Source organism: Herbaspirillum sp. ST 5-3, from assembly GCF_004804275.1.
Taxonomy (GTDB): domain Bacteria; phylum Pseudomonadota; class Gammaproteobacteria; order Burkholderiales; family Burkholderiaceae_D; genus Noviherbaspirillum.
The window spans coordinates 198570-256240 of the sequence record NZ_STGI01000004.1; the positions used below are offsets into that span (position 1 = coordinate 198570).

Annotated in this window: 46 protein-coding genes (1 of these 46 only partly in view); 17 read left to right on the top strand and 29 right to left on the bottom strand. The window is 60.3% G+C overall.

What is annotated here, in order from left to right:
* Both E6W33_RS10115 and E6W33_RS10120 read right to left on the bottom strand, forming a co-directional pair.
* A protein-coding gene (locus tag E6W33_RS10115; RefSeq protein WP_136417117.1) for a bifunctional aminoglycoside phosphotransferase/ATP-binding protein crosses the window boundary here: on the bottom strand, positions 1 to 368 show its start. 1201 nt of this gene lie to the left of the window's left edge; the window shows 368 of its 1569 coding nt (coding positions 1-368); its start codon is at positions 366 to 368; its stop codon lies beyond the left edge, outside the window.
* 75 nt (positions 369 to 443) lie between these two features.
* Complete coding sequence (locus E6W33_RS10120; RefSeq protein ID WP_136417119.1) at positions 444 to 1643, bottom strand: serine hydrolase domain-containing protein; 1200 nt, start codon at positions 1641 to 1643, stop codon at positions 444 to 446.
* 361 nt (positions 1644 to 2004) lie between these two features.
* Here E6W33_RS10120 and E6W33_RS10125 point away from each other — a divergent pair, with 361 nt between their 5' ends.
* Positions 2005 to 3867 carry a sigma-54-dependent Fis family transcriptional regulator gene (locus tag E6W33_RS10125; RefSeq protein ID WP_136417451.1) on the top strand — a complete coding sequence of 621 codons (1863 nt, stop codon included), beginning with the start codon at positions 2005 to 2007 and terminating at the stop codon, positions 3865 to 3867.
* An 8-nt stretch (positions 3868 to 3875) separates the two neighbouring features.
* Here the strand turns inward: E6W33_RS10125 and E6W33_RS10130 are convergent, their stop codons facing one another.
* Together E6W33_RS10130 and adh are read right to left on the bottom strand one after the other, a co-directional pair.
* Positions 3876 to 4241: a DUF779 domain-containing protein gene (locus E6W33_RS10130; protein WP_136417121.1), complete on the bottom strand. Its 366-nt coding sequence runs from the start codon at positions 4239 to 4241 to the stop codon at positions 3876 to 3878.
* A gap of 72 nt (positions 4242 to 4313) precedes the next feature.
* A complete protein-coding gene (gene adh, locus E6W33_RS10135; protein WP_136417123.1) occupies positions 4314 to 5834 on the bottom strand; it encodes an aldehyde dehydrogenase in 1521 nt (506 codons plus the stop codon).
* A 440-nt stretch (positions 5835 to 6274) separates the two neighbouring features.
* Between adh and E6W33_RS10140 the strand changes: the two genes are divergently transcribed.
* The 6 genes from E6W33_RS10140 (at position 6275) to E6W33_RS10165 (ending at position 14247) form a co-directional block, all read left to right on the top strand.
* A complete protein-coding gene (locus E6W33_RS10140; protein WP_211097311.1) occupies positions 6275 to 6934 on the top strand; it encodes an ABC transporter ATP-binding protein in 660 nt (219 codons plus the stop codon).
* The gene (locus E6W33_RS10145; RefSeq protein WP_211097296.1) at positions 6928 to 9303 is read left to right on the top strand and encodes an ABC transporter permease; all 2376 of its coding nucleotides are present in this window, start codon (positions 6928 to 6930) and stop codon (positions 9301 to 9303) included. The genes E6W33_RS10140 and E6W33_RS10145 overlap by 7 nt, the downstream gene beginning before the upstream one ends.
* A gap of 10 nt (positions 9304 to 9313) precedes the next feature.
* Entirely contained in the window at positions 9314 to 10534 is a 1221-nt protein-coding gene (locus E6W33_RS10150; RefSeq protein WP_136417128.1) for an efflux RND transporter periplasmic adaptor subunit, read from the top strand.
* 156 nt (positions 10535 to 10690) lie between these two features.
* Positions 10691 to 11812, top strand: coding sequence for a GNAT family N-acetyltransferase (locus E6W33_RS10155; RefSeq protein WP_136417130.1), 1122 nt, complete (start codon positions 10691 to 10693; stop codon positions 11810 to 11812).
* On the top strand, positions 11802 to 11996 hold the full coding sequence (locus E6W33_RS10160) for a hypothetical protein (RefSeq protein ID WP_136417133.1): 195 nt from the start codon (positions 11802 to 11804) through the stop codon (positions 11994 to 11996). The genes E6W33_RS10155 and E6W33_RS10160 overlap by 11 nt, the downstream gene beginning before the upstream one ends.
* A 523-nt stretch (positions 11997 to 12519) precedes the next feature.
* On the top strand, positions 12520 to 14247 hold the full coding sequence (locus tag E6W33_RS10165; protein ID WP_348983159.1) for a sigma-54-dependent Fis family transcriptional regulator: 1728 nt from the start codon (positions 12520 to 12522) through the stop codon (positions 14245 to 14247).
* Positions 14248 to 14287: 40 nt separating this feature from the next.
* Here the strand turns inward: E6W33_RS10165 and E6W33_RS10170 are convergent, their stop codons facing one another.
* From E6W33_RS10170 to E6W33_RS10180, 3 genes are all read right to left on the bottom strand, one after another.
* Entirely contained in the window at positions 14288 to 15301 is a 1014-nt protein-coding gene (locus E6W33_RS10170) for an FAD:protein FMN transferase (RefSeq protein ID WP_247869604.1), read from the bottom strand.
* Between the two features lie 17 nt (positions 15302 to 15318).
* Entirely contained in the window at positions 15319 to 17424 is a 2106-nt protein-coding gene (locus E6W33_RS10175; RefSeq protein WP_136417135.1) for a 4Fe-4S binding protein, read from the bottom strand.
* Positions 17425 to 17848: 424 nt separating this feature from the next.
* On the bottom strand, positions 17849 to 18760 hold the full coding sequence (locus E6W33_RS10180; protein WP_136417137.1) for a serine hydrolase: 912 nt from the start codon (positions 18758 to 18760) through the stop codon (positions 17849 to 17851).
* Positions 18761 to 19008: 248 nt separating this feature from the next.
* Here E6W33_RS10180 and E6W33_RS10185 point away from each other — a divergent pair, with 248 nt between their 5' ends.
* Together E6W33_RS10185 and E6W33_RS10190 are read left to right on the top strand one after the other, a co-directional pair.
* Positions 19009 to 19962 carry a 2-dehydropantoate 2-reductase gene (locus tag E6W33_RS10185; RefSeq protein WP_136417140.1) on the top strand — a complete coding sequence of 318 codons (954 nt, stop codon included), beginning with the start codon at positions 19009 to 19011 and terminating at the stop codon, positions 19960 to 19962.
* Between the two features lie 239 nt (positions 19963 to 20201).
* Positions 20202 to 22874, top strand: a complete 2673-nt coding sequence (locus tag E6W33_RS10190) for a calcium-translocating P-type ATPase, PMCA-type (RefSeq protein ID WP_136417142.1) — start codon at positions 20202 to 20204, stop codon at positions 22872 to 22874.
* A gap of 275 nt (positions 22875 to 23149) precedes the next feature.
* On the opposite strand, the gene E6W33_RS10195 is transcribed toward E6W33_RS10190, so the two are convergent.
* The 3 genes from E6W33_RS10195 to E6W33_RS10205 form a co-directional block, all read right to left on the bottom strand.
* Positions 23150 to 23530: a DUF1850 domain-containing protein gene (locus tag E6W33_RS10195; RefSeq protein ID WP_136417144.1), complete on the bottom strand. Its 381-nt coding sequence runs from the start codon at positions 23528 to 23530 to the stop codon at positions 23150 to 23152.
* Positions 23527 to 25608, bottom strand: a complete 2082-nt coding sequence (locus E6W33_RS10200; RefSeq protein ID WP_136417146.1) for a TRAP transporter permease — start codon at positions 25606 to 25608, stop codon at positions 23527 to 23529. Before E6W33_RS10200 ends, E6W33_RS10195 begins: the two co-directional genes overlap by 4 nt.
* A gap of 69 nt (positions 25609 to 25677) precedes the next feature.
* Positions 25678 to 26628 carry a TAXI family TRAP transporter solute-binding subunit gene (locus E6W33_RS10205; RefSeq protein WP_211097313.1) on the bottom strand — a complete coding sequence of 317 codons (951 nt, stop codon included), beginning with the start codon at positions 26626 to 26628 and terminating at the stop codon, positions 25678 to 25680.
* Between E6W33_RS10205 and E6W33_RS10210 the strand changes: the two genes are divergently transcribed.
* Positions 26627 to 26959 carry a hypothetical protein gene (locus E6W33_RS10210; RefSeq protein WP_136417148.1) on the top strand — a complete coding sequence of 111 codons (333 nt, stop codon included), beginning with the start codon at positions 26627 to 26629 and terminating at the stop codon, positions 26957 to 26959. The two genes, E6W33_RS10205 and E6W33_RS10210, sit on opposite strands and share 2 nt — an antisense overlap.
* Here the strand turns inward: E6W33_RS10210 and E6W33_RS10215 are convergent.
* The 5 genes from E6W33_RS10215 to E6W33_RS10235 form a co-directional block, all read right to left on the bottom strand.
* Positions 26919 to 27773 carry a 2OG-Fe(II) oxygenase gene (locus E6W33_RS10215; protein ID WP_247869605.1) on the bottom strand — a complete coding sequence of 285 codons (855 nt, stop codon included), beginning with the start codon at positions 27771 to 27773 and terminating at the stop codon, positions 26919 to 26921. The two genes, E6W33_RS10210 and E6W33_RS10215, sit on opposite strands and share 41 nt — an antisense overlap.
* A 191-nt stretch (positions 27774 to 27964) precedes the next feature.
* Complete coding sequence (locus E6W33_RS10220; protein ID WP_136417150.1) at positions 27965 to 28948, bottom strand: ROK family protein; 984 nt, start codon at positions 28946 to 28948, stop codon at positions 27965 to 27967.
* Between the two features lie 66 nt (positions 28949 to 29014).
* Entirely contained in the window at positions 29015 to 29806 is a 792-nt protein-coding gene (gene otsB / locus E6W33_RS10225; protein WP_136417152.1) for a trehalose-phosphatase, read from the bottom strand.
* 2 nt (positions 29807 to 29808) lie between these two features.
* A complete protein-coding gene (locus E6W33_RS10230) occupies positions 29809 to 32064 on the bottom strand; it encodes a trehalose-6-phosphate synthase (RefSeq protein ID WP_136417153.1) in 2256 nt (751 codons plus the stop codon).
* Positions 32065 to 32414: 350 nt separating this feature from the next.
* Complete coding sequence (locus E6W33_RS10235; RefSeq protein ID WP_136417154.1) at positions 32415 to 35105, bottom strand: EAL domain-containing protein; 2691 nt, start codon at positions 35103 to 35105, stop codon at positions 32415 to 32417.
* Between the two features lie 312 nt (positions 35106 to 35417).
* On the opposite strand from E6W33_RS10235, the gene ppnN reads away from it, so the two are divergent.
* A complete protein-coding gene (gene ppnN / locus E6W33_RS10240; protein WP_136417155.1) occupies positions 35418 to 36788 on the top strand; it encodes a nucleotide 5'-monophosphate nucleosidase PpnN in 1371 nt (456 codons plus the stop codon).
* Between the two features lie 56 nt (positions 36789 to 36844).
* Here ppnN and E6W33_RS10245 read toward each other — a convergent pair whose 3' ends face one another.
* Both E6W33_RS10245 and E6W33_RS10250 read right to left on the bottom strand, forming a co-directional pair.
* A complete protein-coding gene (locus E6W33_RS10245; RefSeq protein WP_136417156.1) occupies positions 36845 to 39145 on the bottom strand; it encodes a DUF1631 family protein in 2301 nt (766 codons plus the stop codon).
* A 138-nt stretch (positions 39146 to 39283) separates the two neighbouring features.
* Positions 39284 to 40000: a 16S rRNA pseudouridine(516) synthase gene (locus tag E6W33_RS10250; protein ID WP_136417157.1), complete on the bottom strand. Its 717-nt coding sequence runs from the start codon at positions 39998 to 40000 to the stop codon at positions 39284 to 39286.
* A gap of 121 nt (positions 40001 to 40121) precedes the next feature.
* On the opposite strand from E6W33_RS10250, the gene E6W33_RS10255 reads away from it, so the two are divergent.
* The 5 genes from E6W33_RS10255 to E6W33_RS10275 all read left to right on the top strand — a co-directional run bounded on the left by E6W33_RS10255 (position 40122) and on the right by E6W33_RS10275 (position 44588).
* Positions 40122 to 40619 (top strand): hypothetical protein, encoded by a 498-nt coding sequence (locus tag E6W33_RS10255; RefSeq protein WP_136417158.1) that lies wholly within the window; start codon positions 40122 to 40124, stop codon positions 40617 to 40619.
* Entirely contained in the window at positions 40616 to 41953 is a 1338-nt protein-coding gene (locus E6W33_RS10260) for a GAF domain-containing protein (RefSeq protein WP_136417159.1), read from the top strand. Before E6W33_RS10255 ends, E6W33_RS10260 begins: the two co-directional genes overlap by 4 nt.
* A gap of 235 nt (positions 41954 to 42188) precedes the next feature.
* Positions 42189 to 43148, top strand: coding sequence for a thiamine pyrophosphate-dependent dehydrogenase E1 component subunit alpha (locus E6W33_RS10265; RefSeq protein WP_136417160.1), 960 nt, complete (start codon positions 42189 to 42191; stop codon positions 43146 to 43148).
* Positions 43149 to 43159: 11 nt separating this feature from the next.
* Positions 43160 to 44158 carry an alpha-ketoacid dehydrogenase subunit beta gene (locus E6W33_RS10270; protein ID WP_136417161.1) on the top strand — a complete coding sequence of 333 codons (999 nt, stop codon included), beginning with the start codon at positions 43160 to 43162 and terminating at the stop codon, positions 44156 to 44158.
* 19 nt (positions 44159 to 44177) lie between these two features.
* The gene (locus tag E6W33_RS10275) at positions 44178 to 44588 is read left to right on the top strand and encodes a cbb3-type cytochrome c oxidase subunit I (protein WP_136417162.1); all 411 of its coding nucleotides are present in this window, start codon (positions 44178 to 44180) and stop codon (positions 44586 to 44588) included.
* 42 nt (positions 44589 to 44630) lie between these two features.
* On the opposite strand, the gene E6W33_RS10280 is transcribed toward E6W33_RS10275, so the two are convergent.
* Positions 44631 to 45557 (bottom strand): methyltransferase domain-containing protein, encoded by a 927-nt coding sequence (locus E6W33_RS10280; protein WP_136417163.1) that lies wholly within the window; start codon positions 45555 to 45557, stop codon positions 44631 to 44633.
* Between the two features lie 308 nt (positions 45558 to 45865).
* Between E6W33_RS10280 and fnr the strand changes: the two genes are divergently transcribed.
* Complete coding sequence (fnr, locus tag E6W33_RS10285; protein WP_136417457.1) at positions 45866 to 46624, top strand: fumarate/nitrate reduction transcriptional regulator Fnr; 759 nt, start codon at positions 45866 to 45868, stop codon at positions 46622 to 46624.
* An 86-nt stretch (positions 46625 to 46710) separates the two neighbouring features.
* On the opposite strand, the gene E6W33_RS10290 is transcribed toward fnr, so the two are convergent.
* From E6W33_RS10290 to hemN, 11 genes are all read right to left on the bottom strand, one after another.
* On the bottom strand, positions 46711 to 46950 hold the full coding sequence (locus tag E6W33_RS10290) for a hypothetical protein (protein ID WP_136417164.1): 240 nt from the start codon (positions 46948 to 46950) through the stop codon (positions 46711 to 46713).
* 162 nt (positions 46951 to 47112) lie between these two features.
* Positions 47113 to 47643 carry a FixH family protein gene (locus E6W33_RS10295; RefSeq protein WP_136417165.1) on the bottom strand — a complete coding sequence of 177 codons (531 nt, stop codon included), beginning with the start codon at positions 47641 to 47643 and terminating at the stop codon, positions 47113 to 47115.
* 19 nt (positions 47644 to 47662) lie between these two features.
* Positions 47663 to 49057 carry a cytochrome c oxidase accessory protein CcoG gene (gene ccoG / locus E6W33_RS10300; protein ID WP_136417166.1) on the bottom strand — a complete coding sequence of 465 codons (1395 nt, stop codon included), beginning with the start codon at positions 49055 to 49057 and terminating at the stop codon, positions 47663 to 47665.
* Positions 49058 to 49084: 27 nt separating this feature from the next.
* On the bottom strand, positions 49085 to 50017 hold the full coding sequence (gene ccoP, locus E6W33_RS10305) for a cytochrome-c oxidase, cbb3-type subunit III (protein ID WP_136417167.1): 933 nt from the start codon (positions 50015 to 50017) through the stop codon (positions 49085 to 49087).
* Between the two features lie 2 nt (positions 50018 to 50019).
* Positions 50020 to 50193, bottom strand: coding sequence for a cbb3-type cytochrome c oxidase subunit 3 (locus tag E6W33_RS10310; RefSeq protein WP_136417168.1), 174 nt, complete (start codon positions 50191 to 50193; stop codon positions 50020 to 50022).
* Positions 50194 to 50195: 2 nt separating this feature from the next.
* Positions 50196 to 50810, bottom strand: coding sequence for a cytochrome-c oxidase, cbb3-type subunit II (ccoO, locus tag E6W33_RS10315; protein WP_136417169.1), 615 nt, complete (start codon positions 50808 to 50810; stop codon positions 50196 to 50198).
* 15 nt (positions 50811 to 50825) lie between these two features.
* The gene (ccoN, locus tag E6W33_RS10320; RefSeq protein ID WP_136417170.1) at positions 50826 to 52250 is read right to left on the bottom strand and encodes a cytochrome-c oxidase, cbb3-type subunit I; all 1425 of its coding nucleotides are present in this window, start codon (positions 52248 to 52250) and stop codon (positions 50826 to 50828) included.
* Between the two features lie 300 nt (positions 52251 to 52550).
* Entirely contained in the window at positions 52551 to 52745 is a 195-nt protein-coding gene (ccoS, locus tag E6W33_RS10325; protein WP_136417172.1) for a cbb3-type cytochrome oxidase assembly protein CcoS, read from the bottom strand.
* 15 nt (positions 52746 to 52760) lie between these two features.
* Entirely contained in the window at positions 52761 to 55274 is a 2514-nt protein-coding gene (locus E6W33_RS10330) for a heavy metal translocating P-type ATPase (RefSeq protein ID WP_247869606.1), read from the bottom strand.
* The gene (locus tag E6W33_RS10335; protein ID WP_136417174.1) at positions 55274 to 56059 is read right to left on the bottom strand and encodes a sulfite exporter TauE/SafE family protein; all 786 of its coding nucleotides are present in this window, start codon (positions 56057 to 56059) and stop codon (positions 55274 to 55276) included. Before E6W33_RS10335 ends, E6W33_RS10330 begins: the two co-directional genes overlap by 1 nt.
* A gap of 75 nt (positions 56060 to 56134) precedes the next feature.
* Positions 56135 to 57565 carry an oxygen-independent coproporphyrinogen III oxidase gene (hemN, locus tag E6W33_RS10340; RefSeq protein ID WP_136417176.1) on the bottom strand — a complete coding sequence of 477 codons (1431 nt, stop codon included), beginning with the start codon at positions 57563 to 57565 and terminating at the stop codon, positions 56135 to 56137.
* Between the last annotated feature and the right edge of the window lie 106 nt (positions 57566 to 57671).

Below are 57671 nucleotides of genomic sequence, written 5' to 3' on the forward strand. Positions count from 1 at the left end.
TCGTCCCAGAGCGCCTCCTGCTCGAACGCGCGCATCCGGACCGCATATTCGACGGGCGTGCCGGCGCCTCCGAAGACCGGGGTGCCATGCTCCAGCGTGACCGCTACCACGTCGAGATAGATGTCGGGCGCGAGCCTCTTGTTCAGGCGCAGCTCTTCCTCGCAGTAAAAGCGGCGGGCGTCGAGCGTGGAGAAATCGAGGAAATCGAAACGAACCGCTTTCTTGAACTTGTAGGCGTCATCGTCGGCGACGAGCACGTGGGAGATATGCGTCTCGAACGAGGCGAAGCGAGTCGATTGCTTCGACAGAGAGGCTGCAAGCGCTGAGATGAGCGCGGCCTGATTCGCCAAGGCAACATGATCGGTCATGCATGACTCCGGCTTGCAGCAAAGCGGGACTTTGATTATGCCACCGCAGGATGTTGTGCGGCCGAGTTTGCGCCCCTATTCGAGCGCCGCGTACACCAGATTGCGGAACAGTTGCCGATAATGGTTGCGCTGCTCCGGCGCCTGCATCAGGTAGATCGCAAGCAGGTTCTCGCGCGGGTCGATCCAGAAATAAGTGCCGGCCAGACCGCTCCAGGTGAAGTCGCCGACCGAACCCGGCATGAAGGCATTGCCTTCGGAGGTACGCACCGCGAAGCCGAGACCGAAACCATAGCCGGCGCCCGGCAGATAGCTCGCGCCGTTTTTCGCATGCGGCAGTTCGGCGAGATGGTCGCTCGCCATGTAGCGCAGCATCTTGCGCGACAGGATGCGCACGCCGCCCAGTTCGCCTTCGTTCTGCAGCATTTGCGCAAAGCGCAGATAGTCGTGCACGGTCGACATCATGCCGCCGCCACCCGAGAGGAAATTCGGACGCCGGCGCGGCTGGTTAAGTTTGACCGACGTGCCGGTGACCGGATCGATTGCGAACGGTTCCGCGATCCGGTGATGCTGGTCGGGTTCCACCCAGAAACCGGTCTCGTGCATGCCGAGCGGCTTCAGAATGCGCTCGGCGAGGAATTCATCCAGTGACATGCCGGACAAGCGTTCCAGCAACACGCCCAGCACATCGGTTGCATGGCTGTACTCCCACACCGTGCCCGGTTGATACGCCAGCGGCAATTGCGCGAGTGTCCTGATGAATTCATCGCTGGTCGCGCGCGGACTGCCGAGGCCGGAATTGCGGTATTCATCCTTCACCAGCGATTCACCGAAGATGCCGTAGGTCAGCCCGGAGGTGTGACGCATCAGATCCTGCACGGTCATCGGCTGCAGCGTCGGTGTCAGCTCCAGAATGCGCTTGCCTTTCGCATCCAGCGTTTCAACACCGACCTTCAGATTCCGCAGTTCAGGGATGTGCATCGAGACAGGATCGCTCAACAGCAGCCGGCCCTGCTCCACCAGCATCATGATGCCGACCGAAACGATCGGCTTTGTCATGGAATAGATACGGAAGATCGTGTCGAGCGCCATCGGCGCACCCGTCGATGGGTCTTGCACGCCGAGCGCCTGTTCGTAGGCGATCTTGCCATCGCGGGCGATCAGCATGACTGCGCCGGGAATGAGTTTGGCGTCGATATCGGCCTGGATACGCTTGCTGATTGCTTCGAGGCGAGGCGCGGAAAACCCCGTGCGGTCCGTGCTGCTTGTGTTGTTCATTGTGATGGATTCCTGGTTGTCTCCACGCGCGGAACATGCGCATCGGCAATGATGCGGCGGTGAACCGAACGGTCGTTTTATTTGCAATCAATCATACCGTTGCGCTGCGACGACGGTCAATTCGAAACAGTCTGAAACCTGTGTCAAATTGGAGCACTTGCACACCAGAATACGGTGATAGACTGATCCTCAAGACAGAATCAATCCCTGATAGATTGACAGTGGTGGAGACATGATGAAACAGCACTCGAATGACAAACTTCTCGAGGGAGGTCAGCATCTCGTCTTCCCTCCCGCTTGCGGCTTGCCGCAAAAACAACATATCGGAGATGGCACGGATCCTGCCCATCTCTTGTCCACGATGATCCAGAATTCCCATCAGCGCTCCGCTGCGTACGGGCTCGCACCCAATGCGAAACCGGACTTCAGTCCTGTCTGCCGCACCGAGCTTTCGCAAGCGGTTGAGCAGAACCGTGTGCTGCACACTTATGCGCTGCCGGTGATGGAAACACTCTACGAGCAGATCGTGAACACGCACAACATGGTCATCCTGACCGATGCGACGGGCCTGATCGTGCATTCGATCGGCGATGCCGATTTCCTGGAAAAGGCGAACCGTGTGGCATTGCAGCCGGGCGCGGCCTGGTCGGAGCAAAGCAAGGGCACCAATGCCATCGGTACCGCCATCGCGGAACGCGCGCCGGCACTGGTGCATGCGGACCAGCACTTCCTGACCGCCAATCATTTCCTGACCTGCTCGGCAGCGCCGATTTTCGATCATCAAGGCAAGGTGATCGGCGTGCTCGACGTCAGTGGTGACCAGCACAGCTTCCACAAGCACACCATGGCCCTGGTGCGCATGTCGGCGCAGATGATCGAGAACCAGTTGTTCTCCGCCGTGTTTCAGGATGTGATTACACTGCACTTCCACAGTCGTCCCGAGTTCATCGGCACGCTGATGGAAGGCATCGCCTCCTTTACGCCGGGCGGCCGCTTCCTGTCGGCCAACCGCAGCGGCCTGTTCCAGCTCGGCTTGTCGCTTGCGGCATTGAAGGCGCACACCTTCAGCTCGCTGTTCGGCTTGCCGGTGTCCGCGCTGTTCGATCACTACCGCACCGCCGCTCCCGGCTTGCTGAACATGTGTCTGCATAGCGGAGTGCGTGTGTATGGACGCGCCGAGTTGCGCCTGTCGAACAGTTACTTCCAGAGCGAACCAAGCTCCACGCAGGAACGCGGAACAGAGCGCCCGCGCCACGTCGTCGACACGCCGCAGCAGTCGCGTCGCCTGTCCAGCCTGCGCTACCTGAACACCGGCGACCCGCAGATCGCAAACGTGATCGACAAGGTCGGCAAAGTGATCGGGCGCGACATTCCCATCCTGATCATGGGCGAGACCGGCACCGGCAAGGAATTGCTAGCACAAGCCATTCACAACGATTCGCCACGCGCAGGCAATCCCTTCGTCGCGGTCAACTGCGCATCGATACCGGAGACGCTGATCGAGTCGGAACTGTTCGGCTACGAAGACGGCGCATTTACCGGCGCACGCAAGAAAGGCAGCATCGGCAAGATTCTGCAGGCCAATGGCGGCTCGCTGTTCCTGGACGAGATCGGCGACATGCCGCTCGGCTTGCAGGCGCGGCTGCTGCGCGTGCTGCAGGAGCGCATGGTGACGCCGCTGGGCAGCACCAAATCGATTCCGGTCAACGTCGCGGTAATCTGCGCGACCAATCGCAATTTGCGCGACCAGATCGCGAAGAGCGCTTTCCGCGAAGACCTGTACTACCGGCTCAATGGACTGGTCGTGAAACTGCCGCCGCTGCGTGAGCGCACCGACCTGGAAATCGTGATTCAGAAGATGCTGGCGGTCGAATCGAACGGCGAGCATTACACGGTGTCGCCGGACATCATGCAGATGTTCAAGCAGCACAGCTGGCCGGGAAATTTCCGTCAGTTGACCAATCTGCTGCGCACCGCCATCGTGATGGCGGGCGACGAACGCGAGATCCGGCGCGAACACATGCCGGACGATTTTCTCGATGATGTCGGCGAGGCACACTGCAGCGCCGCGCCAGCTGCGCCGGGACGCGCGCGCCTCGCGGATGCCGAGGTATCGCTGATCCGCAGCACGCTCGCCGCACATGACGGGAACGTCTCCGCGGCGGCAAAGACGCTTGGCGTCTCGCGCAATACCATTTACCGCAAGCTGAATATGCGCAGCTAGGGGACCGTTCAGGCTCCCAGGGCCTGACACTCCTCATCCGTAAACAGGCGCGAACGCGTTAGAAAGCGCTTGCCGGTTCCATTATCGAGCGAGAACATGCCGCCGTTGCCGTCTACCACGTCGATGATGAGTTGCGTATGCCTCCAGTATTCGAACTGCTCGCTGCCCATGTAGAACGGCGCATCGACAATCGTGCCCAGAAAGACATCCGAATCGCTCACATCGAAATCGCCCAGCGCGTAGCACATCGGTGCGCTGCCGTCGCAACAACCGCCGGATTGAAAGAACATCAGTGGACCGTGCTCTTCGCGAAGCGCAGTGATGAATACCGTTGCCGCTTCGGTGGCGATCACGCGTGGAATGGTTTGCTGCATCGTTGTTCCTCGCACATACATGGATAATCGCCGGTAAAGCGGGCGCACCCGCTTTACCGTTTACTGCAACGCTCAGAAGAAGCCGAGCGCCTTCGGGCTGTAGCTCACCAACAGGTTCTTGGTTTGCTGATAGTGATCCAGCATCATCTTGTGCGTCTCGCGACCGATACCGGACTGCTTGTAGCCGCCGAATGCTGCGTGCGCCGGATACAGGTGGTAGCAGTTGGTCCACACGCGGCCAGCCTGGATGGCGCGGCCCATGCGGAAGGCGCGCGCGCCATCACGGGTCCACAAGCCGGCGCCAAGACCGTACAGCGTGTCGTTGGCAATCGCCAGCGCGTCCTCTTCATCCTTGAAGGTCGTGACCGATACCACCGGCCCGAAGATTTCTTCCTGGAAGATGCGCATCTTGTTGTGACCCGCGAAGATCGTCGGCTTCACATAGTAACCACCGGCGAGGTCGCCGCCCAGCTTGTTCTGCTCGCCGCCGATCAGCACCTTGGCGCCTTCCTGACGACCGATATCGAGGTAGGACAGGATCTTCTCCATCTGTTCCTGCGAAGCCTGCGCACCGATCATGGTCGTGCTGTCGAGCGGGTTGCCCTGCTTGATGGCGGCCACGCGCTTTACGGCGCGTTCCATGAACTTGTCATAGATCGATTCCTGGATCAGCACGCGCGACGGGCAGGTGCACACTTCACCCTGGTTCAACGCGAACATGGCGAAGCCTTCGAGGCACTTGTCGAAGTAGTCGTCGTCCTTGTCCATCACGTCGGCAAAGAAGATATTCGGGGACTTGCCGCCGAGTTCCAGCGTGACGGGAATGATGTTCTGCGCAGCGTATTGCATGATCAGGCGGCCAGTGCCGGTTTCGCCGGTGAACGCGATCTTGGCCATGCGCTTGTTGCTGGCGAGCGGCTTGCCGGCTTCAAGGCCGAAGCCGTTGACGATGTTCAGCACGCCGGGCGGCAACAGGTCCTGGATCAGTTCGGCCAGCACCAGGATCGAGACCGGTGTCTGTTCGGCCGGCTTCAGCACGATGCAGTTGCCCGCGGCCAGTGCCGGAGCGACCTTCCATGCAGCCATCAGGATCGGGAAGTTCCAGGGAATGATCTGACCGACCACGCCCAGCGGCTCATGGTAATGATAGGCATAGGTTTCCGCATCGATCGGCGACACGGAGCCTTCCTGTGCGCGAATGCAGCCGGCGAAGTAGCGGAAATGGTCGATGGCCAGCGGAATGTCGGCGGCCATGGTTTCGCGGATCGGCTTGCCGTTGTCGATGGTTTCCGCGGTTGCCAGCAATTGCAGGTTGGCTTCCATGCGGTCCGCGATCTTGTTCAGGATGTTGGCGCGTTCGGTTTGCGAGGTCTTGCCCCAGGCGGACTTTGCCGCGTGCGCAGCGTCAAGTGCAAGTTCGATGTCTTCCGCCGTCGAGCGGGCGACTTCGCAGAATGCCTGACCAATGATCGGGCTGATGTTCTCGAAATATTGGCCGCCTACCGGCGCGACGAACTTGCCGCCGATGAAGTTGTCGTAACGCTGCTTGTACGGATTCTTGATACCAAGTTTGCTGATGTCGGCCAGATTCATGTCTTCCTCCTAAGTGATGATGGGTCGCTGTTTGTGACAATGGGTGCTCCAGGCACGTGAAGCATTGCGCAATCGGCGTGCCAGCCGATGCAATTCGCGCTCTCGCATGGCGCCTTCCCTAGGAAAGACGCCATGCCGATCGGGAATGCGGCACTGTGCAAGGCGGCACGATGCAGGACCGGTGTTCCGTCATGGAGCAGATTGCGAACATGCACTGCTCCAATTCGTGTCACCCGCCTTGCGCGAAGCATTTGGCTGCCGTTGACCTACATCAATAAAATATGGAGCCGCAGCGATTACGGTAGTGCGCATCACCGTCAAATACCTCCTCCATGCCTGCGCCACCGTCTCCGGCAGCCGGCGATGCAACGCCGCCGCCCTCACCGCCTGCCGAGCGTCAGCCCGTGTTCGTCCTGCGCGACCTTGCCCGGACATACACCATGGGCGAGGTCGAGGTCGTCGCGCTCAAGGACGTCGACCTTGATCTGTATCAGGGAGAGTTCGTGGTGATTCTCGGCGCATCCGGCAGCGGCAAATCCACCCTGCTCAACATTCTCGGCGGCATGGATACGCCGAGCGCGGGGACGATCCGCTATCTCGATCATGAGCTGACCAATGCCGGCGATACGGCGCTGACGAGCTTCCGGCGCGAGCATGTCGGCTTCGTGTTCCAGTTCTATAACCTGATCCCCAGCCTGACCGCACGCGAAAACGTGCAACTGGTCACGGAAATCAGCGAGCACCCGATGGACCCGGTCGAGGCCTTGAAGCTGGTCGGCCTGGGCGATCGCATCGATCATTTCCCCGCGCAACTGTCGGGCGGCGAACAGCAGCGCGTCGCCATCGCCCGCGCGATTGCCAAGCAGCCCGACATCCTGTTGTGCGACGAGCCGACAGGCGCGCTGGATTTCCGCACCGGCAAGCTTGTGCTCGAGGTGCTCGATCACATCAACCGCGTACTGGGCACCACCGTTGCCGTCATCACGCATAACGCCGCGATCGCGGGCATGGCGGACCGGGTCATCTATATCAGTAGCGGCCACATCACGCGGGTGGAAAGCAATGCGCACCGCATTTCCCCGGCGGAGATCGAATGGTGAGCCTTGCCCTGCATCCGATGGACCTGAAGCTGCTGCGCGACCTCTGGCGCATGCGCGGCCAGGCATTGGCGATTGCACTGGTTGCCATGTGCGGCATCGCCACGCTGGTGACGATGCGCGGCTCCTACGAAGCCCTGCTCTCGGCGCAGGCTTCGTATTACGAGCACTACCGTTTTGCCGATGTGTTCGTCTCGGTGAAGAACGCGCCGCTGACCTTGCTCGACCGCGTGCGTGAAATCCCCGGCATCAATGAGGCCGATGGCCGCGTGGTGTTCGATGCATCGCTCGATGTGCCGGGCCTCGACGAGCCGGCGGCCGGCCTTCTGGTGTCGCTGCCCGAACGTCCGGGCAGCGGACTGAACCGTGTGCATTTGCGCACTGGCCGCCTGCCCGAGGCAGGAAGCCTGTACGAAGTGCTGATCAGCGAAGCCTTTTCCCAGGCAAACCACTTGCTGCCCGGCGACAGCCTGAGCGCCATCATCAACGGCCGCAAGGAGCGACTGCATATTGTCGGCATTGCGATCTCCCCGGAATACCTGAATGAAATCCGGGGCAACAGCTTTCCGGACAACCGCCGATTCGGCGTGATGTGGATGGCGCGGGAAGCCCTGGCCGGCGCGCTGAACATGCGCGACAGCTTCAACGACCTGGCGGTCATCCTGGCGCCGCATGCCAGCGAACAGCGGGTCATCGACGAGCTGGACAAGCTGCTGGCACCCTACGGATCGCTCGGCGCGTACGGGCGCAAGGAGCAGGTGTCGCACAGTTTCATCGACAGCGAGCTGACGCAGGTGCGGGTCAGCGGCAGCATCATTCCGGGCATTTTCCTTGGCGTCGCCGCCTTCCTGATTCACAACGTGCTGCTGCGGATCACGGCCTTGCAGCGCGCGCAGATTGCCCTGCTCAAGAGCTTCGGCTACGGCAGCGTGTCGGTGGCCATGCATTACCTGAAGTTCGCGCTGCTGACGGTGATGATCGGCGGCGTACTCGGGATTGCGCTCGGGGAATGGCTGGGCAACGGCCTGGCGGAACTGTATGCGCGCTTCTATCATTTCCCGAGCATGAATTTTGTCCTGTCCGGCTTCGCGATCAGTGTTTCGCTCGTGGTTACCGCGCTGTCGGCATTTGTCGGCGCGGCGCTTGCCGTGGCGCGCGTGGTGAGGATGGCGCCTGCCGAGGCCATGCGGCCAGAGGCCCCGGCGCACTTCCGCCCCGGCCCGCTGGAGCGGCTTGGCCTGCAACGCTTCATGCCGCTCACGGTGCGCATCATCATGCGCAATCTGGAACGCAATCCCGCCAAGGCCCTGCTCTCGATACTCGGCCTGGCACTGGCGGTATCGCTCATGATCGTCGGCCAGTACACCTTCGACGCGCTGGATGAAATCATCCGCATCCAGTTCCGCACCGCGCAGCGCGATGACGTGACGGTGGCATTCAATGAAGTGCGCGACATGTCGGCGGCGCACAATCTGGCGTCGCTGCCGGGCGTGCTGCGCGTGGAGCCCTACAACAGCACACCCGTGAAAATGCGATTCCGGCATCGTGTCAAGAAGACAGCCATCATCGGCCTGGGGCCATCGCGCAACCTGCGCATGGTGCTGGACGAACAGGAGCGCCCGGTCGATCTGCCGCAGGAAGGCGTCGTCCTGTCGAAAAAACTTGCCGAGACGCTGAAGGTCAGGCCCGGCGACGCCGTGAGCGTCGAAGTGATGACGGGGCAGCGGCAAACCATTTCCCTGCCCTTGGCGAAGATCGTGGATGAGCCGATCGGCACCTTTGCCTACATGGACAACGCGGCCCTGGCCAGGGCCATGTCGGAGCCGGAGACCATCACAGGCGCCTTCATCGCGGTCGATCCGAAATATCAGAGCGTGCTCTACCGCACCCTCAAGTCAATCCCGGCCGTTCGCAGCATCAACCTGCGGGAAGCCACCCTGCAGAGCTTCCTGTCGACCATTGCGGAAAACATGCGCATGAACACCATCGTGATCGTCGTGTTCGCCTGCGTCATCGCACTTGGCGTGGTGTATAACTCGGCGCGCATCGCCCTGTCGGAGCATGCCGTCGAGCTGGCCAGCCTGCGCATCCTCGGCTTTACGAGGGCCGAAGTCGCGCGCATGCTGCTGAGCGAACAAGGTTTGCTGACCCTGGTAGCCGTTCCGCTGGGATGCCTGCTCGGCTATGGCTTGTCGGCACTGCTGTCGCAACTGCTGAGCCAGGATTTGTTCCGCATTCCGCTCGTCATCAGCACACGCACCTTCCTGCTTTCGATCGGTGTTGTCCTGCTGTCGGCGACGGCATCGGGTTACCTGGTGTGGCGCAAGGTGCACAAGCTCGATTTGATCGAAGTACTCAAGACACGTGAATAAACCGTCGAACATGGATAGCCATACAGAAACGAAGAATGCCAGGAGCGTGAAGAAAGCCTCCCGCAGGTGGACACTCGGTCTGCTGGGCCTTGTTGCCGCCGTCTTGGTCGCGTGGTACTTGTTCGCCCCCGAACCGCTGGTCATGGAAATCGCCGCCGTCGAGTCCGGGCCGCTGCAGGTGACGGTGAACAATCAGGGCCAGGTGCGCGTCCATGACAAATATGTGGTCGCGGCGCCGGTTGCGGCCGAGATCGCGCGCATCGAATTGCATGACGGCGATCCGGTCGCGCAAGGCCAGGAGGTCGCCACGCTGAGCCCCTTGCCCATGGATGAGCGGCAAAGGCGGGAAGCCGTCGCGCGACTGGACGCGGCAAAGGCGCTGGCACGGGAGGCCGCGCTGCGTGCCGACCGGGCGCAGACCGACATGCAGTTCGCCACCAATGAGCGAGCCCGGGTCGAGCGCCTGGTCAACGACAATTTCGTTTCCCCCCAGGCTGTCGAGAAAGCCCTGACTGCCGAACGCACCAGCCGCGCCGAGTGGGATGCGGCCAAATCCCGCCAGCAGGCGGCCGCAGCCGATGTCAAGGCCGCCGAGGCCGCCCTGCTGGCGGACGAGCGTCCGACCAAGGGCGGCAAACGCGAACTCCGGCTGACTGCGCCGGTCGGCGGCTATGTACTGAAAGTCCACGAAAAAAGCGAACGAACAATCAACGCCGGATCGCCCCTGGTCACCATCGGTGATCCGACGCGCTACGAAATCGTGGTGGACGTGCTCTCCACTGATGCCGTGAAGATCCATGCCGGCGATCTCATGCTGCTCGAAGGCTGGGGCGGCGGCAAGGCATTGCGCGCCCGCGTGCGTCTGGTCGAGCCGGTCGCCTTCACCAAGATTTCCGCGCTCGGTGTCGAAGAACAGCGTGTGAATATCATCGCGGATCCGGTCGACCCGCTCGGGCCGCTGGGGGATGGTTATCGCATCGAGGCGCGCATTGTCATCTGGCAGGGCGACAAGGTGACAAAACTTCCGGCCAGCAGCCTGTTCCGCGTCGGCGAGGAGTGGCATGTGTTCGTGGTGGAGAATGGCCGGGCGAAAGAGCGCGCGGTGACGGTCGGCCAGCGCAACCAGGACGAGGTGCAGATCCTGTCCGGCCTCGCCCCCGGCGCGCGGGTGATTCGCTATCCGAGCAATCAGCTCAGCGACGGCGCGCGGATCACCGCCGCCGGGCGCTGAATCGCCGGCGACTGCCGTCGCGATATCGCGCGGCAATTCCATTTGAGCACACACAAAAAACCGGCGGAAAGCGCGGCCGCGCGCTGAACTTTCAACATTCCTGTTCGTCCATCCGAAAAACACAGTGCATCGCACGACCGGACGATCAGGAGACACATGGACCGAGAAAACATCAACGAGAAGGTCAGCATCACCCTCTACGAACAGTCCATCCCACCCTTCATCGAATCAAAACTGGCCACGCTCTATGCGCACATCTATTCGTCGCTGGCGCAGTTCACCGTTTACGGCAATGTCGATCCAGGCACCTATACCTATGTGGCGCAGAAAAACGACAAGACCGTCGCGGCGCTGGTGTTTCGCGTCAACGGGCGCAGGGCGCAGGTGCTGAACGAGCAGATCTGGCTGGATGCAGGGGAAATCGATCGCTTCGTGCGCTACCTGTTCGACAGCTTTCCGGAAGTCGATGTCGTCAGCTTCGGCGCACTGCGCAGCGACCTGAAGCGGTTGGCGTTTCCCATCCAGCGCTTTTATCGCACCGAGGACATCGTCGTCAGCCTTCCTGCCACGGAGGAGGACTACCTTGGCATGCTCGGCAAGGCGACACGCAAGAACATCAAGAAGCACAGCAACCGCATCAAGCGCAGCCATCCGTCGCTCGCCTGCTCCGTCTACCTGAACGCCGAGGTGACCGAGCAGCATGTGCGCGAGGTGATCGCCTTGAATCGTGCGCGCATGCGGCTGAAGAACAAGGTCTCCGAAATCGACGAGGACGAAACGCTGCGTCTGACCCGCCTCATGCAATTGTGCGGCATTGCCTTCATCATGAGCATCGACGGTAAGGTCGTCGCCGGATCGATTTGCAGCCGCGTCGGCGACAACATCTTCATGCACATCAGCGCGCACAACCCGGAGTACGACGACTTCCGTCTCGGTACACTGTGCTGTTACCTCACCATCTGCGAAGCGATCCGCCGCGGCGCCAGGGAGTTGCATTTCATGTGGGGACGCTTCGACTACAAGTATGCATTCCTCGGCGTCAGGAATGATTACGACGAGCTGACGGTCTACCGCTCCCGTGCAACCATGCTGCGCCACGCCGGCAGCGCGCTCCGGATCGCATTCGAAGGGCACCGCAGGGCGCTGAAATTCCGGCTGCTCGATATCGCCGACCGGCAGGAGCATGACAATGCTGGTGCTCGCTGGGTGTCGCGCATGCTGAATGCCGCCCGTGACTTGAAGCAAACCCGTTTCGGCCCGATCGCGCGTGGAAGTTGAGTTGTCGCTGCCCGCATGGAACAGCGACTGGTCGGTCAGGGCTTGTTGCCTGGCCAGCGCAATGAACAAGACAGTGATGCCGGCCACGATGACGGCCAATTCCCACCAGCGCTGCTTCCAGATGCCGACCCAGGACGTGCTGTCCGGTGCCGCGGGAATCAAGAAGCGCTCCGGCAACTGGTAGGCGAGCTTGAAGTCCTTCCAGATGCGCTCGGGGTAGATCATGCCCTTGAAACGGGTTGCATCGCGCGCGGCCGCCGCGCTTCGTTTCCGTCCTTCGATTCTGCGTGCCGAATACCATGCGCGCATATCGCAACAGTGTTTGTCTTACAGCCGCAATTCATTGTTATCTCTAGTACATAACAGCTTTGCACCTACCGACATTCAGTAACGTGCAGCAAACACGCCTTATTTGTTGCTATCGCACACAGTGACTTTGTTCTGCTCAACACAGGTGATACAGTCTTGTACTCACCAGTGACGGAGGTCTGCGCACTCGTGAAGAGACAACAGGAGTAGAAGTGCTGACAACCCAGAGAGCGGGCATCGCCCCCGACGCGCATTGCGTCCCGCCGAATGATCGACGCAAGCGAACCATCGAGGAAGCACATCAGCGGTCTGCCGCATATGGCTTGTCCAGGTCTGCGCCAGCTTCAGTCAGCGCTGCACCCGCCATCGACCTGAAGCAGGCCATCGAGAAAAACAGCATGCTCCACTCGTATGCAATTCCCGTGATGGAAACGCTTTTCGAGCAGATCGCCAACACTGGCAGCATGGTGGTGTTGACCGGCCCCGCCGGCGTTGTGCTCCATGCCATCGGCGATCGCGACTTTATGGAAAAGACAAGCGGCATTGGATTGCAGCCCGGCGTGCGATGGTCGGAGTGCAGCATGGGAACGAATGCCATCGGTACAGCCATCGTGGAGCAGGCACCAACGGTAGTGCACGCTGATGAGCACTACCTCGCCGCAAACCGTTTCCTCACCTGCTCCGCCGTGCCGGTCTTCGACCATCAACGGCGGATCGCCGGCATACTCGGCGTGGCCGGCGACCATGTCAGTTTCCATCATCACACCATGGCGCTGGTGCGCCTGTCCGCGCAGATGATCGAAAACCAGTTGTTCTCGACGACATTCCGGAATGCGATCACGGTCCATTTTCACAGCCGGCCGGAATTCATCGGCACATTGATGGAAAACACGGCGGCATTCACCGCCGGCGGCCGCTTCTTGTCGGCCAACCATAGCGCGATGCGGCAGTTCGGATTGCCGCGATCGGCGCTCGAAACACACACCTTCAGCTCGCTGTTCGGCCTGCCGCTCTCCGAACTGTTCGACCACTATTGCAAGCTGTCGCCGGGCCTGCTGACGTTATGTCTGTACAACGGCTTGCGCGTTCATGCACATGCCGAACTACGCATCCCGGCTGGCGCGATCCAGGAGACGGCCGCGTCCACCGCGCTGGAGACACGGCGTCCGTCGAATGCATCGCTTCGATTTTCAAGTCTGCATTACCTGAACACCGGCGATCCGCAAATCGCAGGCGTGATCGACAAGGTGGGAAAAGTGATCGGCCGGGATATCCCTATCCTCATCCTCGGCGAGACAGGCACCGGCAAGGAACTGCTAGCGCAGGCCATCCACAATGATTCTCCGCACGCCGGCGGGCCGTTCGTGGCAGTCAACTGCGCATCGATTCCGGAAACACTGATCGAGTCTGAACTGTTCGGCTATGAAGACGGTGCTTTCACCGGCGCCCGCAGGAAAGGCAGCGCCGGCAAGATTCTTCAGGCGAATGGCGGCACGCTGTTCCTCGACGAAATCGGCGACATGCCGCTGAACCTCCAGGCGCGACTGTTGCGCGTGCTCCAGGAGCGGACCGTCACTCCGCTTGGCTGCACCAAGTCCTATCTGCTGAACATCGCGCTGGTCTGCGCGACCAACCGTAATCTGCGCGAACAAATCGCCAGAAATGCCTTTCGCGAGGACCTGTATTACCGCTTGAACGGCCTGGTGATCAAGCTGCCGCCGCTGCGCGAGCGCACCGACCTCGAGACGGTGGTCGACAAACTGCTAGCCGCCCACCCGGGTACTGTGCGGCGAACCATTTCACCCGAATTGATGCAGGTATTCAAGCGCCACAGGTGGCCGGGCAATGTCCGCCAGCTTGCGAGCCTGGTCCGCACGGCGATCATCATGGCCGGCGACCAGCAGGAAATCGGGATGGAGCATATGCAGGAAGACTTCCTGGAGGACATTGGTGCCATGGCGCTCGCGTCCGGCGGCGGACAGCAAGCTGCAAGCGGCAGCACGCTGGAAGATGTCGAGCTGTCGATGATGCGCAAGACACTGGAAGAGCTCGGCGGTAACGTATCGGCGGCAGCGCGGGCGCTGGGCGTGTCGCGCAATACGATTTACCGGAAGATGAATCTCTGAGCTCGCGCCGGGGGCAGGCAACGGCGCACCAGCACCTCATTCACGCTGACGGAAAGCTCGGCGACTGCCATCGCGCGCCGGCCTTGTCGATCAGCATCGCATCCACGTTTTCCAGGCTCGCCACCAGCTTCATCGCTTTTGCCTTGCCCATCACCATCAGTGCGGTCGAAAGGCCGTCCGCGATAATTCCGGTCGGCGCGAGGACCGTCACGCTCGCCAGTTCGGGCGGCGATTTTCCGGTGTGCGGATCGAAGATGTGATGCTGCGTATAATCCGCGCTGAAATGCATTTCGTAATCGCCCGATGTGGCCACGCAACGCCCATCCATGCGAAATGCCTGCGGCATCGGCTCGCGCTTGCGCGGATCCTGCACTGCCAGCATCCATGGCCGGGAGTGGTCGCGCGATCCGATCGCGCCGTACTCGCCGGTATCCAGCAATGCGTGCCTGATGCCGCGCTCGCGCACCCTTGCCAGCGCAAGATCGGTTGCGAAACCCTGCGCGATCCCATTCAGGGTAATGGCCATGCCGGGATGCAGCAATTGCACCCGCTTTCCGTCGAACGCCAGATGTTGCCAGCCGACGAGCGCCCGGGCATGGTCGATCCGTGCATCGTTCGGCAGGCCGCCCTCCTTCTCGGTCTGCTCATAGGTTCGCCAGAGCGGTTGCACCGTCACATCGAACGCGCCATCGGTCAGCACCGACAAGTCCCGCGCCGCTTTCAGCACCGTGAGCAGAAAGGGATGCGGCCGCTCCAGGGTACCGCTGGCGTTCAGCGTGAATACCTGGCTTGCCTCGCGATGGATGCTCATCAACGCATCCACCTTCTTCGCTTCGGCGAACGCATCCTCGATGGCCAGGTTCGCCTGCCGTTCATCATCATGCAGCAGTTGTACCGAGATGGTAGTGCCGAAGGCGAGATCGAAGCCGCGATAAAGGCGTTCGCCGGACTCGCCCGGACTCCCCCTGAGCACGGTTCCCGGCAAGGCGTGGTTGTCGATGATCTTCCAGCCGGCAGCCAGCGCCGCCGTGCCGAGCCCGACTGAGGCAGCCATGAATTTTCTACGCCGCATCATGCTTCCTTTCTATCTGCAACCTGGATGGGAATGGTGCGCCTGCGCTTCGCTTCCATGATCAGCGGCGCGCACTGTTCGTCGCTTCGATAAATCACGACGCATTCCATGCACTGGAAGCAGTCTTCATAACGAATGCTGCCGTCCTGTTCGATCGCCTGGTATTGGCAGCGATGTCGACATGTCTGGCATGGCGATCCGCATTCCGCGCGGCGCGGCAGCCAGCGCCAGAGGCGCACGCGCCCGAACAGGGCGAGGCCGGCGCCCAGCGGACACAGGTAGCGGCAAAACATCTTGTAGACCACCATGTTGGCCAGCAGCAGGGCGAGCGCATACAGCACGAATGGCCAGGAACGCTGGAATCCCAGCGTGATTGCAGTCTTGAACGGTTCGATTTCCACCGCCTTGTCCGTGATCGCCGGGGAGAACAGTGCGCTGGCGATGATGCCGGCAAAGGCCAGGTACTTGATCTGCCTGAGCCGCGCATCCGTGCGAGGCCGGAACCTAAGCGCGGGTATGCGCAGCCATGCGCCGAGCGTCGCGATCCCCTCCTGCAATGCGCCGAACGGGCACAGCCAGCCACAGAAGGTGCCGCGTCCCCAGATGAACAGCGATACGGCGACGGCAGTCCACAGGATGACGGTGGGCGGATCGAACAGAAGGAAGCCGAGGCCGCGCCCTTCCTTCAGCGCCTGCACGACGCTGGTGATGTTGACGATGGAAAGCTGGCCCTGCGCGTACCAGCCGATGAAAAACACCGTGAACACCAGGTAGGCGCGCCTGAACCACTTGAAGCGTCTTGCATTGGCAGTCAAGGCTTGTTGCCTGGCCAGCGCAATGAACAAGACGGTGATGCCGGCCACGATGACGGCCAATTCCCACCAGCGCTGCTTCCAGATGCCGACCCAGGACGTGCTGTCCGGTGCTGCGGGAATAAAGAAACGCTCGGGCAGTTGGTACGTGAGCTTGAAGTCCTTCCTGATGCGCTCCGGGTAGATCATGCCCTTGAGGCGGGTTATGTTGAGCGAGAACTCCAGCGGCAGCGCCGGGTCGAGCCCGGCCTGGCTGATGACCCGGAATACCTTGACGGTATCGCCGCGCGCCGCGATTCCGTCGGGCAGAGAGAGATCAAGATTGAGGTCGCGCATTTCCAGCGGCAGCCCGCCCTGCGTCAATGCCAGCCGTTCCGACACCGCGCCCGGCACGAAATCATCCGGCACGACACTGTATCTGCCATGCGAAATTACGAGAAACGCATGGTCGCCCTCTTCCAGCCTGCCTTTCAATTTATTCCACTGACTGGGACCCAACAGGCTGCGCCCGATGCTCGGCATGCTAAGCCAGGCGACCTGCAGGTCGATAAACGTTTCGGCCGGAGACGACACGGCTTGTGGATCGATCCCGCTAGCAGGCGTACCTGCGAATCGCTGCTCCACGTCCGCGTTTTTCAGGAGCATGTGCTTCAGCAATCCGCTTTTCAGCATCCCGTCGATGTCCAGCGGCTCAAACATATCGGAACGAATACGTGCTACCCGGTCGGGATCGCCTTTCCCCGAAAAGCCCAGCTTGCTGCGCGCCACCTTGAGCGCGGCCGACAAGATGCTCTGGTTCAGGATGCGGACCGATGCGGTTGCCTTCGTGACACCATCGATATGCGCGTTGGCACTGTCGCGGCGATCCTGCTGCCGCTGCGTTCCCGTGTCGATCGAAATGTTCCGCATCAATGACAGGCCGCGGTACTGGCTGACGAACTTGAACAGCGGCGCTTCCCCCAGTCCGTCGAGAAAAACCGGCTCATGGTGGGACAGCACCTGCACGTCCAGAAAATTGCCTTGATGATCGAGCGCCACCAGCAGATTCATCGGCACACCGGAAAAACCGGGGATCGGCGCCAGGTCGATCGATTCGAACAAATAGCCAACCAGCTCGTTGGACGTTGCGTTCTGCTTGAATACCGGCCATACCGGCAACGCCGCATCCTTTTGTCCCACGATGTAGGGCGACGGAAACCTTTGGACCAACTCGTCGTGCGTCAGAACGCCGGCCAGAGCCGATGCCGCACCTGCTGCAAGCAGAATCAGGCCTGCCAGGAATGCACGCAGCATGACTGCACACTCTCTTCCACAGGCCTTGAAAACCAAAACGCTTTCATGGCTGTCTCCAATCGGTTTTTATGTCGCCGTCGAGGATGATGGCGCGATGTGTGCGTCCGGGCGGCCGCCACCGGTGGTCTGAAGGGAAGGATGGACTGCGCGCCCGGAGCACCGAGCTGTCATGGCAATTGCCATGCCAAGCCGGCCCCGTGTGGGATGCATCGACGAAGACAGGCCGAAAGCCGCCTCCTTGCGGGCGTCCAATCGGCATTGATATGCGGCGAGGTCGGCAGGCGTCGTGCCATATTCTTGAACAGATGAACAACGGCTGCGCCAATCTGACACAGGCCGGTCATCGCTTGAGCGTATCGCTGCGCCCCCGGCAGACGAAAAAAAAGCCCGGCAAGCCGGGCTTTTCGCCATGCGGAACACCGCATCAAACGGTGCCGTGCTTCCTGTGCTTCTTGATGCTGCCCTTGGTCTTGATGAGCATGATGCCCGACTTTCCGCTCCGGCTCTTGTGCGCAACATGGCGCGGCGCAGCCTTCGCGGCATACAGCGGTTCGCCATTGACGTAGCGCTGGATGTTGACCGCATCCATCATGCGCGCGGCGCTTGCCTTGGCGTTCAGCAGGACGAGGACTACATGCTTGCCGGCGGAATGGAAACGCATCACCAGGCAACGGCCCGCCTCCTGCGTGAAACCGGTCTTGGACAGCAGGATGTCCCAGCCGTCGCTACCGACCAGGCGGTTGGTGTTGTGGTAGTGGACCGAACGTCCGTTCATGTCGATCAGGTCTTCCGTGCCGGTGGTGAGCCGGCCGATTTCCGGATAGGTCGAAGCGGCTGTCGCCATCTTCAGCAGATCGGCTGCTGTGGAACGGTTATGCGGCGACAAGCCGGTCGGTTCTTCGATGGTGGTCTGGCGCATGCCCAGCGTCGTGAGCTTTTCCCTGACTGCGGAGACAAATGCCGGCATGCCGCCCGGATAGGTGCGCGCCAGCGCATGTGCCGCGCGGTTGTCGCTCGACATCAAGGCCAGTTCGAGGACAGCCTGGCGCGGCAGGACTGCGCCCACCGGCACGCGCGACGAACTGTTCTTGAGCGTATCGACGTCACTCTCGTCGATGGTGATCATTTCATTCATGTCGGGCTTGGCATCGAGCACGACCATCGCGGTCATCAGCTTCGTCAGAGAGGCAATCGGCACCACGTCGTGCGCATTCTTCTCGAACAGCACCGTGCCGGAATCCTCTTCGAACACGAGTGCGTGCTGCGAACTCAACGGCAGGGCGAAGGCAGACGCCGCGGAACTGAGCAGCAGCGCCAAAAGGGTTTTCTTGAGCATACGAAAGGCGAATTTAAAAGAGGTTGTTCTTCGGCATCAATCATAGCCGGTTTATAGCGGGCAACGTTTGCGAATTGCAAAAGGATGACAAAAAATTTTTTGCTTGTTGCGAAGCAGTCTTGACCGGATTTCAAGATGCGCCAGGCGCCAGTGCGGGACCCGGCGAACGCCGCTTTCCGGATCGCCTTACAATTCCTGCTTTGCCGGACCCTTGCGGCCGGCGCCATTCATTCAGGAGCGAGTGCGAAGTGACTGTTGCTACAGAGGCAAAGAACCGGATTCTTATCATTGGCGCCGGCGCGATCGGCAGTTTTTACGGCGCGGCATTGCAGGCGGGCGGCGCCGATGTCGCGGTGGTATGCCGTTCGGAGTTTGAGGTGGTGCGCGAACAGGGTTATGAAATCGACAGCGACAGCCTCGGAAAGCGATGCTTCCGGCCTGCACAGACCTTGCGCGAGGTGTCGGATTATCAAGGCGGGCCGCCGGATTACCTGGTGGTCTGCGTCAAGGTGGTGGACGGGACTGATCGCGTCGCCCTGATGGGCAATGCAGTGCGGCCGGACACCGTGATCGTGCTGATCGAAAACGGCATCGAGATCGAAGCCGAGATCGCGCAGGCCTTTCCCCGCAATGAACTCATCAGCGCCCTCGCCTTCGTGCAGGTCAGCCGCATCGCGCCCGGCAAGGTGAAGCACTTCGCCTTCGGCGGCCTGAGCTTTGGCAGCTATCCGGCGGGCTTGAGCGACCGTGCGCGGCAATTGGGCAAGCTCCTTGAACGCGGCGGCATTGCCTGCACTCTGACGGAAGACGTGATCACCGCGCGCTGGAAGAAATGCGTGTGGAATGCGGTGTTCAACCCGATTTCCGTCCTCGGCGGCGTCCTCGACACCGGCCACATCCTGCATGCGGAAGGCGGGGAAGCCTTCGTGCGACGCGCGATGGAGGAAGTTGCGGCCGTCGCGGCAGCCACCGGCCATCCCTTGTCGCGCTCGCTGATCGGCAAGCTCCTCGACGGAACCCGCGATGCGCCGCCCTACAAAACCAGCATGGCACTCGATTTTGAAAACGGCCGGCCGATGGAAGTGGAAGCCATCCTCGGCAATGCCGTGCGGGCCGGCCGCCGTGAAAATGTCGACATTCCCGCGCTGGAAAGCCTGTATGCCCTGATGAAGATGGTGCAACTCAAATCCGGGAAACACTGAGGCAAGGCCGGCGTCCGCGAATGCGCTTGCCGTTGATATTTGACAATATCCGAGGCACATGCCGGCGCGGATTTCATACGCGCCCTCGTACGCAAACCTTGTCGTGAGAATACTGGCGGCCTTGACACAAGTCATATGAATTCGCCACCTTGAACGGTAGCGTATTGAACATCTGCCCGGGAGTCACCTCGGCTGGTACACGACCTATCCCCTCAACGCCTATGTCCTCAATGAATGCAATGGCTGCACCAGGTCCTGCCGCAGGCGACCATGAAGCGACAGCCTGGCATGCCTTGAGCGTGGAAGACGTCGCGCAACAAGTCGGCGTCTCGCTGGGAACAGGACTGCCACAGAATCAGGCCACGGAACGCCTGCAGGCCTGCGGCGCCAATCTCATCCGCGAAACACCGCCGCGACCGCTCTGGCGCATGTTCATCGATCAATTCGCCGACTTCATGATCCTCGTCCTGATGGCGGCGGCAATCATTTCCGGCGTGATCGGCGACGTGAAGGACACACTCGCCATCGTGGTAATCGTGCTGCTCAATGCCGTCATCGGGTTTGCGCAGGAAGTGCGCGCCGAACGGGCCATGTCCGCCTTGAAAAAAATGGCGGCAACCAGCGCCACGGTGCTGCGCGGCGGCGAACGGGCCACGGTTCCGGCCCACGAACTGGTACCCGGCGATGTCGTCATGCTGGAGGCGGGAAACGTCGTGCCGGCGGATCTGCGTCTGGTCGAGGCGGTGCGCCTGAAAATCGACGAGGCGCTGCTGACCGGCGAAGCCAGCACGGTGGAAAAACACTCCAATACACTCCAGCAGCCGGATGTGCCGCTGGGCGACCGCGTCAATATGGCCTTCAAGGGCGCCACAGCCACCTACGGCCGGGGCAGCGGCATCGTGGTCGCCACCGGCATGCAAACCGAACTCGGCAAGATCGCGCGCCTGATGGAGTCCGGCGGAGAACTCAGGACGCCCCTGCAAAAACGCCTGGCCGCATTCGGGCAGCGGCTGGGTCTGGCCGTGCTCGCAATCTGCGCCATCATTTTTGTGGTCGGCCTGATGCGCGGCGAGGCGATGGTGCTGATGTTCCTGACTGCCGTCAGTCTGGCCGTCGCTGCCATCCCGGAAGCCTTGCCGGCGGTCGTCACCATCTCGCTCGCGCTCGGGGCGCGCAAGATGGTCCAGCAGAATGCGTTGATGCGCCGCCTCCCAGCGGTGGAAACCCTCGGCTCGGTCACCTACATCTGCTCGGACAAGACCGGCACCCTCACCCAGAACCGGATGCGGGTGGAAGAGCTGTGCACCGCCACCACCGTCTCGCACAAGTGGAACGACGTGCCGGCCCAGGAACCCTGGAACAGCCTGTTCGCCGCATTGGCGCTGTCCAACGACGCCAGCCGCGACCGGCTCGACAACATCACGGGCGACCCGACCGAAGTTGCCCTCTACCTGGCCGCGTTCGAGGCGGGTCACGACAAGGCGGAACTGGAGACCACCGCCGCGCGGGTGTTCGAACTGCCCTTCGATTCAGACCGCAAGCGCATGACCACGCTGCACCGGCACCGCGATGCCTTCATCGCCTACACCAAGGGCGCGCCGGAATGCGTGCTTCCGCTCTGCACCTCGGCGCTGGGGCCGCATGGCGAAGAGAGCTTCGAGCGTGAAGCGATTCTTGCCGCGGCGGACCATATGGCCAGGCGCGGCTTGCGCGTGCTGGCGATTGCACGCCGACACTGGTCTGATATCCCTGAGGGTCAGGACCATGCCGCCATTGAAACCGGCCTGGTATTCATCGGCCTGGTCGGCCTGATCGATCCGCCGCGCCCGGAGGCGAAGGAAGCGGTGCACTTGTGCAAAACGGCGGGAATCACGCCAGTAATGATCACCGGCGACCATGCCGCGACCGCCCTGGCAATCGCACGCCAGCTCGGCATTGCCGGCGACAAGGACAGCGTGGTCACCGGAGCGCAACTGGCAGCAATGAACGACGAGGTGTTCAGGTCCAAGGTGGCCCATGTCCGCGTCTATGCGCGTGTCGATCCGGCGCAGAAGATCCGCATTGTGGAAGCGCTGCAAGCGCGTGGCGAATTTGTGGCGATGACCGGCGACGGCGTCAACGATGCGCCGGCATTGAAGCGCGCCAATATCGGCGTGGCGATGGGAAAAGGCGGCACCGACGTCGCTCGCGAAGCCTCCAGCCTGGTGCTGCTCGACGATAACTTCGCCACCATCGTCGGCGCAGTGCGCGAGGGCCGGCGCATCTTCGACAACATTCGCAAGTTCATCCGATTCGCCATGACCGGCAATTCCGCGGAAATCTGGGTAATCTTCCTCGCGCCTTTCTTCACCTTGCCGATCCCCTTGCTGCCGATTCATATCCTGTGGATCAACCTCCTCACCGACGGCCTGCCCGGCCTCGCGCTGGCATCCGAGCCGGCGGAGAAAGGCGTGATGGAACGCCCGCCGCGCCCACCGCAGGAAAGCATCTTTGCGCACGGCATGTGGCAACACATCATCTGGGTCGGGCTGACCATCGCGGCGGTGTCGCTATTCGCCCAGGCGTGGGCCATTCACACCGGATCGACACATTGGCAGACGATGGTATTCACGGTATTGACCCTGTCGCAGATGACCCATGTGCTGGCCATCCGCTCGGAAAGACTGTCCTTGTTCAAGCAGGGTCTGTTCTCGAATCCGCCCTTGCTGGGCGCGGTCACGCTGACCTTCGTGCTGCAGCTCGCGACAATTTACGTCCCCTTCCTGAACCCGATCTTCAGTACGCAGCCGTTGACGGTCGGAGAACTGGCGTTTTGCCTGGCCCTGTCAATGATCGTGTTCGTTGTCGTGGAACTGGAGAAGCTGCTGCTGCGCAAGGGCCTGCTTTACGGGGAGCCGGCCAGTCATGCGTAGAACTCATTTCATAAATAGGAGGGCTCGCGAAGGTGGCCTGGACGGATGCAGTGCAAGGCGCGGCGCGACGCACAGGGTGCCCCCCCTGTGCTAGGGCCGCAACGCCGCAATGCGCCGTCCAGACCACCTTCCCGGAGGGTTCGCACCAGAATCGGCGCTGGACAGCGTTGTGCTTCTTGCAAATAGGCACCGCTATTTGACGCGTCGCACGCCTTGCCAGCACCGATTCTGGTGCGAACGCGTGCCCTCCTATTTATGAAATGAGTTCTAAAGGATCAGGGGGTGTCGCAGGGAAAGAGTTCGACCACGGGCACCTTGTCCACCGGGCCGGCGATGTCCTTCATCGGGTGGCATAGACCGTCCCAGCACATTTCGTAGTCGGCGACATAACCCGAACGCGCGAGCCGCACGCGCGGCAGCGGCGGCAGTGCGGGACGGTAATGCCACACGCCGTCCTTCAGGACAGCACCTTCGGGTGGCTCCATCCCGGCCCCGTGGCCCCGAACGCGCGCCTCCACCAGTTGCAGGCGCTGGTCGACGATACGGTAATCCTCTTCCCAGCGGATTTTCTCGATCGAGTGTGTCCACGCCAGCGTGAAACTTTGCAAGGGCAGCGCCACCGACAAGGCGGCGGCTGCCAGACAGAGTCCGCTCACGCCAATGCAAGCCTGCGTTTTTGCCAGACGTGCCACCCGAAAAATGCGATCGTCATCACAAATCCGATCTCGTCGGTGAGCGGCACGGCGGCAACCAGCATCAGCGCCGCAATGGCCGAGACGATGCGCTCAGCCGGTTTCAGCGGCGTGAGCAGGAAGCCCACGGCAGCCGCGCCCCACAGGGTGATGGCAAGCAAAGCTTTGACGACGACATAGACCACCGCCGGCACCGTCCACTGGCCTTGCAGCATCAAGGCCGGATCGTAGACCGCCATGTAGGGAATCACGAAACCGGCAATCGCAATCTGCGTCGCCTTGAAACCGATCTTCATCGGCGAATCTTTCGCAATCGAGGCAGCGGCAAATGCAGCCAGCGCAACCGGCGGCGTCAGGTCGGCCATGATCCCGAAATAGAACACGAACATATGGCTGACGATCAGCGGCACACCGAGCTTGAGCAAGGCGGGCGCGGCGATCGAACTGGTGATGATGTAGTTCGGAATGGTCGGAATCCCCATGCCGAGCACCAGGCACACCAGCATCGTCAATACCAGCGACAGGAACAGGCTGGTTTCGCCGACTTGCAGGATGAAGCCCGCAAAACTGGATGCCGCGCCGGTCAGCGTCAGCACACCAATGATGACGCCGACAATCGCGCAGGCAATCCCCACCGGCAGCGCCTGCTTGGCGCCATCGACCAGGCTCATCTTGATGGTGTGAAGCGTCTTCATGCCGCCCTTCACCTGCAGGCAGCCAAGCGCGAGTACGGCAATGACAGCCAGCACCGGGTAGATGCCCCATTTGGTGAAGGTCGCTGCAGCGAGACCGACCGCGACCCAGAATACGTAACGGAATGCCAGTTTCGACAGGCTTGCCGCAATGGAGGCACCGAGGATGAGGATCGCGGTCAGCGCCAATCCCGTTATACCCGCAAACATCGGAGTGAAGCCGTGGAACAGCATGCCCACCAAAGCGGCCAGCGGCAGTACCAGGTACCAGCTCTCTTTCAGTGCACGCCACGGATTCGGGCATTGGTCCTTCGGCAAGCCCGACAATCCCGCCCGGCCCGCTTCCAGGTGCACCATCCAGAACGCGGTGCAGTAGTAGAGCACGGCCGGAATGACTGCCGCCTTCACGATCTCGACATAAGGCACGTTCAGCGTCTCGGCCATGATGAATGCGACCGCCCCCATGACCGGCGGCATGATCTGACCGCCCATGGATGCAGTGGCTTCCACCGCGCCGGCGAATACCGAGGTATAGCCGAAGCGCTTCATCAGCGGAATCGTGAATTGTCCGACGGTCAGCACGTTCGCCACGCCCGAACCGGAGATGGTGCCCATGAAGCCGGAAGAAATCACCGCGACCTTCGCCGGTCCGCCCTTGGCATGGCCGACCAGTCCCAGTGCGAGGGAATTGAAGAGATTGATCATGCCTGCGTGCTCAAGGAAGGCGCCGAACAGGATGAACAGGAAAATATAGGTTGCCGACACCATGGTCGGAATGCCGAAGATGCCTTCCGTACCGGTGTACAACTGCCCGACGATCTGGTCGAAGCCGTAGCCGCGATGCGCGAGCACGCCGGGCAGGTATTGTCCGAACATGCCGTACGCAAGGAAGGTTCCGCACACAATGGGCAGCGCGGGGCCGAGGATGCGGCGTGCCGCCTCGAACACCATCACCACCATGATCGTGCCGACCACCATGTCCGCGGTGCTCGGGTCGCCCGCGCGCACGATCAGATCCGCTTCAAAGATCCAGTGATAGAACGACAGAGCGAAGCCTGTGATGGCGAATAACCAGTCGTACCATGGAACTTGCGACAGCTTGGAACCCTTGAAAGCCGGATACAGCAGGAAGATCAACGGCAGCAGGAAGCCCACATGCAAGGACCGGATCACCAGGCTGGATAGCGGCGAGAAGGCGGCGACAATGAGCTGGTAGGTCGAAAACAGCAGCGAAAAGGCAACGATGAGTTTCAGCGTCTTGCCGCCGAGCTTGCGCTGGACACCGTGTTCCTGGAACTCCTCTGCGTCAGCGGGCGCGTGCCCATGCGCGTGAAGATCGAGATCGGACATGTACATCTCCTTGGGTGGTATCGATGCGGGTCGGCGCATGCGCCGCCCGCATTCTTTTTAATGCTTGTGTTACTTGATCACGCCGACTTCACGATAGTACTTTTCCGCACCGGGATGCAAAGGAACCGGCATGCCAATGGTCGCGGCCTCTCTCCGGATCGACTTGGCGGCGGCATGCGCGGCCAGCAGTTGATCGAGGTTCTCGAACATGGACTTCGTCATCTTGTAGACGGTGTCTGCAGGTACGCCTTCGTGTGTCACAAGGAAGTTCTGCACAAAAGCTGTCGGTACGGCAGCGGTCTGGCCCTCGTACGTATTGGCCGGCACCACGCCCGACTGATAAGCCGGATCGCCCACCTTCAGCACCACTTCACGCGGGACAGGCACGATCACCATCTTGATCGAGGTGGCGAGGTCACGCAGGGAGGACACGCCAAGGCCGGCCGATTGCAGGGTTGCGTCGAGCTGGCGGTTCTTCATCAACTCCACCGATTCGCCGAACGGCAGGTATTCAACCTTGGCAAAATCGCTGTAGCTCATTCCGGCAGCCTTGAAGATGGCGCGTGCATTGAGTTCGGTGCCGGACTTCGGCGCACCGACGGAAATGCGTTTGCCCTTGAGGTCAGCCAGCGTCTTGATGCCGGAGTCGGCGGACGCCACGATTTGAATATAGTTCGGATAAATGCCCGCAACACCGCGCAGTTTTTTCAGCGGCGCATTGAAGCCGGCTTCCTTGTCGCCCTTGTATGCGTCGGACAGGGAATCGCCCAGAGTGAAGGCAATTTCGCCACGTCCGGCTTGCAGCAGGTTCAGGTTTTCGGCGGACGCCTTGGTCGCCTGCACCGAGACCTTCGCATTCGGAATCGCCTTGCTGTAGATCTGCGACAGCGCCACGCCCATCGGGTAATACACCCCGCTCGTACCACCGGTCAGGACATTGATGAACTGCTGTTGCGCCTGGGCCGGGCCCGCAGTGAGCAGTGCAACACCCGCCAACGTCAACATGCGACGTATAAACATGAATTTCATCCTCATCTCCTATTTGATTTATAACGAGGCAAATGCCTTCTCCATTGTATTAGCACTCGGCGTGCCATGTGTATCGCCACTGCAAAAGCGCGCTAAGCCGTTGAAAACGTGCAGGTTTTCAATTTGCTTCAAAGAAGGCGAATTGCGTGATGGATGGAAATCCGGAATCGTTGCCCTGTCGATGTGCGAAAAACGTGACGACTTGGGGTGTGGAGAAAGGGAGGAGAGGAAGGATGGCGGAGCAGCGAATGTGCTCCGCGCGGCAGTTTTTCAGCAGCCTGCTAGCGGTATTCGCGCTCGCGCAGCCACTTGGTGGCGATGAACTTCACGCCTTTTTCAACAGGCTCGCCGGCGTGCAAGGTTTTCTGGTCCGGCGTGCCATACGGGTCTGTATTGGCAAAGAACACGGAACAGCCTTTCTTCGGTTGCACCTGCAAACCCAGATTGGGAAAGGAAGTGCCGCCGCCCTGCTCCACGTCGCTCAGGTAGGTCACGATGGTCCCGACACGTTGCCCGCCGCGCTCAAGGTGCTTGCGCGGTCCGGGCAATGCCGGATCGAACCAGTCGAAGTGGGGACGGTATTCGTTGCCTTTTTCATAGCGCAGCAGTTGCATGCCCTCGCCATTCTCCACAGGCCAGTGCACAAGCGCGCCCAGCCGCGCCTCGATGCGCGCCACCAGTTCCGTTTCGCCTCGCTGCAGCATCGCGCCGCGGCTGGTGCGGTAGGCGGTCACCTCGTTGCTGCCGTCCTTGTCCGCCACCACGGGCGAGCGCTCCAGGCGCTGCTCGCCGTAGCGGATCAGCAGATCGCATTCCTCATGGCTCAGCACATTGCCGAGCAGGACAATGCGCGGTGCCTTCAGGCTGAACAAGACCTCGATGACCTGCTCGCCCAGTTGGATGGTATTGCTGCTGGTATCGACTTCCGGCATCGGCTGGCGCTGCGGGCGAGCTGCCGACATGCGCGACGATCGCCGCGCTTCCTCGATCGCCGCCTGCGCCAGTCGCGCGTCGAACTTGCCGTCGCGGACCATGACATGCGCCATGCTGCCCGGCTCGCAGGAGCGAGCGAGATTGTCCCTGATCCAGATCTGCCATTCCTGCGGCAGGCTTGCCAATGGAGAAGCCATCATCATGCAATCAGTCCTTGAAAATCCTTCAATGAAATCAACACACGGTACTTGACAAGAATGCTAGACGTGGCCACAGCACCGTAATTGCTATGGCGCAAGGAATCGCCAAAAGTTCCTTGCGCAAGGATGACTTGCGCAAAGATTGAGGGTTATTCCCGGAAAATGGTCAGACTGGATTGATTCGAAGACAAGATTTAGCTGACGAGCTTTTGCCATGGCTGGGTCGTCCGCCACGGCGCGATCCATTCTTCGGGGATGATGAGACTGAGCGCACCGATGTCCGCCACCAGACTGCCCAAGGCGGCGGTCGTGACGGAAACGCCGCTGGTCAATGCCGGAAACCGTCTTTCGATTTCTTCAAGAACGATGGGAGCAAGCCAGTCGCCGTGATGCAGCCAGACGCTGCCGCCGACGGCAAACCTGCGCGTATCAAGTGCCGCCGTCAAGTTGTACAAGGCGCGGCCGAACCATTGCGCGGCTTCGGCGGCAGTCTCGCGCGCCTGCTCGTCGCCGTCGCGCGCCGCGCGAAACAGCTCCGAAGTCGAGGTATTCAGCCGCCGGCCGACATTGCGGCCTGATATCAGGCCCTCGAGGTCGCCCCGATTGCCGCATCCGCACAGCGCATCCGTCTGCTCGCTCATCAGCATGTGTCCGGCATGGCCGGCGTTGCCGTGCTTGCCATGCAGGATATGTCCATCCACACAAAGGCCGAAGCCGATGCCGGTGCTCCAGGTCACGTACACGCAATCGTTCTCGCCCTGCAAGGCGCCAAAGGTCCGTTCGGCGGCGAGCGCCGCGACGCAATCGTTCTCGATGACCAGCTTGTCGAAACGTTCGCGCAGCACCTGTTCCAGCGGGATCACATCCCAGTCGTTCGGCAAGTCGACTGCGGCGGTGTGGCCGCCGCAAAGATTGGGCGTGGACAAGCCGAGAAATCCCTGCTCGCGCACAAACGGCCCGCAGGAAGCGATGCCGGCGATTTTCACCGCGGCGGGGTCCACACCGGCCTGCGCGCATGCGTCATCCATCAGCGCGATCGCCTGGTCGGGAAGCGCCCGCACCGGCCCGCTTTTCACCGTCGGCCTGGTGACCCGCGCGAGCGGTCCTTCCGGGCCGGCCACGATGGCCGCAATCTTTGTTCCGCCGATGTCGATCGCGCCGATATGTGTCGCGTTCATCACAACCTCAACAATTCGAAAAAAAAGATGGCCCCTTATCGGTCGTCAGTCGTCGCTATGTCGTCGCTATGTCGTCGCTATTTCCAGCCAGTTGCGAGCGCCAGTCGAACGCAGCCTCTCGATGACGTGCGTCAGGGCCAGCGTCATATCGCGCAGATGGGGCAGGTAAAAATCGGCTGCGCTGCTTGCGCCATGTTCGACTCTGATCGACAAAACGTTCTCGCGCCGCATGCGGAACACGTCCTCATCGGTCACGTCATCGCCGATATACAGCGCGCTGCGTGCCTTGCTGGCCTGCATCAACTGAACCAGCGCATCGCCTTTGTGGCGGGCGTCCGGCGCAAGCAGGTTAAGCACAAACTTCCCTTCGATGACCCGTGGGGAAGGCGCCAGCCTTGCCACGGCTGCCGCGAGTTGCTCAAATGCTGCGGCAGGATCATGCGCCAGACGGTAGTGCACGGAAAGCGAGTAACGCTTGTCTTCCAGGCTGATGCCCGGATCCATGTTGCGCAAGGCGTCCGCGAGTTGCGCATGCCAGCTGCGGCATTGCGCTTCGTGTTCAGCGGCATAAGACTCCCAGCCGGGAACACCTTCGATGCCGTGATTGCCGATCAGGAAATCCGGAGCAAAGCCGACGCGCTCACGGATGTCTTGCAGCGAACGGCCGGTGATGATTGCCACCGGCGCGTAGTCCGACAAGCGCAGCAGGTGCTCGCGCATCTCGTCCGGCAGACGCGCCTCGCTCGGCGTCTTCACAATCGGCGCCAGCGTGCCGTCGAAGTCGAACGCGCACAACAGGCCCGGCCGCGCGATCTCGGCAAGGCGCGACATTCCAGTCTCTGAAAACAGCAGCTTCATGCTCACACCACCCGGCGCAAGGATTTGCGGCTGTGCGAGCGGATCTTGGTCGTAATCCGTTCGCGCTGCCGCAGGCGTGCCGCATCGAGCAGCATGCGGCCTGCCCAGCGATAGATGTTGAAGTCTTTTACCAGCGCCCGCATGCTGCGCATGCGCTCACGCTGCTCGATTTCAGGCATGGTGACAGCGCGGTACAAGGCATCGGCGCTCTGCTCGATATGATATGGATTGACCACCAGTGCTTCATGCAATTCGCGCGCCGCGCCCGTGAACTGGCTCAGGACCAGCACGCCGCGCTCATCGTCGCGTGCCGCGATGAATTCCTTCGCAACCAGATTCATGCCGTCATGCAGGCTGGTCACCATGCACACATCCGCCGCGCGGTAATAGCGATTCACCTGTCCCGAGTCGTGGTGCTCGGCCTTCAGGATGATCGGCTGATAATTGCCGCTGGAGAAGCGACTGTTGATGCGTTGCACCAGCATGCGCACGCGCGCCTCGAAGTTCTGATACTCGTCGAGTGAGGATCGCGTGGGCGCGGCGATCTGGATCATGGTGAATTTGCCGACCAGATAAGGATGCAATTCCAGCATGCGTTCGACTGCCTGAAAACGTTCCACAATCCCCTTGGTGTAATCGAGCCGGTCCACGCCAACCGCCAGCAAATGGTCAAGCGGCATGCCGTGCTCCTCGCGAATCGATGATCTGCATTCGGCCACGCTTGGCTGCACGATGTTGGGCTCCGGCCAGGCAATCGAAATCGGGTACGGCTCCACCTGGGTCAGCTTGCCGCCATAGGAAATGGTCGACGCCTCATACTCGATGCGCGTCTCCAGGTAGCGATCGACGGTTTCAAGGAAATTCTTGCAATGAAACGGCGTGTGGAAGCCGAGGATGGTGCTGCCAAGCAGCCCTTCGAGAATCTCTTCACGCCACGGACAGATGCCGAAGGACTCGGGATTTGGCCAGGGTATATGCCAGAACGTGATGATGGTTGCCTTGGGCAACACCTCGCGCACCATGCGCGGCAGCAGGGCAAAGTGGTAATCCTGCACCAGCACCACCGGATCATCGGTATGGGCTTCCTTGACCACCGCGTCGGCAAATCGCTGATTGACCGCGACATACTGCTCCCAGTCCGAGGAACGGAACACAGGCCGCACATGCGCAATATGGCACAGCGGCCACAAACCTTCGTTCGCGAAACCGTAGTAGTAGCCCTGCTCTTCCTCCTTGCTCAGCCACACACGGCGCAAGGTATAGGAAGGATTGCCGGGAGGGACAGGAACACGATCGTTGCGGTCGACGCTCTCGTGATCGGCTGAACCGCTGCCGTGCGCGATCCATGTGCCGGAGCAGGCGCGCATCACTGGCTCGACCGCGGTCACCAGTCCACTGGCCGGCCGCTGCACTTCGATGCCCTTCCGGGTGCGCATATGCAGGTACGGCTCGCGATTGGAGACCACCAGGATTTCATCGCCGGCCAATTCTTCGTGCAACAGCATGCGCAATTTTTCCGGCGTCCATAAATGCGTTACGTCATCGCGCGTCCGGCGTTCGATATTCAACTGGCGCAGCAGCACGCGCAGATCGCCCTCCAGCGGCCGCACTTCCGGCGGAGTCGACCGCTGTTGCGGACGCGGCCCGATTTCCCCGCGCAGAATGCTCTTGACCGACGAGATCCAGTTGCGCCAACTCAGATGCGCCACCACTACGGTGATCAGCGAAATCACGACCGCCATCATGGCAAACAGCACGATGATGTATTTCTTGGTATCCGCGCTGCGCTTCTCGATGAAGCTCATGTCGTGCACCAGGATCAGCTTGCCAAGATACTGGCCATCGCCCTCCAGCAGGCTCTCGGAGACATGCAGCGACCCCTGCGGGAACGACACCAGGGACGGTGTCTTGCCGCCTTTCTCCTGACCCATGTGGCAACCGAGCGAAGGCGGATAGGTAACCGTCTTGTAAAGCAACTTGCCGCCCGGATCGCAGAACCCGATGGCGTACAACCGTTCATCGCGCAACGCGCGTTCGAACAACTGGTTGATCTTTTTTTCCGATTTCTGCGGAACATACTCAAGCAGCGGATCCTGCAAGGCATTCGCGAGTGATTGCGAACGTGCATCAAGATCCCGTATGAACCAATGCAAAGTCAGGTTATCCACCAGCGGAACCACCGCATACGCGAACAAGCCAAGCACCAGTGCTAGCGGCAATACGAACCGCAATGAAAGACGGAATAATCGAAATGGCATAGCCTCTCCCATTCTTAACGACGCGGCCCGCGAGAAATTCCCGCGCGACCACGCGTATGAGCCCTAAAGCCAGTTTTTTTCGGAACCGACAATACGATGAACCGGAGCAGCACAAGGCTCTCTTCCGGCAGGAATCGATACCGCGCGACGGCGGCCGACGTTGAAGGAGACATCTGGGATGTCGAATGTACGAACGGCAACAAGCAGTGCCCTTTGTCCGCAATGTGTCTTTATCAAACTTAAATAAAAGATCATGAAATGCCGCAATAGTTCCTGCCTTGAGTGCACTTCTCGATGAAGGCTGCGACAGGGAAATTTATCGATGCGGGTATTGAAAGGCTGGGAAGAAATCAATGCATGTCGAGCGCGTTCTTGCCTCTCAGAAGCAGCGACAGTTCGTCGATCGGCAAGGCGCGGCTGAACAGGAAACCTTGCATTTCATCGCAACCGTTCTCGCGCAGAAACGCCAATTGCTCCTGGCTGGAAACGCCCTCCGCAATCACGCTCATGCCGAGGCTGTGCCCGAGTGAAATGATGGCGCGGGCGATGATGGCATCGTTCGGATCGGCACCGATATCCCGCACGAAAGATTGATCGATTTTCAGCCGATCGACCGGGAAGCGTTGCAGATAACCGAGACTGGAATAGCCCGTGCCGAAGTCGTCGATCGCGAGCCGCACGCCCATTTCCTTGAGATCGTGCAGGATCTTGATGCCCTCCTGCGGGTTTTGCATGACAAGGCTCTCGGTCAGTTCAAGTTCAAGAAAACGGGCATCCAGGCCGGATGTCTCGAGAGCCTGGCGCACCATCCCCACCAGCGATTCGCGCTCGAACTGGCGCACCGAGATATTCACCGCCACCCGCAAGGGCGGAAATCCGGCGTCCTGCAATGCCTTGCTCTGCGCGCATGCGGTGTACAGCACCCATTCGCCGATTGGAACGATGAGACCGGTCTCTTCCGCCAGCGGGATGAAAGCCGATGGCGGCACAATGCTCCCGCCGGCCGGATACCAGCGCAGCAGCGCTTCCGCACCGACGATCTGGCCGCTTCGCAGATCTACCTTGGGTTGATAGTGCAAGGCAAACTCGTTGTCCGCGAGTGCCTGGCGCAGTTTCGATTCCAGCGACAGCCGCTCCGTCACCCGCTTGTTCATCGCCGGCGTATAGAACTGGAAGTTGTTGCGCCCGCGGTCCTTGGCGCGGTACATCGCCGCGTCCGCGTTCTTGAGCAGCGTGTCGACGTCCTTTCCGTCCTTGGGATAGGTGCTCAGTCCGATGCTGCAACTGACGTAGAGCTTGTGGCCGTCGATACTGAACGGCCGGCCGATGGTCTTCAGGATCCGCTCCATCAGGACGGCGATGCTCTTTTCATCCTTCTGTCCCACCAGCACGAAGGCGAATTCATCGCCGCCGTAACGCGCCACGGTATCCTGCCCGCGCAGACAGGTAGCCAGGCGTTCTGCCACGCCCTTGAGCAATTCGTCGCCGACATTGTGCCCGAGACTGTCGTTGATGAATTTGAAGTTGTCGAGGTCCATGAAGCCGATCGTCACGAACGTATCGCTTCTCTGCGCAGTCGCGACGGCCTGCAGAATCCTGTCTTTCAGCACATTCCTGTTGGCGAGGGCAGTGAGCGAATCGAAATTGGCCTGGCGCTCAAGCTCCTTTTCGTAGCGTTTGACCTCGGTGATGTCATTGAGCACACCGACAAAATGGGTGACATTGCCATCCGGACCGCGTACCGGCGCGATATGCACATCGTTCCAGAACAACTCGCCGTTCTTGCGGTAATTGCGCAGCAGGACCGAACTTTCCTCACGATTGCGCACCGCGCGCCGGATAGCCGCCACCCCCGCCTGATCCGTATCCCGAGCCTGCAGAAAGCGGCAATTCCACCCCACCACTTCGGCCACCGAGTAGCCGGTGATCCGCTCGAACGCGGGATTCGTGTACTCGATATTGCCGGCCAGGTCGGTAATGATGATGGCATTGACGCTGGCTTGTATGGCCCGATTGCGCAGGCGCAGTGACTCCTCGGACTGACGCCGCTCCGTGATGTCGAACCCCATGCCGGACACGCAGGCCTGGCCGTCGAGATCGATCTTTACGCCGGTGAAGTAGTAAGGAATTCTCTCGCCGCTGTGCGTGATCAGGTCCGCCTCCAGCGACGCCTCGCCTTTGAGCAAGGCGCTCCGCATTCTTTCTTCCGCCAGCTCCTTGTCCGCATCGCTCCCGAAGAAATCGCGCAGGCTTGCCCTCGCCACTTCGTCATGGCTATACCCGGTCACCCTCTCGAAGTTCCGGTTCCAGCGCAAGAACTTTCCCTCCTCGTCAAATACATAGAAGATTCCCGGCAGGCTGTCGATGATTGCCTGCGAGTGCGCCGCCTCCTTTTCCCTTTCGTCGAATTGCGCCTTGAGGGTGGCGTTCGCAATGTTGAGCGCCGCGGTCCGCTCGGCCACCCGGTTTTCGAGATGCTTGTGCGACAAGCGCAGTTGCTGTTGCGTGCGGTCGCGCTCCCGTATCGTGCATGCCAGCGTATCGAGGCTCTTTCTCAATTCGAGCTGCGCCACCACCTCGCGCCCGAGAATGCGCAAGGCCTGCAACTGCGCGCGTGTCAGCACGCGCGGCACATTGTCGAGCACGCCCAGTGTGCCGACCGCAAAACCGTCATGTGTAATCAGAGGCGCTCCCGCATAGAAGCGGATGAAGGGCGGGCCGGTAACCAGGGGATTGTCGACGAAACGCGCATCCTTCTGCGCGTCGTTGACAATAAACAAGTCGCGTTGCTCGATTGCATAATTGCAGAACGCAATTTCACGCGGCGTTTCGTCAACACTGATGCCGATCTTGGCCTTGAACCATTGACGGTTTTCGTCAATGAGCGTGACAACCGCCATCGGTGTGTCGCAGATATTGGCCGCCAGTGTCGTGATATCGTCGAACTGCGGCTCCGGCGCAGTATCCAGAATGCGGTATTGGTTGAGCGCTTCGAGGCGCATTCGCTCGCCCGCGTCGCCGGACCAGGTCTTCTGCGTCATTTCCTCTGCTTGGCCTTCGAATGAAATGATGTTCAGGGCAAGTCGACTGCTTGACTTCGCCGGAAAAGAAACGCGTTATCACTTGATACATTTTGGATTCGACGCAGCCGCGTCGGAAACGTTCTCCCGTTCGAACCGTCCTGCTCGAACGCGTCGTGCACTCCGGCAAGCCAAATATCTCTTTCGGTTGTCGCACAATGTCCACACAGGCGGGCAATGTGTATACTCATACCATTACTTTTTCGCGCAAGTTGGATGCCGAGAGCGCCAAAGCGGGCCGCAGGACGCGTGCAACAGGAATTTCTACACTCTATGGATCATCAAGTCGTCGACACCCAAATCTCCCCCGAAGGCCGCCTGGACATCCTCTCCAAGTCCGAAGTCGCAAAATTGCTCGATACCAGCCAGGGCGGTTTGTACAACATATTCCGGAACTGTTCCCTCGCAGTACTCAATTGCGGCAGCCCCTTGGACGACGGCAAGGAATTGCTCGAGCGCTACAAGTCTTTCGAGATCAGCATCATCCAGCGCGAGCGCGGCATCAAGCTCGACATCAAGGGCGCGCCGGCCATCGCCTTCGTGGACGGCAAGATGATCAAGGGTATCCACGAACATTTGTTTGCCGTCCTGCGCGATGTCATCTATGTCAATGACGAGATCCACGACAATCCGAAGTTCGATCTCACCAAGTCCGAAGGCGTCACCGACTCGGTCTTTCACATCTTGCGCAACGCCAATGTGCTTAGGCCGATGACCAATCCGAACCTTGTCGTGTGCTGGGGCGGGCATTCGATTTCGCGCGAAGAATACGACTATTCGAAGAAGGTGGGCTACGAACTCGGCCTGCGCGGCCTCGACATCTGCACCGGTTGCGGTCCGGGAGCGATGAAAGGCCCGATGAAAGGCGCGACCATCGCGCATTCCAAGCAGCGCATCATCAATGGCCGCTATCTCGGCCTGACCGAGCCGGGCATCATTGCGGCGGAATCGCCGAACCCGATCGTCAACGATCTGGTCATTCTTCCCGATATCGAAAAGCGCCTCGAAGCCTTCGTGCGTGTCGGACACGGCATTGTCGTTTTTCCCGGCGGCGCCGGAACTGCCGAGGAAATCCTGTACATCCTGGGCATCCTGCTACACCCCGACAACGCCAAGCTGCCCTTCCCGCTCATCTTCAGCGGCCCGGTCGGCGCCAGGGACTATTTCGAACAGATCGATCACTTCATCGGCGAAACCCTCGGGCCGGAAGCGCAGCAGCGCTACAAGATCATCATCAACGATCCCGCCAAGGTCGCACAGGAAATGTATGCGGGAATCAAGGCAGTACGCGAATTCCGCAAGGAGACCACTGACGCCTACTACTTCAACTGGCTGCTGAAAATCGACCACGAGTTCCAGATGCCGTTCATCCCGACGCACGAGAACATGCGCAATCTCCACCTGCAGAAGAACCAGGAGCGGCACCTGCTCGCGGCCAATCTGCGCCGCGCGTTTTCGGGTGTGGTTGCGGGCAATGTCAAGGATCAGGGCATTCGCGCCATCGAACAGCACGGCCGGTTCGAAATCCATGGCGAGAAGAGCATCATGGATCCGATGGACGCCTTGTTGGCATCCTTCGTCGCGCAGCATCGCATGAAGCTGCCGGGCAAGAAATACAATCCCTGCTACAGGATCGTCAAGTAAGGAGCCGGCTCGTCGGTGGCGCTCTGCGGTGCCTCGACGAGCGGTGAAGGAAAGGGCTAGAGGACGGTGTCGCCGATGCTGCCCGCGCCGAACAGGAGCGATTCCACCGCCCGCTCGAACACCGGCGCGTATTCGACCGGAACGACTTCCTCGTTATTCAATGCCTCCAACAGCGAAGCAAAGGTAAAGAGCACCAGACTTGCATCGCGCTCCTTCTTGAACAGATAGAGCGAGCGATGCGTGCTGACCCAGACCAGTTGCCCCGGCAGCATGGTGCCGTCCGGCGCACTGAACTCGACGCGCGTGCCGAGCAAGTAGGTTTGCGCCAGGAATTCCCTGTCGGCGGCCGATGTGGCCGGTGAATTCACGCCGACGTTGAGCTGGGCCTGCACCGCGAATCGGGCAAAGATATCCTCGATCACCGAGGCGCGCGGCTGAGGCGGTTCGCTCAAGCCCCATGACGCGCGATCCCAACTCACCATCAAACGCGAAAACGCCTGACGCAAATCCTCCAGACTGGGCATCTCCTTGCCGCCGCCCTGCGCTCCCCGCAATACCTGCGTGTGCAAGGCCACCAGCTGATCCAGTATCTGCGCGCTTTCATCGTCGGGCAGCTGAATCAGCACCAGGGCTTCGCGCAAGCGCTTGACCAGTTGCGGAAGCAGCCGCATCAGCGCGCTGCGCTCCTGCGGATTCTGCTTTTCCTGAATGCTCCAGAGCAGATCAGGCAGGACACCGCGATATTGCTGGAACAGGCTGTCGGTCTGTTCGGGCGGAATCTGCTTTTCGAGGTCACGCCACGATGCATGGACCAGCACATGCGGCCAGATATTGATGACGAGATCGGAAATGCGTTTGTCCGCGTTCAGCGGCAGCAACACGTCGCACAGGGAATTGGTGGTGTTACTCAGCAGGACGCTGAACTTCTCCGAGGCTTCCACTGCTTCGATGCCGCGCGTCGTCTGGCTGTCGTCCTGGCGCAGATGTTCGGTGAGAAAGTGCTCGAATTCCTGCGTGCTGATGGCAAAAATCGTCGTGCTGGTTTCGAATTCTTCCAGAATCTTGCGAACGATCCGGTCAATTTCAGCCGCGAGATTTTTCCCCGACGCCGATGCCGTATCGGCCGAGACGGCGGCCGAGCTCATCCGGTTCAGCAACTGGCGCGCCGGATGTTCTTCGTCATGCATCAGGTCCGGTTCCAGGATCGCGGCCTTCAGGATCGGGATCTGCAAGCGTCCGATGAGCGCGCGCAATTCTGCCGGAATCTGCTCGTCCTCGAGAATGAACTCAAACAGCATGGACACCACTTCCACCGTCATGCGTTCCATCGTGGACGCGTTATCCAGATTGATCTTCTCACGCAGCGCCGACAATTGATTCTTGCCAGGCTCCACGCCTTCGCTGATCGGCTGTCCAAGGGCCGCCATCCTCTGGTATTTGCTGAGCTGGCTCACAAGCGGATTGCTCAACGCTCCGGGCAGCCCATCGCCACCCTGGGTTCCATGCGTCCTGGAAGGATTGAACATCTTCCTGATGAAATCCTGCACGGACGCCGGCGAGTTCCCTGAAGCTGCATCGGCGCCGCCCTTCGACTCGGACTGTATTGTTTCGGACAAGCGTTGCAGGCCGGCACCGACACGTGCATTGAAGTACTCGGCACCGCCGATGCCACCCGGTGGAGCGCCGAAATAACGCTGATGATGCGAAGCCCTGGAACGCTGCGCCTGGAAGGCTCCGCGCACGCCTGCCGATTCGAAAACCTCGCGGATTGCGCTGTAATAGCCCGGCAGATGCTGGATCATTGCGTTCGACAGATGGTCGAACAACAGCTTTGCCTTGGCATCGTCGGTGCTTTCGCGGATTGCCTCATACAGCGCGCGTGCGAGCAGATAAGGACGAAAGGGGTTTTCACGCTCGCGCGCCTCGTGCTGTCCGTGCATCTGGCCGATGATCACGTTGAGCCGACCGATCGCCTCCTCGTTGGCTTCGCGCATGCGCTCGGTCAGGCGTCCGACTTCAATCTGATGATTGACGACTTCATCGTCGATCAGCGACAGCTCATCGGCAGTCAGCTTGCGCATGCCCGAGCGCAGATCGACATACATGGTCTGCATTGCACGTTCCAGGTAATTGCGGAAGAGCACGTCGATGCTCCGCAGGAAAACATTGCCTTCCTGGCGCAGAAAATGCCGGACGGAGGTCAACGCCGTCTGATCCAGCCCGGACTTGGCCGCCAGGAGCAGATCGACAATCCCTTTGTCGGCATCCTGCATGGCGCGCTGCACAACGGCGAGAAAGCCGAACAGTGCCTTGTCCTTCGCGGAGTGGATGAGACGCTTGTATTCTGTGTCTGCCATACCTGTCGTGGTTCAACGGAACGTTGAGCAATATATTAGCTGCAAATCATATCCCAGCAGGAACAAGAATGTGCATAAGCGGCAGCAATTTATACGCCGAACTTCATCCAAGTCATGAAGTTCGCGCGACGCCGCCGCTCACTCCGGCGCAAGGAGTTCAAGCTCCGGCTTGTCGAGATAGCACCACTCTCCCACATCCAGATCGAGCATGTCGAGCGTCAGCTTGCCGATAGCGGTGCGGCGCAGGGCAAGGCAATGATTGCCTGCAGCGGCCAGCATGCGCTTGACCTGATGGTATTTCCCCTGCTCGAGAACGATCTCGATACTGTGCTGTTCGAGGCGGCGGCAAGAGCTCGCGGCAAGCGGCGCGGGTTCATCATGCAGTTGCACGCCCGCAAGAAGCTGCTCCACCAGTGCGTCGGTCACCGGCGCATCCGTTGTGGCGACATACAGCTTGGGAACGTGGCGTTTTGGAGACGATTGCGCATGGATAAAGGCGCCGTCGTCGGACATCAGCAACAGGCCGGTGGTGTCATGGTCGAGCCGCCCGACCGGCTGTACGTCGCGCCAGGTGAATTGCTCCGGAAGCAGTGTCAGCACGCCGGGATGATGGCTCGGCTTGCGCGAGCATTCATAGTTCGCCGGCTTGTTCAACGCAAGGTAGACGTGCTCGCGGTACAGCCATTCCTCGCCAAACACGGCGAATGCAAGACCATCGGTTTCAAAACTTGCGCGATAGTCGGTCACGGTTTCGCCGCCGACAGCAACCTCTCCATCCTCGATCAGGCTGCGGCACCATTTTCTCGTGCCGAAGCCCTGCGTCTGCAATATGCGATCCAATGTCAATTTACTCATGGCGAGACTCTATCAGAAGGTGAGCTGCCGCGTGACGCGTTCTGCATTCGACGCTATGATTTGTGCAAGCAAAATGACATTGCCAGATTTTTAACGTTCAGCGCAATATTTCCACATTTTCATGCCATCCTCTTCCGAACCGCTTATCGATGCCGATCATGCCGACTTCATGCAGCGCGGCGTCGGGATTGGCGTCGCCGCCTGCGACAGCCACAACATCCCGACATTGGCGCGCGCCATCGGATGCCGTGTGTCGCCGGATCGCCGCAGCATCACTGTTTTCATCTCTGCGACACAGGCAGCCCCGGTACTGAAATGCGTGCGTGACAACGGCGCGATTGCCGTCGTTTTCAGCGAACCATCGACGCATCGTACCGTGCAGGTGAAAGGCAAGGATGCCGTCGTCGGAGGGCTCGCCGAGGGCGACCAGGAAATCCTCGCGGACTATCGCACCGCGTTCATGCGGCAGGTTTCGCCGCTCGGCCACGCCGAAGTCCTGGTCCGCACTCTTCTTACCCGCCCGTCCGCCGACATCGTCAGCCTGAGCTTCACGCCGTATGCGGCATTTTCGCAAACGCCCGGACCGAGAGCCGGCGAACCGCTGCAGAGGCACCCATGACGCTCAAGGTCGATGCGATTCGCGAATGCCTCGAAGGCGTGATTCCAGGCACGGTAGCCACCGCATCTCTCGATGGCACGCCGAATATCGCGTACCTGTCACAGGTGCAGTTCGTGGACAGCGACCACGTCGCGCTCTCCTACCAGTTCTTCAACAAGACGCGCCAGAACATCATGGTCAATCCGCGCGCCGCGCTGGTCGTGACCAGTCCCCTGAGTGCCACGCAATACCGGCTGTCGCTGGAATACCTGCGCACTGAGACGTCCGGCCCGCTATTCGAGAGCATGAAGGCCAAGCTGGCGGGCATCGCCTCGCACACCGGCATGAGCGGCGTGTTCCGCCTGCTCGGCTCCGATGTATTTCACGTGCTTGATATCGAGCGCCTGCCCGGCGAATCCCTGCCCGCGCCGCCGCCGCAACACAACCTGCTGGCCGCGCTGCGAACCTGCACCGAACGGCTGGCGCCCTGCACCGACCTGGAAAAACTGCTATCGGAAACCCTGTCCTGCCTCGACCGGCAGTTCGGCATCCATCACACCATGGTGCTGATGCTCGATGAGGCAAGCCAGCGCCTGTACACGGTCGCCAGCCAGGGTTACGAGGAATCCGGCGTCGGCTCCGAAATCCCTCTTGGGCAAGGCGTCATCGGCGTGGCCGCACGCGAAGGCACACCGATACGCATCGGCCATATGAATTCCGAATACGCGTACAGCCGCGCAATCCGCGAAAGCGCGGAGCATAGCGACTGGGCCAGCGCGCTGGAAACCGAGATTCCCCTGCCGGGCCTGCGCGAGTCGCGCAGCCAGCTCGCGGTGCCCATCCTCGCATCGCAGCGCCTGCTTGGCGTGCTGTATGTCGAAAGCCCGCGCGACCTGCGCTTTACTTACGACGATGAGGATGCGCTGGTCAGCCTGGCGGGCCAACTCGGCATGGCGATGCATCTGTTGCAGCAGGCCGCCGAAAGCAGCGAGGATGCACCGGCCGCGTCTGCAGATCCTGAGCCGGCCAAGGGCTTGCCGCTGGTAATTCGCCACTTTCCGGAAAACGACAGTGTATTTCTTGGCGACGACTACCTGATCAAGGGCGTTGCCGGCTCGATTTTCTGGACCTTGCTGCGCGATTACGCGGACAAGCAACGCACCGAATTCACCAACCGCGAACTGCGATTGGACTCCCGCGTCCGCCTGCCCGACGTGAGCGACAACCTGGAAGCCCGGCTGATCCTGCTCGGCAAGCGCTTGATTGAACGCAATGCCGCGATCCGGATTGAAAAAACAGGCCGTGGCCGTTTCCGTCTGCGCGTGGATCGTCCGATACGCCTATCCGAAGCCTGATTCATCCGCATGCCGCCTTGGCGTGCGGCATGCGATCCCCTCTTTTCCCTCTTCTGTTGCCTGCAGGTTGTTGAAATCCGGACAGGATTTCGCAGGCATGCGCGTAGCATTTCCTAAAACTTCATTCAATAAATCTTAAAAAAATCTTAAGCCCGAAAACCAGCGATTTTTTCGCTGCGCTGCACAGTAGACTTCGTCCGCACATCAGTTTCAACACTCTTGATGAAGGACGATCATGACGCAACTATCCAACGATAACGGCCCGAAATCCATGCTGGAATGCATGATGCTGATCCGGGCATATGAAGAAAAACTCGCCGCGCTGCAAGCCACCGGCATCGCCGGCACTTGCACCTCGGTCGGACAGGAAGCTTCCGCGGTCGGCGTGGTGCGCGCACTGGGTGCGGACGACCGCATCCTGACCAACCATCGCAGCGCCGGCCATCTGCTGGCGCGCGGCGCTGATCCGGGACGGCTTCTGGCGGAGGTGATGGGCCGCCGCACCGGCTATTGCAAAGGCAAGAGCGGCTCGCTGCATATCTCCGCAAAAGAGCATGGCGTGATACTGACCTCCACCATCGTCGGCGGCGAATTGTCGCTGGCCACCGGCGTCGGCCTCTCCATGTCCATGCTCGCGCAGGACGGCATCGTCGCCTGCTTCTTCGGCGACGGCGCAGCGTGCGAAGGCATCTTTCACGAATCGCTGAACCTGGCGAGCATGTGGAACCTGCCGATCCTGTACGTCTGCGAAAACAACCAGTGGCAAGCCTACGTGCATCGCAACGAAACCATGGCTGTTGACCATATCAGCGACTGGGCCCGCAACTACGGCATGGACAGCCGCACGGTCGACGGCAATGACGTGGAAGCGGTCCATGCCGCGACCACCCACGCCATTGCGCGCATTCGCGAGTCGGGCAAGCCCTTTCTGCTCGAAACCTATACCTACCGCCTGCGCGGACACTTCGAGCCGGACGATCAATCGTATGTCGATCCGCAGGAACTGGCGACGTGGCGTGCCAAGGATCCGATCAGATTGATGCAGGACCGGTTGCTGCAGCGGGGAACGCTCAGCCAGACGGATATCGCGCGCATGGAGCAACGTGCCGCCGCCGTCATCGAGCGCGCCGCTGCGTTTGCCGCCGATTCGCCCTTCCCCGCGCTGTCCGAACTGACCACCGATGTCTATGCATGAGGAGCACTGCCATGTCCCAAATCACTGTCAATGAAGCCGTCACGCAGGCGCTGGCCGAAGAAATGCGACGCGATCCGCGCGTTGTCATGTTCGGCGAAGGCGTCGCCACCAAGCGAACCGATCTCCTGAATGAATTCGGACCGCGCCGCATCCGCAACACGCCGCTGGCCGAAGGCATCATCGCCGGCACCGCCGCCGGCGCCGCGGCCACCGGCTTGCGTCCCGTGGTCGATCTGCTGTTTGCGCCCTTTCTCTGCTTTGCGATGGATGAAATCGTCAACAGCGCCGGCAAGCTGCGCTACATGTCCGGCGGACAGTTCTCCTTCCCGATGGTGGTGATCGCCATGACAGGCAGCGGCTGGACCATAGGCGCGCAGCACAACCACAACCTGGAAGCCTGGTTCGTGCATAGCCCGGGGCTGAAAGTGGTCATGCCCTCCAATGCAGCCGATTTCAAAGGGCTATTGAAAGCCGCGATCCGCGACGACAATCCCGTGCTGTTCTTCGTCGATATGCCGCTCATGCATGTACCCGGCGAAGTCCCCGAAGACGAGCACATCGTCCCGCTGGGGAAGGCAGCCGTCGCGCGCGAGGGCTCGGACCTCACGATCATCAGCTACGCAAAGATGGTCGGAACCTGCCTGCAGGCTGCCGGTCAGCTGGCGCAATCGGGCATCTCGGCGGAAGTGATCGACCTGCGTTCGCTCAAGCCGCTCGACGAAGAAACCATCCTGCGTTCCGTTCGCAAGACGGGCCGTCTGCTGGTGGTCCACGAAGCCGGCCGCATGTGCGGGGTTGGCGCCGAGATCAGCGCGATCGTCGCGGAACACGCATTTGCCTCCCTCAAGGCGCCGGTGCTTCGTCTCACCAGCCCGGACACACCTGCGCCGTCGAGCTACGTGCTTGAGCAGGCATTCATGCCGCAAGCACAGGACGTTGTCGCCGCAGCGAACAAGCTCATTGGAAGAATCCAGCCGCATGCGCTGGAGCCCGAAGAACAGACCGTTTGATTTTCAACAGAGAGAAACCATGCAAACCACCTTTCATACCACGCAAAAATCACTTTCATCTGTCGGCATTGTCTGGCTGAGGATGGCAGTCATTTATCTGATTCTCGGCGTGACCCTCGGCATCGCGATGGGCGCCAGCGAAGACTTCACGCTGCGCCCGGTGCACGCGCACATCAACCTGCTCGGATGGGCAACCATGGCGCTGGCAGGGCTCGTCTACAGCGTGTATCCGCATGCAGGCATGAACAGGCTGGCGAAGCTCCACTTCTGGATGACCAACCTCGCGCTGCCGGTGATGATGATCGCCCTGACCTTGCTGTTGCTGGGTCAGCGCGCCGCGATTCCGTTCCTGGCAGCATCGGAAATCGTGGCGGCGCTCGGTATCGTCAGTTTCGCGTTCAATATTTTTCTTAATCTGAAGAAAAACTGAGCATGCTGCTGTCGCAATTCCGGGAATTGCGACAGCATACCGTCATGCTGCGGCGAGGCAATGCTCGGATCGTACGGCGACCGCTTTTGCGGGAAGCAGTTCGACATGCATGGCGCTCTGCAAGGACGGAATGGAGCCTCCCGCCCGGTACTGGAAGCTCACGTGCAGAACATCGCCGGCGAGCACCTGCACCGGCGTCGGCAGCGGCAATACCATGTAGTGATTGAGCCAGTCGATCGTCGCTCCCTGCTGCATCAGCACCGCGAGGATATTCTTCGTAATGAAGCGTAGCGCGTTGACCGTACCGGCCCGCGTCATCGTGAATGCGCCCTGCCACTGGATGGCGGTATCGCAGGGCTGGCTGAAATCGAGCATGCTGTAGACAGCGGGCGCGGCGAATTCGATGCTGCCCGGAGAGATCGCGGCAGGTTCCTGGAACTGCACGATCGGCGCGTGATAGCCCTCGAAACAATATTCCTGGCAGAGTGGCTGAACTGCCATGATGGCAGCTTCCGGAATGAACACCGGCAGTTTTCCGCCAAAACGCTCGCGGTAGCGCCGTTTGAAGGACTCGATCATTTCGACTTGCTTTTCGCGCAGCATGGCCACGTGAATCATTTCACAAATGACAATGTCCACCGGCTCGGGCGGCAAGTACTCGAAAGCATCGGCGTGAATCACCTCCACCTTGTGGCCTTCCCGGTTATGAGAAAGCAGGCGGCGCGCCTCGGCAACGAGATCCGGGTTGAATTCCACGCACCACACCTTTTCCGCCTTCGCCGCCGCGAACCACGACAACACGCCGGTTCCGCCGCCCAGCTCCAATACTTTCGCGCCGGGAAAGACCGCGTGTTCGATCGCTGCCTTGAATCCCTGCATGCGACGGCCATCCATCAGCATGTTGTGGTGGTAGTGCAAAGGGATGAATTGCCCAAGATAGCAGCTCTCGATTTCGCGTTCGGTCAGCATGTGCGTGGTCCTGTTGATGTGCTCTGTGTGCGACTGTTCAATTCGACATAAAATACGGTCGGCGCGGGTCGTTTGCGAAGCTGCAGCGCCTGCTCTGCCAACCGAACCATGCCATTATCGTTTTGTTGGCGGGAAGCAAAGCTGCGAGCTGCACTTGATTTGTCAACTTGTTTACGCGTTTAGCACTTGGTACGGGACTTGCATGGTTATTCTTGACTTGGCTCAATTCAGAGCCCGATGAGAAAGCCCTAAAGATGAGAACCGAAACCGAGCACACCATGATTCTGCATCGCCTCAACCCCGGTAAAATGAACCAGCCTGTCCCGTTTCCAAAACCGAGTCCGGTCAATGTGCAGGAACTGCGCGCGCGCTGTTCTGCGTGCAGCATGCATCAGCTCTGCCTTCCCATGGGCCTGGAACTGCAAGACATGGACAAGCTCGATCAGATCATCGGTCGTCGGCGCAAGGTGCCGCGCGATGGACACCTGTATCGCGTGGGCGATCCTTTCACCAATCTGTATGCGATTCGTCTCGGGCATTTCAAGACGCATCAAATCAATCCGAGCGGCGATCAGCAGATTACCGGCTTCCAAATGGCGGGCGAACTGCTCGGAATGGACGCAATCAGCACCGATCGCCACCACTGCAACGCGATTGCGCTGGAAGACAGCGAAGTCTGCGAAATTCCTTTCTCGCGGCTGGAGTCCTTGTTCGGTGAAATGCCGACCCTGCTGCATCATTTCCACCGCATGATGAGCCAGGAGATCACGCGTGAGCAAAGCGTCATGCTCTTGCTGGGGAATATGCGTGCAGAACAGCGCTTCGCAGCTTTTCTGAGCAACCTGTCATCGCGCTATTCGGCCCGCGGATACTCTTCCACCAGCTTCCAGCTGCGCATGACGCGCGAAGAGATCGGCAATTACCTCGGATTGACGATCGAAAGCATCAGCCGCCTGCTTTCCAAGTTCAAGAAACAAGGCTGGATCAAGGTGAATAACCGCGAACTGGAATTGCTTGACCCCGTTACCCTGAAAGCGGTCGCTGCAGGCACCAAGACTTGCGGCTAGAAATTCCGGCCTGACAAAAAGAAAAAAGCCGTAGTACGCCTTGCTTGAAAAGGCGTACTACGGCTTTTTAACATTGGCCGCCAACGCTAGAAAGGCGACCCTTGGTCGTTTGGCGTACTGATCAGATAGTACGTCAACATGCTCGCCAATGCGCAAAACAGCCAAAAGCAGAAAAACCCCAGTGTGTACGTCGCCAGGGGCGGCAGATCCATATGCTGGCTGACCGCTGCCAGCTCATGCGGATCGAACAGCGAGAAAAAGAAACCTTCCGCGACTATCGCCACTAAAAACGACGGCCATAAAACGACCATCAGCAGTCGCGCCATCCTCCTACCCTCCTTTCAGCTGAGACCCAATGTCCTTCTTGTGTATTGACAAGGTACATCAATTCGGTCTATCAGCACAACATTCCGATTGCAAAAATGTTTCCCGAATCCGGGAAAGCCATTCAGGATTGTGAGAACGTTTTCGCTGTGTTGCCTTGCTGATCAGGACGCCTCCGCGCGGATTTCGACCTCGCGTTCATGCGGCCAGGACCAGACGCCGTTCAGCCGCCAATCGCGCTGCTCGCCTTCCACCAATACTTGCCAACGCGCCACATCCAGCATCGGCAGCGCTACCGAGAAATTGCCGTGTGCATCCGGCCGAACCTCCAGCCGCATGTCCTTCGACGGCAAGGTGGAGTGCAACAGGCTTAGTTCCAGCTTCCTTGCATCCGGCTGCGCAAGGTTGGAAATCGATCCGGACAAGATGCCCGCCGCAGCATCGTAGCGGATATTCAACTTCAGTCGCATGGAGGCGGCGACCCGGTCGCGCCGCAGGTCCTGATTGATCGCCTTGCCTTGCTTGTAATAGTCATCGACGACCAGCGCGTCCTGGCGCGTAAACGCCAGCCACGCGGTATAGGACCCGGCCATGACGACCACGAGTGGGCCGAGCATCAGCAGCCAGGGCCAGGGATGCCGGTACCAGGGCTTGCTGGGGTTGATACGATTCGAAACAGATGTCGTGCTTTGCATAACGATCTCCAGAACTTGACTAACGCGGCACGATGAATACCGCTTTTTCCTTTACTTCCACACTTTCGTCGTCCAACGCCTCGACCTCGAATGCGATCTTGTTCGATCCGATGTTGCCCTTGCCGTGCGCCACGCGCACGCGGACCGGCACAGCGCGTGAACCGGTCGCCGGAAGTTCCACTTCATTCGGCGTGGCCAGTGCGATCGTCTCGATGCCCGACACGCTGATCTTGTAGCGATGCGGACGTTCGTCGGTATTCATGATCTGCAAGCGATAGACGTTCTCGATCATGCCGTCTTCCACCTCGCGTCCCATCGCACCGCGGTCGCGGATTACGTCCACCTTGAGCGGCGTACGCGTCAGCAGCGAACCAAAGAAGCCCGCCACCACGAGCAGCAATATGCCGGTGTAGATCAGCACGCGCGGACGCATTGCGCGTTGCCGGATCTGCTTCGGCGTAAAGTGGTTGCGCATGGCGTTATCGGTCGAATAGCGAATCAGGCCGCGCGGAGCGTTGACCTTGTCCATCACCGAATTGCAGGCGTCGATGCATGCCGCGCAGCCGATGCAGTCGTACTGCAGGCCGTTGCGAATGTCGATGCCGGTCGGGCAAACCTGCACGCACATCGAGCAGTCGATACAGTCGCCCAGCGAAGACTTGCCTGCCGTCTTGCTGCGCGCGCCGCGCGGTTCACCACGTTCCTTGTCGTAGGTGATGATCAGCGTGTCCTTGTCGAACATCGAGCTCTGGAAACGCGCATACGGACACATGTACTTGCAGACCTGCTCGCGCATCCAGCCGGCATTGCCGTAGGTGGCGAATCCGTAGAACAGGATCCAGAACCACTCCCACGGGCCCAGCCCGAGCGTCATCACTTCCTCGCTCAGCACATGGATCGGCGTGAAGTAGCCGACAAAGGTGAAGCCGGTCCACAAGGCGACCGCGCCCCAGATCAGATGCTTTGCCGATTTCTTGGCAAACTTGGAAGCGGACATCGGCTGCTTGTCGAGCCGCATGCGGGCGCTGCGGGTACCCTCGATCTTGCGCTCGATCCACATGAAGATTTCGGTGTAGACCGTTTGCGGACAGGCGTAGCCGCACCACAGGCGGCCGGCTATCGCCGTAAAGAGGAAGAGCGAATAGGCGCAAATGATCAGCAGCAGCGCAAGATAGATGAAATCCTGCGGCCACAGCACGACGCCGAAGATATAAAACTTGCGCGCGCCGAGATCGAACAACACGGCTTGCCGCCCATTCCATGACAGCCAGGGCACGCCATAAAAAACAAGCTGGGTCAGCCATACGCAGACCCAGCGCCAGTTGGCGTACCAGCCTTTCGCCTCGCGAGGATAAATCTCCTCGCGAGCCTGATACATCCTAATTACGGAAACCTTTGGTGCAGGTTCACTCATCAAATTTCACTCACTGCTTAAACCGCTTCACTTCTGTGCGACGGTCGATTTATCGTTTGACAGGCTCCATACGTAAGCCGCCAGCAGATGGACCTTGCCTTCGCCCAAAAATTCCTTGAACGATGGCATGGTGTTGGTGCGGCCCTTGTTGATGGTCTCCATGATGGTTTCCTTGCTGCCGCCGTACAGCCATGTCTTGTCGGTCAGGTTGGGCGAGCCGATCATCTGGTTGCCGTGCGCGTCGGCGCCGTGGCATGCTGCGCAGGCACCGAACTTCTCCTTGCCGAATGCGGCCTTGATCGGATCGTGTGCCGAGTTCGACAGGCTCAGGACGTAGTTTGCAACGTTCTCCACGTCCTTGTCTGAGCCGAGCGCTGCGCCCATCGGCGGCATCATGCCGTTCCGGCCGTTCATGATGGTCGTCTTGATGGTTTCAGCTTCGCCGCCGTACAGCCAGTCCTTGTCGGTCAGGTTCGGGAAGCCCTTGTTGCCGCGGGCATCGGAGCCATGGCACTGCGCGCAGTAGGTCAGGAACAGACGTTCGCCGATGGCGTGTGCCTGCGGATCCGCAGCCACGGTCTTGAGATCCTGCTGCTGGTACTTGGCGAAGATCGGACCGAATTCCTGATCTGCCTTTTGCAGCTCTTCCTGATAGGCGCCGGTCGATTTCCAGCCGAGCTTGCCGGCGTACGAACCGAGGCCGGGATACAGGAACAGGTAACCAACGCCGAACACGATGGTAATGTAGAACATCCACATCCACCAGCGAGGCATCGGGTTGTTCAGCTCGGCCAGGCCTTCGTCCCAGCTGTGGCCGGTGGTTTGCATCTCTTTTCCGTCGGCCGAAACCGTGACCTTGGCCTTGGATTGCGCCCACAACAGGATCGCGCATCCCGCGATGCCGAGGATGGCAAGCATCGCGATGTAGACGCTCCAGAATTCACTTGTAAAATCTGCCATTTTTATTTCTCCGAAACTTGGATGTCCTTTTCATCGGCGAACGGCAGGTTCGCTGCCGCCTCGAAGTCTTCACTGCGACGGGCGCTGTAGGCCCAGAAGACGATGCCGATAAAAGTAAGGAAGCTCAGCACGGTGTACAGGCTGCGTGCATCGAGAAACATGCTGTCGAAGTCCATGATTACCTCCGCGCCTTGATCAGGATGCCCATGCCTTGCAGGTATGCGATCAGCGCATCCTGTTCCGTCTTGCCTTCCAGTTCCTTGGGTGCTGCCGCGATCTCTTCATCCGAATACGGATGGCCGAGTTTGCGCAGCGCGCGCATCTTGGGCGCCACCGATGCCGGATCGAGCTTGGTCGTTGCAAGCCACGGGTAGCCAGGCATGTTCGACTCCGGCACCACGTCACGCGGATTGTTCAGGTGCGTGCGATGCCATTCGTCGCTGTAGCGGCCGCCCACGCGTGCCAGATCCGGGCCAGTGCGCTTGGAACCCCACTGGAACGGACGGTCGTAGACGAATTCGGACGCGACCGAATAGTGGCCGTAACGCTCGGTCTCCGCACGGAACGGACGGATCATCTGCGAGTGGCAGTTGTAGCAGCCTTCACGCACATAGATATCACGTCCGGTGAGACGCAGCGCGGAATACGGCTTCAGCCCCGCGACCGGTTCCGTGGTCGATTTCTGGAAGAACAGCGGCACGATTTCAGCCAGGCCGCCGACGCTCACCACCAGCACGATCAAGACGATCAGCAGCCAGGGGTTCTTCTCAATCCATTCATGTGAAAATTTCATTCCTTGCTCCTTGATTCAAGCGTGTGCGGCGACTGAGGGGATGCGCGCGGTGACGGGTTTGCCGTCGCGCACAGTCATGAACGTGTTGTAGGCCATCATTACCATGCCGGCCAGGTACAGCAGTCCACCGCTGAAGCGAATCACGTAATACGGGAAGGTTGCTTTGACCGATTCCACGAAGGTGTAGGTCAGCGTGCCGTCGGAATTGACCGCGCGCCACATCAGGCCCTGCATCACGCCGGCAATCCACATCGAGGCGATGTACAGCACGATGCCGATGGTGGCAACCCAGAAGTGCACTTCGATCAGACGCTTGCTCCACATCTCGGTCTTGCCGGACAGGCGCGGAATCAGATAGTAAATCGAACCCATGGTGATGAAGCCGACCCAACCCAGCGCACCGGCGTGCACGTGGCCGATGGTCCAGTCCGTGTAGTGCGACAGCGCGTTGACGGTCTTGATCGACATCATCGGACCTTCGAAGGTCGACATGCCGTAGAAGGACAGCGAAACGATCAGGAACTTCAGGATCGGATCGGTGCGCAGCTTGTTCCATGCGCCGGACAGGGTCATGATGCCGTTGATCATGCCGCCCCAGGACGGTGCCAGCAGAATCAGGGAGAACACCATGCCGAGCGACTGCGTCCAGTCAGGCAGCGCGGTGTAGTGCAAATGGTGCGGGCCCGCCCACATGTAGGTGAAGATCAGCGCCCAGAAGTGCACGATCGACAGGCGATAGGAGTACACCGGCTTTTCGGCCTGCTTCGGGATGAAGTAGTACATCATGCCGAGGAAGCCCGCCGTGAGGAAGAAGCCCACCGCGTTATGGCCGTACCACCACTGCACCATCGCGTCCTGCACGCCTGCGTAGGCGGAGTAGGACTTGGTCAGCGAAACCGGCATCTCGGCGCTGTTCACCAGATGCAGCAGCGCGACCGCGAGGATGAAGCCGCCGAAGAACCAGTTGGCCACGTAGATGTGCGGCACCTTGCGCTTGACCAGCGTACCGAAGAAGACGATCGCGTAGGACACCCAGACGAGCGTGATCAGAATGTCAATCGGCCACTCGAGCTCTGCATATTCCTTGCCGGTGGTCAGACCCATCGGCAGGGTGATCGCCGCTGAAACGATAACGGCTTGCCAACCCCAGAAGGTGAACGCGGCCAGCCCGTCGGAAAACAGACGGACCTGCGCGGTACGCTGGACCACGTAGTAGGAAGTCGCGAACAAGGCGCAACCGCCGAATGCGAAGATGACCGCGTTGGTATGCAATGGTCGCAAGCGGCCATAAGTTAGCCAGGCGATATCGAAATTGAGGGCTGGCCAGGCTAGCTGCGCGGCGATGAAAACGCCGACCAACATGCCCACCACGCCCCACACTACAGTAGCGATCGCGAACTGCTTGACGACCTTGTAGTTGTAGCTAAGTGATGTATCCACGTACGATCTCCCAGGGTTAGTAACATTGATGGGGGCAGGGTATATTTCCGCTCTTCGAAAAACCTTGATGTGAATCAAATTGACTCAAATCAAGTACACCACTTTACCGATAGGGATTTTCGAGTAGTTTTTTAGAATCTTTTTTCCTAGCTTTTCGCTGGACAAAGCGCCCGAGAATTTGCCTGCGGGTCTGACAAAACGGAGTGAATTCAGAGACGTGAGATTTGGCTGCCGGACGATTTTTCCGGCGAGGACTACGGAAGAAAAAAGCGTTGAAAAGGGATAAGGCCGGCCGAGACTTCAGGTCTTCTCGCCGTCGCCTTTTGCGTCATCCTCTTCGGGTGCCGCTGCAGGACGATCATCGTCTTGCAGGATGCGCATGCCCGGTCCGACCAGATCGTCGAACTGGCCATTGTCCGAGGCCGCGAAAAAGATCCAGATCGCGGCGAACACCACGACGATGCTCAGGGGTACGAGGAGATAGAGAGCTTCCATGGTTTCCTTGCACCGTCACGCGGCCTGGTTGTTGAGATGCGCAACTGCGGCATGCGGCTTCGACACCGCGCGCGGCACACGTCGCAAGCGCAGTGCATTGATGACAACGATCGCCGAACTCAGCGACATCCCGATGCCCGACAGCCAGGGATTGAGCAGGCCGAGCGCCGCGGCAGGAATCGCGATGAGATTGTAAACGCTGGCCCATGCCAGGTTCTGCTTGATGACCGACATGGTCTTTGTGGCAGCCGTGTTGGCATCCCAGATCGCGGAAAGGCGGCCGGACAACAAGACCGTATCGGCATGCGTCTGGGCGAGTGCCGCGCCGCTGCCCATGGCAAAAGAAACATCGGCCACGCGCAATACGGCCGCATCGTTGATGCCATCGCCGACCATCGCAACCACTGCCCTCTCCGCCTGCAGGTGCTGGACGAATTCCAGTTTCTGGTCCGGCAGGAATTCGCCGTAGGCGAGCGGAATACCCAACTCCCTGGCTACCCGCTGCGTCACGGCCTGCTGATCGCCGCTGAGCAGGATGATCTGCTTGCCGGCGGCCTTGAAATGATCGACCACCTGCTTTGCATCGCTGCGCACCGCATCGGCCAGATCGAAACGCGCGAGCCACCCGTGGGGGCAGCCGAGATAGACCGGTGTCAGACTGTCATCGGATGCAAGCGGTGCGGGGGAATTCGTTAGCTGCGCGACGAAAGCCGCCGAACCCAGGCGATAGCGCATGCCGCCCATGAAGCCTTCCAGCCCCTGGCCGGCGGTGTAATGCAAGTCGCTTGCGCTGCTTCCATCCGGCGCCACGCCTGTTGCGCGCGCCGCTTCCAGTATCGCCAGCGCTAGCGGATGCGCGCTCGACGCTTCCAGAGCGGCGGCAAGTTGCAGGCAATGCTCGATCGATTCGCCGCCCAGAGGCGCGATGTGGCGCAGCGCCGGCTTGCCGGTCGTGAGCGTCCCGGTCTTGTCGAAAATGATATGCGTGGTGCGATACAAGGTTTCCAGCACATGCGGCTGCACTACCAGTACGCCCTGCCGGACAAGACGGTCGGTGGCGGCAGCCAGCGCGCTCGGCGTAGCAAGCGATAATGCACAGGGACACGACACCACCAGCACGGCGACGGCGATCGGCCAGGCGCGCGACGGATCGATCCATTGCCACACGCCGAAGACGACCAGCGCGAACAGCAGCAATGCGGCAACAAACCAGCCGGCCACCTTGTCCGCCCACAATGCCAGTTGCGGCTTGGCCTGCCCTGCCCGCTCGATCAGCTTGACCAGCATCGACAAGGTGCTTTCGCGCGCGGACTTGCTGACCTGCACGACGATCGCCTGAGTGGCATTGACCGCTCCGCCGGGCAGCAAGTCGCCCACGGACTTCGGTTGCGGATGGCTCTCGCCGGTAAGCAGGGAAAAATCGATCGCGCTTGATCCTTCGACAATCATGCCGTCGGCAGGAATCGCTTCGCCGGGCTTCACCAGCACCAAGTCACCTTCGGCAAGCTGCGATGCGGCCACTACTTCGGTCGTGCGATCGGCGGGATAGCCGGCCATGCGCGCCGCCGACGCCGGCAATGCGTGCTGCAGCTTTTCCAGCGCCGATGCCGCCTTGCGCCTGGCCATCAGTTCCAGATAGCGGCTGCACAAGAGCAGGAAAATGAACATCGTCACCGAGTCGAAATACACATCGCCCTTGCCGCTGATGGTGGATGCGACGCTGCCGATGAATGCCGCGGCAATGCCGAGCGCAACCGGCACATCCATGCCGAGCGCGCGTGCTTTCAGGTTGGCCCACGCGCCCTTGAAGAACGGCAGCGCCGAATAGAACACCGCCGGCAGGGTCAACAGCAGGCTGGCCCAGCGCATCAGCGCTTCCATATCGGTGTCCATCGTGCCGTCGGTGGCGAGATAGACCGGCACCGCATACATCATGACTTGCATCATCGACAATCCGGCGATGAAGAGCTGCCGGAACATCTTCTTGCCCGCGCGCTGCAATTGCTCGCCATGGCGGATTGCATCGTACGGATAGGCGGCGTAACCGACTTCGCGCACCGCGCGCAGGATGTCGCTCGGCTTGCAACTGTCTTTTTGCCAACGCACGTGAAGCCGCTCGGTGGCGACATTCAGGTTGATGTTTTCGATGCCGCGCACATGGGTGAGCCGGCGTTCGATCAGCCACACGCAGGCCGCGCAACGAATTCCGTCGACGGAGAACACCGCTTCGCAGCTATCGCCCTGCGCACTCGCCGAACCGGAAAACTGCGCCAGCACTTCCGGCGCATCGTACAGACGCAACTCTTCGGGAATGAGCGCGTCCTTGTCGGCCGTGGTGGAATAACCTTCGCGCGTCGTGTAGTAATCGGTCAAGCCGCTATCGACGATGGTTTGCGCGACGGCTTCGCAGCCGGGGCAGCACATCGCACGCGGCATACCGGCGATCGTGACGCGCCAGTGCGAACCGGAGGGCACCGGCAGGCCGCAGTGGAAACACGGTTCGGCAACCGACGACATGGTCGCAGCCATCAATGCGCTCCGTGGGAAAAGGACTGCGGCGTGATGCATACCGCGTCGAGCCAGCCCAGCGACAAGCCGTTGGCGGCACGCATCAGACCGATCAGACCGAAGGCCAATACCAGCATGCCGCTCGCCACGCGCACCCAGCGCTTGCGCGTCCATGCCTGCAGGCGCGCGCCGAGCATGCCCATGGTCAGCAGCACCGGTAAGGTTCCCAATCCGAAGGCGAACATGACCATTGCGCCGGAAAGCGCCGAGCCGCTGAGCATGGCGGTCAGCAGCACGCTGTACACCATGCCGCACGGCACCCAGCCCCACAGCCCGCCGAGAGCGAAAGCCTTTGCCGCACTGTCGACGGGAAGCAGATGCTTCATCAATGGTTGCAATTTGCGCCACAGCACTTGCCCCGCGGCCTCGAGCTGCGCGAGGCCGCGCCAGACATCCATCAGGTAAAGGCCGAGTGCGATCAGCATCAGGTTGGCCAGCCAGTAGCCACCGATCTGCAGCGAGGAGACGAAGGAAAAGGTGCGCACGCCCTGCGCAACGCCGCCGGCGATGGCGCCGGCAATGGCATAACTGGCAATGCGTCCGGTGTTGTAGGCGAGAACGCGCATGGCGTCGTCAAGCACGGCCGCGTGCGCCACCGAGCCGGAACCATTGGTCACGGCGACCGGAAACGGGCGCCGCTTCGATGCAACCGAAAACGCGCTCACGATCCCGCCGCACATGCCGATGCAATGCACGCCGCCGAGCAAGCCGATCAGGAAAACGGAAATTAAATGCAAATCTGTCACTGGATGAGAACTGCGAGCCCGAACAGGGAATCGGCTCGGGCGGGAACCTGCCGCCGCAAAAAGCGACAGCTTACATCAGATCGTCTTGGAGTACCGCAAGCGCTCGACTTTGGCTTCCTGCTTGGTATTCAGGTAGCGGTCGAACACCATGCAGATGTTGCGGATCAGCAGACGGCCCTTCGGAGTCACGGTCAGCCATTCGGCATCGATGCTGAGCAAGCCATCGGCCTCCAGCGCGCGCAGCTTTTCGATTTCGGCGGCGAAATACGCGGTGAAGGTGATCGGATAGGCCAATTCGAGCGAGCGAATGGACAATTCGAAATTACACATCAGCATCTGGATGATGATCCGGCGCAGCAGATCATCGACGGTCAGCTTGATCCCGCGCGCGATCGGCAGTTCGCCCTGCTCCAGGCGCTCGTAATAGGCTTCCAGCGTCTTTTCATTCTGGCTATAGGTGGAGCCGACGGCACTGATGGCAGAGACGCCGCAGGAAACCATTTCCGCTTCCGCATGGGTGGAATAGCCCTGGAAGTTGCGATGCAGGCGCCCTTGGCGCTGCGCGATGGCCAGATCGTCATTCGGCTTGGCGAAGTGATCCATGCCGATGTATACGTAGCCCGCATCGGTCAATCGCCTGATGCTCAGGGCGAGCATGTCCAGCTTGGTCTCCGGATGCGGAAGGTCCGATTCCGCGATGCGGCGCTGGGACTTGAACAGATGCGGCATATGCGCATAGTTGTAAAGCGAAATGCGATCCGGATTCGCCGCGATCACCTTGCTCAGGGTCTGGCCCATCGTGATCAGATTCTGCTTCGGCAAACCGTAGATCAGATCGACGCTGATGGAGCGGAAACCTGCATCGCGTGCAGCCTGCATCACGGATATGGTCTGCTCTTCCGGCTGGATACGGTTGACGGCTTTCTGCACGTCGGGATCGAAATCCTGCACGCCGAGGCTGATGCGATTGAAGCCCTGCGCGCGCAGCGAATGCACGCGCTCCGGCGACACCGTCCGCGGATCGATCTCGATCGAATATTCGCCGGCATCATCGGTTGCGAAGCGAAACCACTTGCGGATGTGCGCAAGCAGATCGGCCATTTGTTCGTCGGAAATATAAGTCGGTGTGCCGCCGCCGAAGTGCAATTGCTCGACATGATTCATCGCGGCAAACAACTTGCCCTGGATGTCGATCTCACGTTTCAGATAGGTCAGGTACTCGTCGGCCTTGCTGCGGTTCTTGGTGATGATCTTGTTGCAGGCGCAGTAGTAGCAGAGCTTGTCGCAGAACGGAATGTGCACATAGATCGACAGCGGGTGCCGTGCCCCCATTGCGCGCACACTGTTCACGGCCTGCAGGTAGTCGCCCACACGGAACTCTTCCGTAAAGCGGTCTGCGGTCGGATACGACGTATAGCGCGGCCCTTGCTGGCTCAGCTTGCGAATCAAGCCCGCATCGAAGAGCACCGAAGATGTAATGGGTACTGCGCTTGCCGGAACTGCCATGGTTAACTCCTGCTGTCGCGCGCCCCGAGATGGGGCGCTATAAGACTCGGATGCAGTGTACGTTTCAGCAGTGAAACGACACCTTGATCTAAGTCAAATAGCCCGG

Coding starts and splice junctions, on each gene's coding strand:
- ccoG (WP_136417166.1), bottom strand. CDS start 49,057: ATGAGTGAACCTGCACCAAAGGTTTCCGTAATTAGGATGTATCAGGCT.
- E6W33_RS10150 (WP_136417128.1), top strand. CDS start 9,314: ATGGATAGCCATACAGAAACGAAGAATGCCAGGAGCGTGAAGAAAGCC.
- E6W33_RS10205 (WP_211097313.1), bottom strand. CDS start 26,628: ATGTTTATACGTCGCATGTTGACGTTGGCGGGTGTTGCACTGCTCACT.
- E6W33_RS10145 (WP_211097296.1), top strand. CDS start 6,928: ATGGTGAGCCTTGCCCTGCATCCGATGGACCTGAAGCTGCTGCGCGAC.
- E6W33_RS10165 (WP_348983159.1), top strand. CDS start 12,520: ATGCTCCACTCGTATGCAATTCCCGTGATGGAAACGCTTTTCGAGCAG.
- E6W33_RS10235 (WP_136417154.1), bottom strand. CDS start 35,105: ATGACGCAGAAGACCTGGTCCGGCGACGCGGGCGAGCGAATGCGCCTC.
- ppnN (WP_136417155.1), top strand. CDS start 35,418: ATGGATCATCAAGTCGTCGACACCCAAATCTCCCCCGAAGGCCGCCTG.
- E6W33_RS10120 (WP_136417119.1), bottom strand. CDS start 1,643: ATGAACAACACAAGCAGCACGGACCGCACGGGGTTTTCCGCGCCTCGC.
- E6W33_RS10125 (WP_136417451.1), top strand. CDS start 2,005: ATGATCCAGAATTCCCATCAGCGCTCCGCTGCGTACGGGCTCGCACCC.
- E6W33_RS10230 (WP_136417153.1), bottom strand. CDS start 32,064: ATGCCATTTCGATTATTCCGTCTTTCATTGCGGTTCGTATTGCCGCTA.
- E6W33_RS10275 (WP_136417162.1), top strand. CDS start 44,178: ATGCAAACCACCTTTCATACCACGCAAAAATCACTTTCATCTGTCGGC.
- adh (WP_136417123.1), bottom strand. CDS start 5,834: ATGAATCTGGCCGACATCAGCAAACTTGGTATCAAGAATCCGTACAAG.
- ccoP (WP_136417167.1), bottom strand. CDS start 50,017: ATGGCAGATTTTACAAGTGAATTCTGGAGCGTCTACATCGCGATGCTT.
- E6W33_RS10260 (WP_136417159.1), top strand. CDS start 40,616: ATGACGCTCAAGGTCGATGCGATTCGCGAATGCCTCGAAGGCGTGATT.
- E6W33_RS10140 (WP_211097311.1), top strand. CDS start 6,275: ATGGGCGAGGTCGAGGTCGTCGCGCTCAAGGACGTCGACCTTGATCTG.
- E6W33_RS10270 (WP_136417161.1), top strand. CDS start 43,160: ATGTCCCAAATCACTGTCAATGAAGCCGTCACGCAGGCGCTGGCCGAA.
- E6W33_RS10180 (WP_136417137.1), bottom strand. CDS start 18,760: ATGCTCAAGAAAACCCTTTTGGCGCTGCTGCTCAGTTCCGCGGCGTCT.
- E6W33_RS10200 (WP_136417146.1), bottom strand. CDS start 25,608: ATGTCCGATCTCGATCTTCACGCGCATGGGCACGCGCCCGCTGACGCA.
- E6W33_RS10295 (WP_136417165.1), bottom strand. CDS start 47,643: ATGCAAAGCACGACATCTGTTTCGAATCGTATCAACCCCAGCAAGCCC.
- E6W33_RS10290 (WP_136417164.1), bottom strand. CDS start 46,950: ATGGCGCGACTGCTGATGGTCGTTTTATGGCCGTCGTTTTTAGTGGCG.
- ccoS (WP_136417172.1), bottom strand. CDS start 52,745: ATGGAAGCTCTCTATCTCCTCGTACCCCTGAGCATCGTCGTGGTGTTC.
- E6W33_RS10130 (WP_136417121.1), bottom strand. CDS start 4,241: ATGCAGCAAACCATTCCACGCGTGATCGCCACCGAAGCGGCAACGGTA.
- E6W33_RS10210 (WP_136417148.1), top strand. CDS start 26,627: ATGAATTTCATCCTCATCTCCTATTTGATTTATAACGAGGCAAATGCC.
- E6W33_RS10190 (WP_136417142.1), top strand. CDS start 20,202: ATGGCTGCACCAGGTCCTGCCGCAGGCGACCATGAAGCGACAGCCTGG.
- E6W33_RS10155 (WP_136417130.1), top strand. CDS start 10,691: ATGGACCGAGAAAACATCAACGAGAAGGTCAGCATCACCCTCTACGAA.
- E6W33_RS10175 (WP_136417135.1), bottom strand. CDS start 17,424: ATGCTGCGTGCATTCCTGGCAGGCCTGATTCTGCTTGCAGCAGGTGCG.
- E6W33_RS10250 (WP_136417157.1), bottom strand. CDS start 40,000: ATGAGTAAATTGACATTGGATCGCATATTGCAGACGCAGGGCTTCGGC.
- E6W33_RS10220 (WP_136417150.1), bottom strand. CDS start 28,948: ATGAACGCGACACATATCGGCGCGATCGACATCGGCGGAACAAAGATT.
- E6W33_RS10255 (WP_136417158.1), top strand. CDS start 40,122: ATGCCATCCTCTTCCGAACCGCTTATCGATGCCGATCATGCCGACTTC.
- E6W33_RS10245 (WP_136417156.1), bottom strand. CDS start 39,145: ATGGCAGACACAGAATACAAGCGTCTCATCCACTCCGCGAAGGACAAG.
- E6W33_RS10310 (WP_136417168.1), bottom strand. CDS start 50,193: ATGGACTTCGACAGCATGTTTCTCGATGCACGCAGCCTGTACACCGTG.
- fnr (WP_136417457.1), top strand. CDS start 45,866: ATGAACCAGCCTGTCCCGTTTCCAAAACCGAGTCCGGTCAATGTGCAG.
- E6W33_RS10280 (WP_136417163.1), bottom strand. CDS start 45,557: ATGCTGACCGAACGCGAAATCGAGAGCTGCTATCTTGGGCAATTCATC.
- ccoO (WP_136417169.1), bottom strand. CDS start 50,810: ATGAAATTTTCACATGAATGGATTGAGAAGAACCCCTGGCTGCTGATC.
- E6W33_RS10265 (WP_136417160.1), top strand. CDS start 42,189: ATGACGCAACTATCCAACGATAACGGCCCGAAATCCATGCTGGAATGC.
- otsB (WP_136417152.1), bottom strand. CDS start 29,806: ATGAAGCTGCTGTTTTCAGAGACTGGAATGTCGCGCCTTGCCGAGATC.
- E6W33_RS10215 (WP_247869605.1), bottom strand. CDS start 27,773: ATGATGATGGCTTCTCCATTGGCAAGCCTGCCGCAGGAATGGCAGATC.
- E6W33_RS10330 (WP_247869606.1), bottom strand. CDS start 55,274: ATGGCTGCGACCATGTCGTCGGTTGCCGAACCGTGTTTCCACTGCGGC.
- hemN (WP_136417176.1), bottom strand. CDS start 57,565: ATGGCAGTTCCGGCAAGCGCAGTACCCATTACATCTTCGGTGCTCTTC.
- E6W33_RS10170 (WP_247869604.1), bottom strand. CDS start 15,301: ATGGCTGCCTCAGTCGGGCTCGGCACGGCGGCGCTGGCTGCCGGCTGG.